We start from the raw sequence: 56,911 nt of genomic DNA, 5'->3' as shown, positions 1-56,911 counted from the left end.
GTCAGGACGCACACGGGGGCGGCGTCGTGCGGGCCGGATACGGGGTGGGCGGGGGCCGCAGGGACGTAGGCCGCGCCGGTCTTGAGCACGGCCAGCAAGGCGACGACCAGGTCCGTGGAGGGCGGCAGGGCCACGGCCGCCCGGGTGCCGGGGCGCAGGCCCAGGCCGGTCAGGTGGCGGGCCAGGCGGTTGGCCCGCGCGTTGAGCCCGCCGTACGTCAGTTGCCGTCCGTCGGCGGTGATCAGGGCGGTGGCGTGCGGGGTCCGGGCGGCCCGGGCTTCGACGGGGCCCACGAGGGTGGTCGGGGGCAGGGCGACCGCAGTGTCGTTGAACTCCTCCAGCACCCGCTCGCGTTCCTCGTCCGTGGCGAGGGGGAGCTGCGACAGCGGGCGGTGGGGGTCGCCGTCGGCGAGGCGGGTGAGCAGGTGGAGGAAGCGCCGCTGATGGGCGGCGACCTCGGCGGCGTCGTACCGGGCGGGGTTGGCGTCGAAGTCGATGCGCAGGCCGGAGCCGTCGGCGCGGTCGTAGACGTTGACGCTGAGGTCGTCGACGGGGCCTGCGGCGAGGTTGTGCGCCTCGGAGGGGGCTCCGGCGAAGGTGAGCCCGTAGTCGAAGGGCATCACGTTGACGTGCGGGCCGACGGGCGGGCCGGCGGGGCCGTGGTCGCCGGCCCGGACGCCGAGGTCGCGGCGCAGGTCCGCGAAGGGGTAGCGCCGGTGGCGGCGGGCGGCGCGCACGCCGAGGTCGGCCTGGCGGGTGAGCTCGGCGAAGGTGGCGTCGGCGGGGACGGTGAAGCGCAGCGGCAGGACGTTCATGACCATGCCGGGGACCCGCAGGGCGACCGAGCCCATGCGGCCCATCATGGGCAGGCCGAGGACGACCTCCTCGCTGCGGGTGGCGCGGGCGAGGTAGAGGGCCTGCGCGGCGAGGAGGACGTCGGGCCAGGTGGCGCGGACGGAGGCGGCCAGCTCGCGCAGCCGGGCGCTCGCGGCGGGGTCGAGGTGTGCGGAGTGGCGCAGCGTCGTGGGCGAGGGCGGGGCGGTGCGTGCGGCGAGGGTGGGGGCGGCGGGGCGGCCGGCGAGGTGGCGGAGCCAGTGGTCGCGGTCGCGCTCGTAGGCGGTGGAGGCGCGGTAGGCGGTGTCCTCCTCGACGAGGGCGGCGAGCCGCCCGAAGGGGCTCGGGGCCGGCTCGCGTCCGGCGGCCAGCGCGGTGTGGACGTCGGCGACGCGCCGGGCGACGAGGGAGTGGCCGTAGCCGTCGAGGACGGCGTGGTGGACGCGGTGGTACCACAGCCACCGCCGGTCGCCGACGCGCAGGAGGCCGTGGGCGAACAGCGGCCCGGCGGCCGGGTCGAAGGGGACGTCCAGGTCCGCGCGCATCCACGCGAGGGCGGCGGCCTGCGGGTCGCGTTCGCCGCGCAGGTCGGCGGTGTGCAGGGGGAAGCCGTGGCCGGGTGCCCCGACGTCGACGGGCAGCTGCCGGGGGCCGGAGGGGGTGTCGACGAGGCGGACGCGCAGGGCGTCGGCCTCGGCGACGGTGCGGTGCAGGGCCTGGGCGAAGAGGTCCGGGTCCAGGTCGCCGCGGATGTCGAGGTATTCGGCGGTGGTGAGGGCGGGGCAGGCCGCGCCCCGGGCCTGGGCGTCCCACATGGCCGACTGAGCGGCCGTCAGCGGCAGCCCCGCCGGCACCGGGTGCCGGGAGGGGGCGTCGCCGACGGGCCGGTTCAGTGCCGTGAGGGTCATGCCCGGGCCCCCAGCAGGGGTGCCCACTGCTCGATGGCCGGCTTCTCGGCCAGGTCGACGAAGGTGACCTCGGTGCCGTGCTCGCGACGCCAGCGCTCGACGAGGGTCATGATGCGGACGGAGTCGAGGCCGTAGTCCACGAGGTTCTCGTCGCCGGGGATGTCGGCGGGGTCCTCGCCCAGCACGTCGGCGACGTCGGCGCGGATCTGTTCGAGCGTGAGGGCCATGGTGCTCACTTCCCTTCGAGGACGCGGTCGGTGGTGGTGACGACCGCGCACGTGGCGGCCGCCCAGCGCAGCGCCGTCGCGTGGTCCTCGGCACAGAAGTCGGCGACGGCGTCGGCGACCAGGAAGGGCTGGATGTCGCGCATCCAGGCGTCGCAGGCGCTCGTCATGACGCCGATGTGGGCGTACACACCGACGATGATCAGCTGGTCGCGGCCCTGTGCCGCCATGCGCTCGGCGAGGTCGGTGCGGACGAACGCGCTGTACTTCCACTTCGTGAGGACCCTGTCGTCCCCGCTCGGTGCGACCGCCTCGGCGATGGCCTCGGCGTGCGGGTCGGCGGGCAGGCCGGGGCCCCAGAAGTCCTGCTGGAGACCGCGCTCGGCGGCGCTCTGGCCGCCGGGCTGGGCGGAGTACAGGACGGGGATGCCGAGCCGGGCGCAGTCCTTCTTCAGCCGGCCGACGTTGGCCAGCAGCTCGGTGACGGGCGAGGCGTCCGGATCGAAGGCGCCGAGGAAGTAGTTCTGCAGGTCGTGGACGAGCAGGACCGCGCGGTCCGGGTCGACGGTCCAGTCCACCTTGTTGGCGGGCAGGCCGGCCTCGGTGGGCATGGGGTAGGGGGCGATGGCAGGGAGCGCCATGGTGGTGTGGGGCCTTTCTCAGTGCTGGGTGGCGGCGACGGCGGGTTCGCGGAGGCGGGCGGCGATGGCCGCGCGGAGGTCCTTCTTGGAGACCTTGCCGATGCCGGTCTGCGGGAACGCGTCGACGAACTCGACCCGGTCGGGCACCTTGAAGGCGGCCAGGCCGCGCTCGCGCACGAACTTCCTGATCGCAACGGACCTGACCGGCTCGGCTTCCTCGCGCAGCACGACGTAGGCGCAGGTGCGCTCGCCGAGGTAGTCGTCGGGCATGGAGACGACGGCGACGTCGTGGACGGAGGGGTGGGCGAGGATGTGGTTCTCGATCTCCTCGGCGGCGACCTTCTCGCCGCCGCGGTTGATCTGGTCCTTGGCGCGGCCCTCGACGACGATGTGGCCGGTGGCGGTGAGCCGTACGACGTCGCCGGTGCGGTAGAAGCCGTCGGCGGTGAAGGACGCGGCGTTGTGCTCGGGGGCCCGCCAGTAGCCGCGGATGGTGTACGGGCCGCGGGTGAGGAGGTGGCCGGTGGCCCCGGGCGGCAGGTCCTCGTCCGCGTCGTCGACGACGCGGATCTCGTCGTCGGGCGAGATCGGCCGGCCCTGGGTGGTGACGATGGTCTCCTCGGGGTCGTCGAGCCGGGTGTAGTTGACCAGGCCCTCCGCCATGCCGAAGACCTGCTGCAGGGTGCAGCCGAGCGCCGGACGCACCCGTCGGGCGGCCTCCTCGCTGAACTTCGCGCCGCCGACGAGGAGGACGTCGAGGCTGGACAGGTCGTGCTCGCCGGCCGCCGCGGCCTCGGTCCACACCAGGGCGAGCGGCGGTACGAGACCGGTGAGGGTGACGCCCTCGCGCTCGATGAGCGGGAAGGCGACGTCCGGGCTGGGGCGCGGGGCCAGGACGACGCGGGCGCCGGCGTAGAGGGCGCCGAGCGTGCCGGGCGAGCTGAGCGGGAAGTTGTGGGCGGCGGGCAGGGCGCAGAGGTAGACGCTGTGTTCGTCGACGCCGCAGATCTCGTTGGAGCCCCACAGCGAGTAGAGGTAGTCGTCGTGGGTGCGCGGAATGAGTTTGGGCACGCCGGTGGAGCCGCCGGAGAGCTGGAGGAAGGCCAGCTCGTGGGGGGCGGGCGCGTCCTCGATGACGACGGGGTCGGCGGGGACGTCGGCGAGGGCGGTGTGCTCGCCCGGCTCGCCGACGACGAAGACGTGCCGGAGGGTGGGCACGTCGGCTCGGATCCGGCCGGCCAGCACCCGGTAGTCGTAGCCCTCGGCGACGTCGGCGACGATGTAGGCGGCGGCCTCGGTGAAGGCGCAGAAGTGGCGGATCTCGGTGTCGCGGTGCGCGGGCAGCGCGAAGACGGGCAGGGCGCCGATGCGGAAGAGAGCGAAGATCACCTCGAAGAACTCGGCGACGTTCGGCAGCTGGACGACGACGCGGTCGCCCTTGCCGATGCCGTGCGCGAGGAAGCCGGCGGCCATCCGGTCGGCGCGCGCGTCGAGTTCGCCGTAGGTCCAGCGGCGGGCTTCCTCGCCGTGCGCCGTCCCGGTGGGGTCGACGACGGCCACCCGGTCGGGATGCCGGTCGGCCCGCTCGCGCAGCATCTGCCCGAACGTTTCGCCGCGCCAGTATCCGGCCGCCCGGTAGCGCTCGGCGAACTCGGCCGGGTAGCCCGGCGCGTCGATGGTCGGCTGTATCACTGGTCCACCCCTACTGCCTGCAGGAACGTCTGGAACTTGGCGGCCGTCTCGGCGGTCTCCGCCTCCGGCGAGGACTGCTCGACGACGCCCGCGCCGGCGAAGAGCCGCAGGGTGCGCCCCTCGGCCTCGGCGCAGCGGATGGTGACGACCCATTCGCCGTCGCCGCTCGCGTCGCTCCAGCCGACCATGCCGGTGTAGGCGCCCCGGTCGAAGGGTTCGAGCTCGCCGATGACGCTGCGGGCGGTGGCGGTGGGCGTGCCGCACACGGCCGGGGTGGGGTGCAGGGCGCAGGCCAGTTCGAGCGCGGAGACGGCAGGGTCGGCCGGGGCGCCGACCACGGTCGTGGACAGGTGCCACATGGTGGCGGTCCGGACGAGCGTGGGGCGCACGGGCACGTCGAGGGTGCGGCAGTAGGGGGCGAGGGCCTCGCGGACGGCGTCCACGACGACGGCGTGCTCGTGGAGGTCCTTCGCGGATTCCAGCAGTGCGGCGGCACGGCGCACGTCCTCGGCGAGGTCGGCGCTGCGGGGGGTGGAACCGGCGAGGGGGTTGGCGACGATCCTGCCGCCGCGCCGGGAGACGAGGAGCTCGGGGCTGGCGCCGAGCAGGGTGCGGCGGGGGCCGGAGGGCACGGCGAAGGTGTAGCCGGTGGGGTCGCGGCGGGCGAGGCGCTGCAGCAGCGTGGGCAGGTCGAGGTCGCGGGAGGAACGGAGTTCCAGGGTGCGGGCGAGGACGACCTTGCTGAACTCGCCGCGCCGCATGCGGCGTACGGCCTCGGCGACGGCTCTGCCGTAGCCGGCGGGCTCGGGCACGGGGCGGACGTCCCAGTCGGCGGCGGCGGGTGCGTCGGCGGGGAGCGCGACGAGCGGGTCCTGGGCGAGCGCCGGTGCCCAGCGGACGGCCTCGGGCACGGCGAGGGCGGCGGGGGCGGCGTGGTCGAAGGGCACGGCGCCGATGACGACCGGGGCGGGGTTGCCCGCGAGCAGTTCGGCGTCGAGGGTCCGGGTGACGCGCCAGTGCAGGGGCGCCTCGCCGTGCGGTACCTCGGCCCGGACGCCGTGGGCGAGGAGGGTGCGGGTGGGCGAGGAGAAGAAGCGGGCGCGGCCCGGTTCGTAGGCGTCCAGCAGCGAGGTGGCGGCGCCGACGGTGGCCGTCGGGTCCGCGGGTTGCACGCCCTGCGCTGCGGGCCGCCCGTCCGGGCGGACGCCGGACTCGCTCGGCCGGCCGGCGACGTGGTGAACCGTGGTCACCTGCTGCTCCGTTCCTCCGGTGGATCGCACCGGGTGGGTGGTGGGGGTTGACGACCGGGGACGGGGCCCGTCCCCGGTCCGGGGCGGACCCGTCCCGGCCTCGGGAGGGACGTGGTGGTGCGGGGCGGGCGGTTGTGGGTGCCGGTGCGCATGCGCTTGCGCCTGACGCCTCATCGGGTGAGGGGGCGCGCGGATCGAGCTTGTTGCGCGCTCGCCCGAGGGCGATCGGACGGCAGCCGGGCCGGGCGGTGCGGGCCGTGTTGGGGCCGGGCACGGGCGGGGCGGTCAATCGGTCGCGGTGGCGAGGATTCTGACGTGGCGTCAGGCGCGCAGCGTGGCACCGCCGTCGACGTAGAGGTCGTGCATCGTGATGTGCCGGGCACGGTCGGAGACCAGGAAGAGGACCGCGTCGGCGATGTCGGAGGCGTCGGCGATGCGGCCGAGGGGGATGCCGACGCGGTACGAGGCGGGGTCGCCGTCGATGACGCGGGCGGGTGCCTGCTCGTCGGACCACAGCGAGCGCTGCATCGCCGTGTCGGTCGAGCCCGGGGAGACGACGTTGCACCGGACGCCGCTGCGGGCGAGTTCGAGCCCGAGGCATTTGGTGAACATCGTCGCGGCGGCCTTGGAGGCGGCGTACGCGGCCATGCTCGTGCGCGGCACGCCCGCGGCGTTGGAGCCGACGGTGACGATGCATCCGCTGCGGCGCTCGCCCATGCGGCGGGCGGCGGCCCGGGAGGCGTTGAAGACGCCGGTGGAGTTGACGGCGAAGGTGCGCTCCCAGTCCTCGTCGGAGATGTCGACGACCGGTGAAGTGCGCAGCACTCCGGCGACGTTGACGAGGATGTCGAGCGGGCCGAAGGTGCGTTCCGCATCGTCGACGACGGCTTCGACGGCTTTGCCGTCGGAGACGTCGGCGGCGTAAGGGGCCACCACGTCGGCCCCGAATTCCGCGGCGAGCTTCTCGATGCCGTCCGGTGTCGCGTCGACGGCCGCGACGCGCGCCCCCCGTGCGACGAGGGCGCGGGTCACGGCCTCGCCTATGCCTTGTCCGGCGCCGGTGACCAACGCGATCCGGCCGGCGAGTTCGGACTGCTCCACGACGGTTTCCCCCATTCCGTTCGAATTAGGTAAGGCTTACCTTACATGACCGGCCCGGCCGAGGGAATTGACGTGCAAGCGAACATGTGGGTGGCGAGCGCGGCGGTTCGTCAAAATCCAGGAGGGCGAAGGGGAACGCCCGAGAAACCGAAGCCGATTGTTAGGTTAGGCTAACCTCATGCGCCTTGTCGTCGAACAGCTCACCGCCGGATATCCGGGCCGCCCGGTCGTGCACGGCGTGGACCTCACCGTCCCCGAGGGCCAGGTGGTAGCCGTCGTGGGCCCCAACGGCTGTGGAAAGTCCACCCTGTTGCGCGCGATCGCCCGGCTGCACCAGCCCGAGTCGGGCACGGTCCGGATCGGCGACGCCGACGTCTGGGCCCTCACCCCGCGCAGAGCGGCGCACCGCATCGCCCTCCTCCCCCAGTCCCCGCAGGCTCCCGAGGCGGTGACCGTCGCGGGGCTCGTCCGCTACGGACGCCACCCGCACCAGGGCCTCTTCCGGCAGTGGTCGCGCGAGGACGAGCAGGCCGTGGAGTCCGCGCTGCGGGCCACCGGCACCGCCGAGCTGGCCGGGCGCCGCCTCGACCAGCTCTCCGGCGGCCAGCGCCAACGCTGCTGGCTGGCCATGGTCCTGGCCCAGGAGACGCCCATCGTGCTGCTGGACGAGCCGACGAGCGCCCTCGACCTGGGGCACGCCGTGGATGTCCTGGAGCTGGTGCGGGAGGTGGCGGCGGCCGGCCGCACCGTGGTGATGGTGCTGCACGACCTGGCGAGCGCGGCCCGCTACGCCGACACCGTCGTCGCCCTGCGCGACGGCCGGATCGTCGCGCACGGCCCCTCCCGCGAGGTCGTCGACGCAGCCCTCGTGCGCGAGCTCTACGGCATCGAGGCCGACATCCTGTCCGCCCCCGGCGACGGCTCCCCCGTGGTCGTCCCCGCAGCCCGCGCAACAACCCCGACCGCCGCACCCGCCCCCGCGGCGTAGCCACCGGACAGGCCGGCACCCGCCCCCGAGCCGACAGCGCCGACCACCGGCCGATGCCCCGAACCGGTCCTTACGGGCCGTCACCGCCGGGGCGCCCGGCTGCCGTGCGGGCCGTCTTACGAGGGCCGACGTGCGGGCCTGTGGTGCGGGGCCCGTGGTACGGGGCTGTCAGCCGGACCATCCGGCTGCCGTAGGGGGCCGGCGTGCCAGGCCGTGATGCCGAGCCGGCGCGCCCGGCCCCGCACCCGCACCCGTCACGTGGCGAGAGCCAGGACCGGTATGCCCCGCACGTCGATGCCGAACGTCTGGGCGTAGAGGGAGAGCTCCGCCTCCAGGGCCCTGGCCACCGTCTCCGCGCGGCGGAAGCCGTGGCCCTCGCCCTCGAAGGTGAGATAGGCGTGCGGCACTCCCCGGCCGGCCATCGCCGCCACGAACCGTTCGCTCTGCTCGGCCGGGCAGATCGGGTCGTCCAGGCCCTGCAGGAGCACGAAGGCCGCCGATATCCGGTCCACCCGGCCCATCGGTGACCGTTCGCGGTAGCGGTCGGGGACCTCGATGAACGGGCCGACCAGCGTCTCCAGGTAGTGGGACTCGAAGTCGTGGGTGCCGCCGTCGGCCCAGGTCGCCAGGTCCAGCACGGGATAGCCGATGGCACCGCAGGCGTAGACGCCGGTGGAGGCGAGCGAGACCGCCGTGGTCCAGCCGCCCGCGCTGCCGCCCCGGATCGCCAGCCGGCCCCGGTCGGCGGTGCCCTCCCCGGCGAGCGCCTCGGCCACGACCGCGCAGTCCTCGACGTCCACGATCCCCCACCGCCCCCGCAGCCGCTCGCGGTACTCGCGCCCGTAGCCGGCGGAGCCACCGTAGTTGACCTGGGCCACGCCTATGCCCCGCGAGGTGAAGTAGGCGATCTCCAGGTCCAGCACCAGCGGCGAACGGCCGGTGGGACCGCCGTGCGCCCAGATGACGAAGGGCGGCAGCTCGTCGGCGGGCGCCGTGTGGTCGGGGCTGTGCGGCGGATAGACGTGGGCGTGGATGTCCCTGCCGTCCGGCCCGGTGAAGGTGCGGATGAGCGGCTCGGGGTAGTACGCCGGGTCCACCGTGTCCTTGTGCCGGGCGCCGACGGCACGGGCCCGGCCGGTACAGGTGTCGAGCTCGACCACCTCGTACGCGCTGCGCGGGCTCGCTGCGATCCCGAGGACCCGGGTGCCGCTCGCCGCCAGCGTCGGCGCCCACTCCGTCCACGGCCCGGCGGCGTCCACCAGCTCCCCGGTCTCGGGGTCGAGTATGCCCAGCGTCTGGGCGCCGCGGCCGTGCACGACGGCGACCGTGCCGGCGGCCAGCGGGACGAACCAGCGCTGCCCGACCCGCCACAGCGGGCCGCCGAACTCCTCCTCGCGACGACAGAGGTTGACGACCCGGCCGGTGTCCACGTCGAGGCGGTGCAGGTTCCACCAGCCGGTACGGTCGGTGACCACGAGCAGCCGGCCGTCCGGGGCCCACTCCACCTGGGCGACCGCCTCCTCGGCGCCGCCCATGACCGTCCGGGCGCCGGAGAGCCGGGCGCCCGCCCCGCCGGCCGTGACGTCGGCGACCTTCAGCTCCGATCCGTCCCAGGGCATGCGCGGATGGTCCCAGGCGATCCACGCGGCGCGCCGGCCGTCCGGGGAGAGCCGGGGCCCGGTGACGAAGCGGTGGTGGTCGTCGCTCAGCTCCCGCACCGCGGACCGGTCGTCGGCCGCCGAGCCGTCCAGCGGCACGGCCGCGATGACCCGGCGCACGTCCTGCGGACCCTCGCCCGTGAACTCCTCCAGCACGCACCACACTTCACCGCGCTCCGGCAGCAGCACCGGATCGGCCCAGCGCAGCCCGCCGCCCACCGCCGAGCACGGAGTCAGCGGCCGGGGCGCGGCGCCAGCCGCCCCGTCCGGCTCCCAGGCGTACAGCCGCTGATCGGCGAAGTGCACGAAGACCACCAGCGGCCCGCCGTCCGCCCGGGGCACGGCCGCCCACGGGCTGCCGCCGTACTCCAGCACCCGGCTGCGGACGTTCCACGGCGCGGGCAGGGCCACGGCCTCGGCTCCGTCGGGCCGCCGCCGGACCAGGGTCGTCCGGCCGTGCTCGGCGGGGCGCGGCGCGAGCCACCACACCTCGTCACCGACCGTGCCCACGAACTCGGGCCTGCCGTCGTGCACCGCGGCGAGGGCCGCGTCGATGGGGGACTGCCAGGCTCCGTAGGGCGCCGTGGACACCATGATTGCTACGCCTCCTCAAACCGGTCCATCAGGAAATGGTCGAGCACGCGGACACCGAAGTGCAGCGCCTCGACGGGCACCCGTTCGTCGACCCCGTGGAAGAGCGCCTGGTAGTCGAAGCCGGGGGGCAGCTTGAGCGGCGAGAAGCCGTAGCCGACGATGCCCAGACGGGAGAACTGCTTGGCGTCCGTGCCGCCGGACATGCAGAACGGCACCACCCGCCCCTCCGGGTCGAAGTGCTCCAGGGACGCGCGCATCCGCGCGAACACCGGGCCGTCGACCGGCGCCTGCAGCGCGACTTCCCCGTGGTACACCTCCCAGTCGACGTCGGGGCCGGTCAGCAGGTCCATGGTGGTGCGGAACTCCTCCTCGCCGCCCGGTACGGTCCGCCCGTCGACGAAGCCGACGGCGGTCCCCGGAATGACGTTGATCTTGTATCCGGCGTCCAGCATGGTGGGGTTGGCGCTGTTGCGGACCGTGGCGGCGGCCAGGGCGGCCGCCTTGCCCAGCTTGGCGAGCAGCTCGTCCACGTCGGTGCCGGGCGCCTGCGGGTCGGCGTCGATTCCCTGCGCGGCGGCGATGCCGCGCAGGGCGGCGCACACGGTCGGGGTGAGCCGCACCGGCCAGCGGTGCTCGCCGATCCTGGCGATCGCCGCCGCGAGATTGACCACGGCGTTGCGGGCGTTGACCTTGGATCCGTGCCCGGCGGTGCCGCGGGCGGTCAGCTTGAGCCAGGCCGAGCCGCGCTCCCCCGCCCCGACCGGGTAGAGACGAAGGCCCCCGTCGGCGTGGAAGGTGTAGGCGCCGGACTCGCTGATGCCCACCGTGCACCCCTCGAACAGCTCGGCGTGCTCGTCGGCGAGGAAGCCCGCGCCGGGGACGGCCTGGTCCTCCTCGTCGGCGGTGAAGGCCAGGACGACGTCGCGCGGCGGGCGCACCCCGGCCCGGGCCCAGGCCCGTACGGTCGCCAGGACCATCGCGTCCATGTTCTTCATGTCGATGGCGCCGCGGCCCCACACCACGCCGTCACGGACCTCGCCCGAGAAGGGGTGCACGGTCCAGTCGGCGGGCTCGGCCGGCACCACGTCGAGGTGGCCGTGGACCAGCAGGGCGGGCGCGCCCGGGTCCGTACCGGGGATGCGGGCGACGACGTTGGTGCGCCCCGGCTCCTTCTCCAGCAGGAGCGGCTCGACGCCGGCGTCGGCGAGCCGCTCGGCGACGTACTCCGCGGCGGGGCGCTCGCGGCAGTCGCCGGCACCACGGTTGGTGGTGTCGATGCGGATGAGGTCGGAGGTGAAGCGCACGACCTCCTCCAGCGCCCGTTCGTCGACTCTCCCGCTGCCGCCCCCGCTGCCCCAGCTGCCCCCGTTGATCGCATCAGCCATAGTGGTCCTCCACCGCCGCCGACACGACGGTCGTGACCGCCTTGAAGCAGCGGATTGCCTCGTACATGGTCGGCATGGTGTAGGCGACCAGGCGCTCGCCGCTCTGCTCCACGCCCGGCACGGCCGTGGCCGCCCCGGCGAGGTGCTCGGCGTCGAACTCCAGCTCCACGGTGAACGGTCCGCTCCGCGCGGGTGCGTGCCGCACCGCGAGCGGGGTGGCGTCCCTCGCCGCGGCCCGGATGTCCGCCGCCGTACGGGCCGGCGCACGGCACACCGCCGCATACCGCGACACATAGTCCTTGACCGCGACCGAACGGGCTTGCGGGGCATAGCCCTTGGCATCCTCGCACGTACGGTCGTCACCGGTCACCAGCACCACCGGAACACCGTATTCGGCGACGACCAGAGAGTTGAGCAATCCCTCGCTGGCGCGCCTGCCGCTCACCCGGACGCCGACGACGGAGTTGGCCAGATAGGTGTGCGCCAGCACCCCTTCGGCCCCGGCCGCGGCGTGATTGCCGAGGAAGGCCACCCCGTCCACATCGCCGTGCTGCACGCCCTCGACCATGCCGAGCGTCTTGTGCTTGCCGGTGAGCATCTCGGCCCGCTCGTCCAGCTTCTCCAGCAGCAGATTGCGCATGCTCCAGTGCGCTTCATTGACGAGAACGGCATCGGCGCCGCCGTCGAAGAACCCGGCGATCGCCGCGTTGACGTCCGAGGTGAACATCTGCCGGCACCGCTCCCACTGCGGCGTGCCGGGCAGCACGTCGGCGGGCCAGGTGACGCCGGTGGCCCCCTCCATGTCCGCGGAGATCAGGATCTTCATGCCCCGTCACGTTACGCGTCCGGACAGACGCGGACCAGGTCTGTGGATAACTGCGGAGAGCGGCGCGTTCGGCAGTTGGGCCGAGTGGGTCACGAGCAGTCTTCCGGTCCTCTCCCCGACGTGGGAGCACACTGTGGCGAAGGACGAGAACCTGCTCCTGGACGTCTTGACGCCCTGGCCGAGTAACAAGGAGACCACCGTGCGGCCCACCATCGTGCTCCTCAGCCCCCTGGACGGGCACCGGGAGCTCACGGCGCGGTTGCATCGCGCCGGACGCTCCACCGCGGGGCCCGTCCTCGACCGGCTGGAGCGCGGGGAGCACGTCTTCGGGGTGGACGTGTCCAACGACGTCCTCGATGAATTCGAGGCGGAGGAGATCACCGGCATCTCCGCGCGGCTGGGAGAATTCGGTGCGGTGCTCCTCGAATATCCGGACGTACCGAGCGTCCGCGACCTCCTGAGGGAAGTGATCCACGGGATGAGCGGGCTCCTGGACACCAATCACGGCCAGCTCCTGGAGTTCGCCGACGTCCTGGACCGCTTCCGGCGCGATCCCTTGTGGGACTGGCGGACCGCCACGAGGTAGCCGGCCCGCCCCCGCCGGCAGCCGGCCCGCCTCAGGCGCGGCCCGCCAGGAACCAGTGGCCCGGCAGGTCGATCCGCGTGCCGTCGGCGCGGTGTTCCGTCATGACGAGGGCTGTTTCGCCCTCCGCGAGGATCTGCAGTCCGGTCGCGCGCAGCAACCGGGCCGCTTCGCCGTCCGGTGCGTCGGCCGGCCGCAGGTCGTGTTCCAGGACACGCCGGAGCTTGGGCGGCGGGCCCGCGGGTGGCCGGGTCAGGTGGTGCAGGTACGCACCGGCCGCCCGCGTCAGTTCGACGACGAGAGCCCGTCCGCGGGCGCCGGCCGTCCGGGCGACGGCGGCGGCGACGAGGGCCCGGTCCTGTGGGTCGCACTGGTGGAGGACGCCCCGCATGTGGACGTTGCTGTCACCGCCCAGCCGTGCGCGCAGGCCGCTGACCGCGGCGGCGTCCACCACGTCGAGCTGCTCGTACACCGCCAGGCCCTTCGGGTCGGCGCGCCGGGCGAGGTCCACCGCGGCACGGGAGAGGTCCACACCGACCGCGCGCGGAAACCGGCCGGCGAGCCAGCGGGTCCTGGTGCCGTTGCCGCATCCGACGTCGACCACGGGCAGCGTGGCGTCGGCGTGCTGTGCCAGCAGCTCCAGGCACGGGTCGTCCGTCAGCACCGGGTCGGAGTCCCAGATCGCCTCGCCCGGTGCCGCGGAGGTGGCGCCCCAGAAGCCCTCCCATGCGTTCCGATAGCGCTCCGACACGCTCATGGGCGCACCAGCGTCTGTTCGCACCACACCGTCTTTCCCCCTCCCGTATGGCTGCAGCCCCACTCCCTGGCCAGAGCACCCACCACCCGCAGCCCGCGCCCGTACGCGTCGTCAGGGCCGGTGCCCATCAGGGACGGGAGGGTGTGGTCGTCGTCGCCGACCTCGCAGAGCAGGATGTCGGTCCGCACCAGGCGCAGGTCCACCCGGTCCGTGCGGGCGTGGCGCACGGCATTGCCCACGAGCTCGCCCACCAGCAGTTCCGCCGTCGGCGCGGCCTCCGCCAGGCCCCACGCGGCCAGCTGCTCACGGACCAGGCGGCGGGCGCGCGGCGCCTCGGCCGGCACCGGCCGCAGCCGCCACTGCGCCACGTGCCCGGGCGGGATGCCGTTGAGCCGGGCCATCAGCAGGGCCACGTCGTCCTTGCGGCCGTCGTCCGTGTTGAGGGCGCGGATGATGGTGTCGCACGCGTCGTCCATGGACGCGGCCGGGTGGGCCGCGGACTCGCAGAGGGCCGCCAGGCCCGTGCCGATGTCCTGGCCGCGCACCTCCACCAGCCCGTCGGTGCACAGCACCAGCCGGTCCCCGGGCGCCACGCGTACCGTCGCCGCCTCGAAGGGGACGCCCCCGACGCCTATGGGCGCCCCGGTGGGCAGGTCGAGCAGCCGGCTGCGGCCGTCCGCCGCCCGGACGAGCACCGGCGGGATGTGCCCGGCGTTGGCGATGCGCAGCTCGGAGCGGATGGGGTCGTACACCGCGTACAGGCAGGTGGCGAGGTAGTGCTCGCCCAGCCGCTGGGCGAGGCCGTCGAGGTTGCGCAGGAGCTGCTCCGGTGGCAGGTCCAGCGCCGCCATCGTCTGCACGGCGGTGCGCAGCTGTCCCATCATCGCGGCGGAGTTCAGCCCGTGGCCCATGACGTCGCCGACGACGAGCGCGGTGCGCGAGCCGGGCAGCTTGATGCTGTCGAACCAGTCGCCGCCGACCCTGCCGAGGCGGGTGCCGGGCAGGTAGCGGGTGGCGGTGTCGCAGCCCGCCATGCGCGGGGTGAGCTGCGGCAGCATGCTGTCCTGGAGGGTGTCGGCGACGTTCTCCTGGTGGGTGTACATGCGGGCGTTGTCGAGCACGAGGCCGGCGCGCGCGGCGAGTTCGGCGCCGGTGGTGCGGTCCATGTCGTCGAAGGGCTGCCGGCCGGGGCGGCGCATGAGGACCATGAAGCCGAGCACCACGTTGCGGGCCTTGAGGGGCACCACCAGCATGGAGCGGCCGCTGATGAGGGGCCGCAGGTCCCGCTTCTCGAACTCGCCCGAGATGCGGTTGGCCAGCTCCTCGCCGATGCGCGGGATCAGCACCGGCTCGCCGGTGACCATGCACTGGAAGAACGGGGTCCGTTCCGGGAAGGCGATGGCCTCGCCGACCGGCACCGTGTCGTCCCAGCGGCCGGGCTCGTCGTTGTGCTCGACCCAGACGCGGTGCCAGACGGTCGTGAGGTCGGGCGGGCCGTCGGGGAAGCCCTCGCCCGCCAGCACGGCGGCCCGCAGGTGGGTGCCGGCGAAGTCGGTGAAGCGGGGCACGGCCGCGCTGGTGACCTCACGGATGGTCCGCTCCAGGTCCAGGGAGGTGCCGATGCCTCCGCTGACCTCGTTGAGGAACTCCAGGCGCTCGCGCACGGCGGCGTGTTCCAGGTCGGTGTCCGTACCGGTGCCTCGGCCGGCTAAGCCGGGCTCGTCGGACCCCGGCTCGCCGCGCCCCCGGGCATCGGCCGCGGCACGCGGGCGCCCGGCCCGGCGCTCGGCATGCCTGGGCACGCCCCAGTCGGGGGTGACGGGGATGCGCTCGCTGTGGCTGATCTCCAGTACGGGGTAGCCCAGTTCGAGGACCTGCTCGACGATCCGGCCGCCGGCCACGGGCCCCATGGCGGGCAGGATGTCCGGCAGCCGCTCGGCGAGCGCACCGGCGCCGGGAAGGTCGGTGTGCGGGGCGAAGGCGGGGCGGACGCCCGGGGACCCGGCAAGCCGCCCGGCGTCGGCGGCGAGGACGAGCAGCCGCTCCGGACCGGGGCCGGCCAGCGGGTACGCCCACCACAGGACGTCGAGCGGACTGCCCGGACCGGCGGAGGCGCGGGCACGGCCGGACCGCGCGTAACCGGGCACGGGCGAAGCACCGCCGGGCCCCGACGTCCCGGGGCCGTCCGGTCCGCCGGGCCCGTCCGCCCCGTCCGCGGCCCACCCGTCCCCGTCGTCCCCGCCGTCCGCCCCGAATGCCCCCGCATCCGGTTCCTCCCCCGTCGCGGCCAGGGCGCCGTGCACCGGCATGAGGTCGGCGACGGGCCTGCCGAGCGCGTCCGTGCGGTCGACGCCGAAGAGCTTGCGGGCGCCGCTGCTCCAGTGGGTCACCAGTCCGGAGGAGCCCACCACGACCACCGCCAGGGGGACGCGCCCGGGGACGGCTTCCCGCTGTGCCGGGACGGGTTCGGACGTGCCACGGTCCATGGGCGGTTGCTCCTTCGCACGCGTACGCAAGATCTCCCCACCACTACCCAACGGTAGAGGCCGCCCGGGAGCGGCCGTGGGCCATTGGCGGAATCCGGGGTGCGCCGGGGCGCCGCGCCGGGCGCCGGGCGCGCGGCGCGGCCGGTTCAATGGTCCGCATGGCCCAACTGGAGGTCCCGTTCGGTCCTTCCGCCGCCCGCGATCTGCAGGACGGTGGCCACGGGCGGATAGCCGGCGGCCACGACGGTGTACTCGCCGGCCGAGAGGTCCACGAAGCGGAACGTGCCGTCGGCGCCCGTGATGGTGGAGTCCACGACGTTGCCGGCGGCGTCCAGCAGGCTGACGCGGGCGTCCTCGACGGGCCGGCCGCCGTTGGCCCGCACCGTGCCGCGCAGCACCGCGCCGCCGGCGAGTTCGACGTCCTGCCGGGTCTCGCGGGCGGACTGGACGGTGACCGGCAGCGCGGCGGGCCGGAAGGCGGGGGCGCTGGCGGCGAGGGTGTACTCGCCGGCGATCAGCTCGTCGATGACGTAGCCGCCCTCGGGGCCGGTGCGGGTGGAGGCGACGACCTCGCCGTGCACGTTGGTGAGGGTGACCAGGGCCTCGCGCACGGGCGTGCCGTCGGCGGTGCGGACGGTGCCGGCCAGCCGGCCGGCGCCGCCCAGGACGACGTCGAGCTCGACGGGCCGCTCGCCGACGGTGACGGTGACGGCCTGCGGCTGGTGCCCGCCGGCGGCGGCGATGAGGACGTACGAGCCGGTGCCGGGCGTGGACAGGGCGTACCGCCCGTCCTCGCCGCTCGCGCCGCGGCCGATCTGGCGGCCCTGGACGTCGATGAGGGTGAGGGCGGCGCGGGGGACGGTGGTGCCGTCGTGGTGCTGGACGGCGCCGGTCACGGGGATGCCCGCGACGAAGGGCGCCGCGTCGGCGGGCGGGGCGACGCGTGCGGACGGGATGGCGGCTTCGGGGGCGTGGTGGGACACCAGTGGTTTCTCTTTCAGCAGGAAGGCGAGCAAAAAGCCGACGATGAGCACCGGTACGAGGTAGAGGAAGATCCGTGGCATGGCCTCCGCGTAGGCCCGGACGTAGCCGTCGCGCAGGGGCGCGGGCAGGGCGTGCACCAGCTGCGGGGTGATGGAGTCGGGGGCCGGCAGGCCGGCGCGGGGCGGCAGTTCGACGGCCAGGGAGGCGGAGAGGCGGTGGGCGAAGAGCGTGCCGAAGACGGCCGCGCCGATCGAGCCGCCGATCTGCCGGAAGTAATTGTTGGCGCTGGTGGCGGTGCCGAGGTCGGCGGGGTGCACGGAGTTCTGCACGGCCAGCACGAGGACCGGCAGGGCGAGGCCGATGCCGACGCCGAGGATGGCCATCCAGAGGCTGTAGACGAGGCGGCCGGTCTGGGCGTCGAGGTGGGAGAGCAGGTACATGCCCTCGGCGGAGAGCGCTCCGCCGAGGATGGGCAGCAGTTTGTAATGGCCCGTTCGGCTGATGAGGTGGCCGGCGACGAGCGAGGCGACGACGATGCCGCCCATCATGGGCAGCATCAGCAGGCCGGACTCGGTGGCGTCGACGCCGTCGACCATCTGCAGGAAGGTGGGCAGATAGCTGGCGGCGCCGAAGAGGGCGACGCCGACGACGGCGCCGACGAGCGCGGTGACGGTGAAGACCGGGTCACGGAAGAGGTGCGGTGGGATGATCGGTTCTGCGGCGAAGTGCTCGACGACCGCGAAGAGCAGCGCGGTGCCGACGGCGCCCGCGCCCAGGCCGAGGATGGTGCGGGAGGTCCACTCGTACGTGGTCCCGCCCCAGGTGGTCAGCAGGATCACGCAGGTGGAGGCGGCGGTGAGCAGCAGGGCGCCCAGGACGTCGAAGCGGGCGCGGCGCGGCGGCCGGGGCAGCCTGAGCGCGGTGGTGACGACGGCGAGGGTGACGATGCCGAAGGGGACGTTGAGGTAGAAGCACCAGCGCCAGCCGGTGTGGTCGGTGCAGAAGCCGCCGAGCAGGGGGCCGGCGACCGAGGCGAGTCCGTAGGCGGCGCTGATGACGCCCATGTAGCGGCCGCGCTGTCGCGGCGGGACGATGTCGGCGATGATCGCCTGAACGCCGATCAGCAGGCCGCCGGCGCCGACGCCCTGGACGGCGCGGAAGGCGATGAGCTGGTCCATGGTGCGTGACCAGCCGGCCAGTCCGGAGCCGATGACGAAGACGACGATCGCCAGGACGAAGGCGGTCTTGCGGCCGGAGAGGTCGCCCAGCTTGCCGTAGAGCGGGAGGACGACGGTGGAGGTCAGCAGGTAGGCGGTGACCGCCCAGGACATCCGGTCGAGGCCGTGCAGTTCGCCGACGATCTTCGGCAGGGCGGTGGCGACGACGGTCTGGTCGAGCGCCGCGAGCAGCAGCGTGAGCATGAGCCCGGCGAAGACCAGCCGCACCCTGGCGGGGCCGGGCGGGGGTTGCGCGTCGCGGGGCGGGGGTGGGGACGGGGGCAGGTCGAGCGTCCTGTCGCTCTTCTCCAAGGTGGTCTCGAAGGTGGACCCTCCCACGTAACGCTCCCCTCGTCGCGCCTGCGCTGCCGCCCATTTCTCGCATTACGCGACAACGGCCAGCAAGCGCGACGATTTGCCTGGGAGCACCGAACGAGGGGCTTTCGGCCGGTCGGAGGCGGTTTCGGTGCACCTGTACGGCACAGTGAAAACCACTCGAACCGGTGAGCCCGGACCGGTACGGCCCGGGCGGCTCCCGGTGGCTCAGCCGGCGCTCGGCGCGCCCTCCACCTCGGCGGCGAGCCGGGTGAGCACGGCGTCGTAGATGCGGCCGAGTCCCTTGGGCGCGAAGGTCCGCTCGAAGAAGCCGCCGATGCCGGTGGCGCCCGTCCAGGTGCTGGTGACGACGACCTTGGAGCTGCCCTCGCCGGCCGGGGTGACGGTCCAGGTGGTGACCATGGAGGAGTTGCGGTCCTTCTCCACCAGCTGACCGGTGGACGGCTCGGACACCTCCAGCAGGCAGTCGCGGACGCGCTTGCTGGTGGCCTGCAGCTTCCAGTGCACCACGGTGCCCTCGCCGTCGCCGCCCTCGCGCACCTCGTACTCGCTGAAGTGCTCGGGCAGCAGCTTGGCGCGGGTGCCGCTGTAGTCCGCGAGGGCGTCGAAGACGTCCTCCGCGCCTGCCGCGACGATCCGCTCGGTGGTGGCCTCGACCTGGCCCATGGCAGTCCTCCGGGACGATCAAAAGTGCTGTGTTTGCCGTTGTGCGTGTGCGGGCAAAGCCAACCACCATCGTCACAACCGCCCAAATCCTGGGCACCGGGCGTTAGCCTCCGCGCATGGTGAACATACGGGAGATGACCGACGCCGACATCGAGACGGTGGCCGGGATCCGGGTGGCCGGCTGGCGCCACGCGTACGCGGGGCTGGTCCCGCAGCACCATCTGGACGCGATGGACGCGCAGGCGAACGCGGCCCACCACCGCGCACGTCTGGCGAGCGGCACGGACCGGGCGGTGAACGCGGTGGCCGAGGGGGCGGACGGCGTCGTGGGCTGGGTCTCCTACGGGCCGTGCCGCGACGCCGATCAGCCGCCCGCAACGGGCGAGTTGTACGCCGTCTACGTACGGCCGGAGCTGATCGGGACCGGTGTCGGACGCGCCCTGTGGGGGGCGGCGCTGGAGGGCGCGCGGGAGCGGGGCTGGGAGCGCATGGTGCTGTGGGTGCTGAAGGGCAATGCGCGCGCCCGCCTCTTCTACGAGCGCGCCGGGTGTGCTCCCGACGGCGCCGGGCGTCTGGACGACGTCGACGGCACCGCCGTACCGGAGGTGCGCTACGTGCTGGAGCCGGACCGCAGGCCGTGAGGGCCGCCGCCCCGGCCGGTCAGCCGGGCCAGGGCCGCGACGGCGGCCGGGCGCAGCCGTTCGTGCTCGCGGGCGGCGACCAGCGTGGCCTCGGCGCGCCGGTCGCCCAGGGCGCCCAGGCCCTCGACGCAGGCGCGGGCGACCGGCCAGCAGTGGTCGCGAGCGGCCAGCAGTCGCTCCAGGGTGGCCAGCAGGGCCGGAACGGACTCGGGGGCGCGCAGCTCGGTGAGGAGCCGGACGGGGTAGAGGGCGTAGGCGGTGCGCAGCGGGTTGGTGGCGAGGGCGGCCGCGGCGCGGGCGGTGCGGGGGTCGCGCAGCCGGGCGAGGACGTGGGCGGCGGTGGCGCAGCGCACGGGTTCGCGGTAGTTGAGCAGGAGGATCAGGGTCTCGAAGGCGCGGCGGTCACCCTTGGCGCCGAGGGCGAAGGCAGCGATCTCGCGGGCCCACAGGGGCTGTTCGGGGGCCACGAGGACCCCGGCGAGCCGGTCGCGGGCGGCGCGGCTGTCGGACCGGACGAGCGCGAGCAGCTTGTCGTGCGCCGCGAATTCGGCCGGGGAGACCAGTTCGGCCCGCACCCGCTTCAGCAGCGCGCGGAATTCCTCTTCCATGTTCCGCTCTCCTCCCCGAGTGGCCTGGGCCACATCGTAAGTCGCCCGTACACCCCCTGGCGCTCTTGGTTACCCGTGAGTTAATCTCCCGGCAAGAGCAGTACCCCGCTCTGGCGTTCTGGTGACGCAGATGCCACAGCGTTGACGTCGGTTCGGCATTGACGAGTACGGCACGGCCCCGGGACAGGGCCCGCCGGTCGCACAACTCCCTCTCCGCGGTCGCCCCTTACCCGTCCGCGGAATTCCTCAGTCGCCGCCCCTGCCCGGGGCCGCCGCCAACCGCCGTCTTCCCCTCGCGCATGGGGAACACCTTCTGGAGTCTCGCGATGGACCGTATGTCCACCCCTGAGCCGTCCCGCCCCTCCCCCTCCTCGTCGGCGCCCTCCCTGCGGACCGTGGCCGTGATCGGTCTCGGCACGATGGGCACCGGGCTCGCCGAAGTGCTCACCCTGGCCGGCCGTGACGTCGTCGGCATCGACATCAGCGACGCCGCCGCCCTGCGGGCCGGCGCCGCGCTGGAGGCCGCCACGGCCCGTGCGGTGGAGCGCGGGCGGATCACCGAGGCGGAGCGCCGGGCGGCGCTCGCCCGCTTCCGCACCTCGCGCGAGCTGAGCGCGGCCGCCGACGCCGATCTGGTGATCGAGGTCGTCCCCGAGGACTACGACCTCAAGCACGAGGTCTTCACCGCCCTCGACGCGGTCGTGCGCCCCACCGCCATCCTGGCGACGGGCACCAACGCGCTGTCGGTGACCCGGCTGGCCGCCGACTCGGCCCGCCCCGAGCGCGTCCTGGGCCTGCACTTCTTCAACCCCGCGCCGGCGATGCGGCTGGTGGAGGTCGTCTCCTCGGTGCTCACCGCACCGGACGCGGTCGCGGCGGTCACCGCTCTGGCCCGCGAGCTGGGCAAGGAGCCGGTGGCGGTGGGCGACCGTCCGGGCTTCGTGGCCGACGGGCTGCTGTTCGGCTACCTCAACCAGGCCGCCGCGATGTACGAGGCCCGCTACGCCACCCGCGAGGACATCGACGCGGCGATGCGCCTGGGCTGCGGGCTGCCGATGGGCCCGCTCGCCCTGCTGGACCTGATCGGCATCGACACCGCCCGTACGGTCCTGGAGGCGATGTACGCCGCCTCGCACGACCGGCTGCACGCGCCCGCGCCCGTCCTCGGTCAGCTCGCGGCGGCCGGGCTGACCGGCCGCAAGGCCGGCCGCGGCTTCTACGCGTACGAGGCACCGGGCTCGTCCGTCGTCGTGCCGGACGCCGACACCCCGGGCGCGACGGACGGCTCCCCGACGGGGGCGGCCGGGCGCGAGGTGCGGGCCGTCGGGGTGGCGGGCTCGGGCACGATGGCGAGCGGGATCGCCGAGGTCTTCGCGAAGGCCGGCTACCGGGTGGTGCTCGCGGCGCGCTCGCAGGAGAAGGCCGACGCGGCGACGGCTCGGATCGCGAAGTCCCTCGCGCGCGCGGTGGCCAAGGGCAGGCTGACAAACGCGCAGGCGGACGCGGCCCTGGCCGCGGTGACCCCGGCCGGCTCCCTCGACGCGTTCGCGGACGTGGACCTGGCGATCGAGGCGGTGGCGGAGGACCTGGAGGTCAAGCAGCAGCTGTTCGCCGCGCTCGACAAGGTCTGCCGGCCCGGCGCGGTGCTGGCGACGACCACCTCCTCGCTGCCCGTGGTGGCCTGCGCCCGCGCCACGTCGCGGCCGCAGGACGTGGTGGGCATGCACTTCTTCAACCCGGCGCCGGCGATGAAGCTCGTCGAGGTGGTCCGTACGGTGCTGACCGCCGACGACGTGCACGCCACCGTCCGCGCGGTGTGCGCCCGGGTGGGCAAGCACCCGGTGGACTGCGGGGACCGCGCCGGCTTCATCGTCAACGCGCTGCTGTTCCCCTACCTCAACAACGCGATCAAGATGGTCCAGGAGCACTACGCCTCCCTGGACGAGATCGACGCGGCGATGAAGCTGGGCGGCGGCTACCCGATGGGGCCGTTCGAACTCCTCGACGTCGTCGGCCTCGACGTCTCCCTGGCCATCGAGAAGGTGCTGCACCGCGAGTTCCGTGACCCGGGCCTGGCCCCGGCGCCGCTGCTGGAGCACCTGGTGGCGGCCGGCTGCCTCGGACGCAAGACGGGGCGCGGCTTCCGCGAGTATGCGAAGGTCTGACCGGACCGGGCCCGATGCGGGCATGGGCTGGGGCGGACTGCTCGGACCCGCGGGAGGTCCGCCCCGGCACACCCATACGGACGCATGTTACGTTCCCCACATGTCCCAGCCCGCCAAGTCCGCCCGCGCACCGCGCGGGGCCGCCACCGAGTCCAGGGGAGTCAAGGGGCCGACCTCAGCCAAGGGTCCGCAGGAGCGCGCCGCCGAGACCTCCGGCGCCCGTCGCGCCGCCGCCCAGCGGCTCACCATGCGCCGCAAACTCGCCGCTGCGGCAATGGAGTTGTTCGCGACGAAGGGCTACGAGGCGACGACCGTCGACGAGATCGCGGCGACGGCCGGGGTCGCACGCCGGACGTTCTTCCGCCACTTCCGCTCCAAGGAAGAGGCGATCTTCCCCGATCACGACGACACGCTCGTCCGGGCGGCGGGCGTGCTGGACGCCGCGCCGCCGCACGAGAATCCGCTGGACACCGTCTGCCGGGGGATCAAGGAGGTCATGCGGATGTACGCGGCCTCCCCCGCCGTCTCCGTCGAGCGCTACCGGCTGACCCGGGAAGTGCCCGCCCTGCGCGAGCGCGAGATCGCCTCGGTGGCCCGCTACGAGCGGCTGTTCACCCGTTACCTGCTGGGTCACTTCGACGAGACCGCCCATCACGTGGGCGACGACGACCCGCTGCTCGCCGAGGTCGCCGCGTCGGCGGTCGTCACGGCCCACAACCACGTCCTGCGCCGCTGGCTGCGCAGCGGCGCCCAGGGTGATCTGGAGCAGCAGCTCGATCACGCCTTCGCCATCGTGCGGGAGACGTTCGGCGCGGGCATCGGGGCGGGCCGCGAGCGGCCGGAGGGATCCCCCGCGACGGCGGCGCGGGCGGAGGGCGAGGTGCTGGTGACGGTGGCCCGCACGGACGCGCCGCTGGACGAGGTGATGCGGGTGATCGAGAAGGCGCTCAAGGCGAAGTCCTCTTAGGCCCCGCATTCCTGGTTCCCGGCTTTCCGGCCATATCGCCATATTGAGCAACGGCGGCCACCCCTCGGGGTGGCCGCCGTTGCTCACATGTGCCCTGCGGATGACATCTGAGAGAAATTGTTGGCACGCAGTGTCTTGTCGCATGGCACGCGGTGCCACTACCTTGTGGGTGTCCGGGCGGCCGGCACGCAGACACAACCGTCGTGTGCCGGCTGTCCCCACAAGCACGTTGTGCGCCCGGACACGCCTGCGTCACCAGGCCCCCGCGCTCACCAGCGCAGCCGAGCACCACCGCCGGACCGACGGCACCGCGTCCGCACCACCCCCGACGTTCCCTCAAGCCGTTCCCTGACGTGCTTCGCCGGAGGCAATCCGTGAACCAGATCCTGGACGCGATACTCGCGCCCGACAGCAGCGCCGAGGACTTCGCCGCGCTCCCCCTGCCCGAGTCCTACCGCGCGGTGACCGTGCACAAGGACGAGGCGGACATGTTCGCCGGGCTCCCCAGCCGGGAGAAGGACCCGCGCAAGTCGCTGCACGTGGAGGAGGTGCCGGTGCCCGAACTCGGGCCCGGCGAGGCCCTGGTGGCCGTGATGGCCAGCTCCGTGAACTACAACTCGGTCTGGACCTCGATCTTCGAACCCGTCTCGACCTTCGCCTTCCTGGAGCGCTACGGCAAGCTCTCCCCGCTCGGCAAGCGGCACGACCTGCCGTACCACGTCATCGGCTCCGACCTCGCGGGCGTCGTGCTGCGCACCGGCCCCGGGGTCAACGCCTGGCGGCCCGGCGACGAGGTCGTGGCGCACTGCCTGTCCGTGGAGCTGGAGTCCGCCGACGGTCACAACGACACGATGCTCGACCCGGAACAGCGCATCTGGGGCTTCGAGACCAACTTCGGCGGCCTGGCGGAGATCGCGCTGGTCAAGTCCAACCAGCTGATGCCCAAGCCGGCCCACCTCAGCTGGGAGGAGGCGGCGGCCCCGGGCCTGGTCAACTCCACCGCGTACCGCCAGCTGGTCTCCCGCAACGGCGCCGGGATGAAGCAGGGCGACAACGTGCTGATCTGGGGCGCCAGCGGCGGACTCGGTTCGTACGCCACGCAGTTCGCACTGGCCGGCGGGGCCAACCCGATCTGTGTGGTCTCCAGCGAGCAGAAGGCGGAGATCTGCCGCCGGATGGGCGCCGAGGCGATCATCGACCGCAGCGCCGAGGGCTACCGCTTCTGGAAGGACGAGCACGAGCAGGACCCGCGCGAGTGGAAGCGCTTCGGCAAGCGCATCCGCGAGCTGACCGACGGCGAGGACGTGGACATCGTCTTCGAGCACCCGGGCCGCGAGACCTTCGGCGCGTCGGTGTACGTCACCCGCAAGGGCGGCACGATCGTCACCTGCGCCTCGACCTCGGGCTACAACCACCAGTACGACAACCGCTACTTGTGGATGTCGTTGAAGCGGATCGTCGGCTCACACTTCGCCAACTACCGCGAGGCGTGGGAGGCCAACCGCCTCATCGCCAAGGGCAAGATCCACCCCACCCTCTCGAAGACCTACACCCTCGCCGACACCGGCCAGGCGGCGTACGACGTGCACCGCAACCTCCACCAGGGCAAGGTCGGCGTGCTCTGCCTGGCGCCCGAGGAGAACATGGGCGTGCGCGACGAGGAGATGCGGGCCCAGCACATCGACGCCATCAACCGCTTCAGGAACGTGTGAGTACACCCAAATGACTGAGCGTCAGAAGGATCGTCCGTGGCTGATGCGGACCTACGCCGGGCACTCCACGGCCGAGGCGTCCAACGAGCTCTACCGGCGCAACCTCGCCAAGGGCCAGACCGGCCTGTCGGTCGCGTTCGACCTCCCGACGCAGACCGGATACGACCCCGACCACATCCTCGCCCGCGGCGAGGTCGGGCGGGTCGGGGTCCCGGTCGCCCATCTCGGTGACATGCGGCGGCTGTTCCAGGACATCCCGCTGGAGCAGATGAACACCTCCATGACCATCAACGCCACCGCCATGTGGCTGCTGGCCATGTACCAGGTGGTCGCGGAGGAGCAGGGCGCCGACGTCACCAGGCTGCAGGGGACGACGCAGAACGACATCGTCAAGGAGTACCTCTCGCGCGGGACGCACGTCTTCCCGCCGGGCCCCAGCCTGCGGCTGACCACCGACATGATCACCTACACGGTCAACCACATCCCCAAGTGGAACCCCATCAACATCTGCAGCTACCACCTGCAGGAGGCCGGTGCCACGCCGGTCCAGGAGATCTCGTACGCGATGTCCACGGCCATCGCCGTGCTCGACGCGGTGCGGGACTCCGGCCAGGTGCCCGACGAGCGCTTCGGCGACGTCGTCGCCCGCATCTCCTTCTTCGTCAACGCGGGCGTCCGCTTCATCGAGGAGATGTGCAAGATGCGCGCCTTCGGCCGCATCTGGGACCAGGTCACCCGCGAGCGCTACGGCATCGAGAACCCCAAGCAACGCCGCTTCCGCTACGGCGTCCAGGTCAACTCCCTCGGCCTGACCGAGGCGCAGCCGGAGAACAACGTCCAGCGCATCGTGCTGGAGATGCTGGCCGTCACCCTCTCCAAGGACGCCCGCGCCCGCGCCGTGCAGCTGCCCGCCTGGAACGAGGCGCTGGGCCTGCCCCGTCCCTGGGACCAGCAGTGGTCGCTGCGCATCCAGCAGGTCCTCGCCCACGAGAGCGACCTGCTGGAGTACGAGGACATCTTCGCCGGGTCGCACGTCGTCGAGGCCAAGGTGGACGCCCTGGTCGCCGACTGCCTCGCCGAGATCGGGCGCATCCAGGAGATGGGCGGTGCCATGGCCGCCGTCGAGTCCGGCTACCTCAAGTCGCAGCTGGTCTCCTCGCACGCCGAGCGCCGGGCCCGGATCGAGGGCGGCGAGGAGAAGATCGTCGGCGTCAACTGCTACGAGTCCACCGAGCCCAACCCGCTCACCGCCGACCTCGACACCGCCATCATGACCGTCGACCCGGCGAACGAGGCGCGCGTCGTCGCCGCCCTGCACCGCTGGCGCGACGACCGCGACGAGGGCCGCGCCCAGGAGGCGCTGTCCGTCCTGAAGAAGACGGCGGCCGGCGCGGAGAACCTGATGGCCGCCACCCTGGAGTGCGTGCGCGCCGGCGTCACGACCGGCGAGTGGTCCTGGGCGCTGCGCGACGTGTTCGGCGAGTTCCGCGCCCCGACGGGCGTCAGCAGCGCCCCGCTGGCCGTGGCCGCCGAGCCGGGCACGCCGCTCGCGGCCGTCCGCGCGAAGGTGACCCGCACGGCCGAGGAGCTCGGCAGCGGCAAGCTGCGGCTGCTCGTCGGCAAACCCGGCCTCGACGGCCACTCCAACGGCGCCGAACAGATCGCCGTACGGGCCCGCGACGCCGGCTTCGAAGTGGTCTACCAGGGCATCCGGCTCACCCCCGAGCAGATCGTCTCCGCCGCCGTCGCCGAGGACGTCCACTGCGTGGGCCTGTCGATCCTCTCCGGCTCGCACGCCGAGCTCGTCCCCGACGTCCTGGCCAGGCTGCGCCACACGGGGGCGGAGGACGTGCCCGTCATCGTCGGTGGCATCATCCCGTCGGCCGACGCGACCGCCCTGCGGGCGGCCGGAGTCGCCGCCGTTTTCACCCCTAAGGACTTCGGTATCACGGAGATCATCGGCCGTATCGTCGACGAGATCCGCAAAGCGAACCAGCTCGACCCCCTGGAGGTCTCCGCATGACCGGCTCCCCCGCCGTCAACCGGCTGCGCCCGCGCCGCTCCTGCCTCGCCGTCCCCGGCAGCAACCCCCGCTTCCTGGAGAAGGCCCAGGGCCTCCCCGCCGACCAGGTCTTCCTCGACCTGGAGGACGCCTGCGCCCCGCTGGCCAAGGAAGGCGCCCGGCACACGATCGTCGACGCGCTCAACAACGGCGACTGGACGGGCAAGACCCGCGTGGTCCGCGTGAACGACTGGACGACGCACTGGACGTACCGCGACGTCGTCACGGTCGTCGAGGGAGCGGGCCCCAACCTCGACTGCATCATGCTGCCGAAGGTCCAGGACGCCCAGCAGGTCGTCGCCCTGGACCTGCTGCTGACGCAGATCGAGAAGACGATGGGCTTCGAGGTCGGCCGCATCGGCATCGAGGCGCAGATCGAGAACGCCAAGGGCCTGGTGAACGTCGACGAGATCGCCGCCGCCTCGCCGCGCCTGGAGACGATCATCTTCGGGCCGGCCGACTTCATGGCGTCGATCAACATGAAGTCCCTGGTGGTCGGCGAGCAGCCGCCCGGTTACCCGGCGGACGCCTACCACTACATCCTCATGCGCATCCTGATGGCGGCCCGCGCCCACGACCTGCAGGCCATCGACGGCCCGTACCTGCAGATCAGGAACGTGGACGGCTACAAGGAGGTCGCCGGGCGCGCGGCGGCGCTGGGCTTCGACGGCAAGTGGGTGCTGCACCCGGGCCAGGTGGACGCCGCCAACGAGGTCTTCTCGCCCTCGCAGGACGACTACGACCACGCCGAGCTGATCCTGGACGCGTACGACTGGTGCACCTCCGAGGCGGGCGGCAAGAAGGGCTCGGCGATGCTCGGCGACGAGATGATCGACGAGGCCAGCCGGAAGATGGCGCTGGTGATCGCGGGCAAGGGCCGCGCGGCCGGGATGACCCGTACGTCCAAGTTCGAGATCCCGGAGGCGTGAGCACCATGCAGTTCGGCCGCACCTTCGAAGAGTTCACCGTCGGTGACGTCTACAAGCACTGGCCCGGAAAGACGGTCACGGAATACGACGACCACCTCTTCTGCCTGCTCACCATGAATCACCACCCTCTGCACATGGACGCCCATTACGCCGGGGAGACCACGGACTTCGGCAAGAACGTGGTGGTGGGCAACTACATCTACTCGCTGCTGCTGGGCATGTCCGTCCCGGACGTCTCGGGCAAGGCCATCGCCAACCTCGAAGTCGAGTCGCTGAAGCACATCGCCCCGACCTTCCACGGCGACACGCTCTACGGCGAGACGAGGGTGCTCGACAAGACGCCGTCGAAGTCGAAGAACGACCGCGGGATCGTGTACGTCGAGACCATCGGCTACAAGCAGGACGGCACGGTGGTCTGTACCTTCCGCCGCAAGGTCATGGTGCCCACCGCCACGTACATCAAGGAGCGCGGCGGGGAGCAGCCCGGCCGCCCCGAGCCGATCATCCGGGAGAAGTGAGATGGGCCGCCTGGCGCAGACCGACGGGCTGACGGACGTCCAGCAGGAGATCCTCGCGACGGTCCGTGACTTCGTCGACAAGGAAATCATCCCGGTGGCCACCGAGCTGGAGCACCGTGACGAGTACCCCACCCGGATAGTGGAGGGGCTCAAGGAGCTCGGCGTCTTCGGGCTGATGATCCCCGAGGAGTACGGCGGGCTGGGTGAGTCCCTTCTCACATACGCGCTCTGCGTCGAGGAGATCGCCCGGGGCTGGATGAGTGTGTCCGGAATCATCAATACGCACTTCATCGTCGCCTACATGCTCAAGCAGCACGGCACCCGGGAGCAGCGCGAGTACTTCCTGCCGCGGATGGCGACGGGCGAGGTGCGGGGCGCGTTCTCGATGTCGGAGCCGGGCCTGGGCTCTGACGTGTCGGCCATCACGTCCAAGGGCGTGCGCGAGGGCGACGAGTACGTGCTCAACGGCCAGAAGATGTGGCTGACCAACGGCGGCTCGTCGACGCTGGTGGCGGTGCTCTGCCGGACGGACGAGGGCCACCCCGAGGGGACGGCCCCGCACAAGTCGATGACCACCTTCCTGATCGAGAAGGAGCCGGGGTTCGGCCAGGTCAAGCCAGGTCTGACCATCCCCGGCAAGATCGACAAGATGGGCTACAAGGGCGTCGACACGACCGAGCTGATCATGGACGGGCTGCGCGTCCCGGCGGACCGGGTGCTGGGCGGGGTCACCGGTCGCGGCTTCTACCAGATGATGGACGGCGTCGAGGTCGGGCGCGTCAACGTCGCAGCGCGTGGTTGCGGCGTCGCTCAGCGCGCGTTCGAGCTGGGTGTGGCCTATGCGCAGCAGCGCCACACCTTCGGAAAACCCATTGCCCAGCACCAGGCGATTCAGTTCAAGCTGGCCGAAATGGGCACAAAGGTCGAAGCGGCTCATGCAATGATGGTCAATGCCGCCCGGAAGAAGGACTCGGGCCGGCGCAACGATCTCGAAGCAGGGATGGCGAAGTACCTGGCCTCCGAATACTGCAAGGAGGTCGTGGAGGACGCCTTCCGCATCCACGGCGGTTACGGCTTCTCCAAGGAGTACGAGATCGAGCGGCTCTACCGCGAGGCCCCGATGCTCCTGATCGGTGAAGGTACGGCCGAGATCCAGAAAATGATCATCGGGCGGCGGCTACTGGAGGAGTACCGAATCCAGGGTTAAATGCCCGGTTCGGAGCCTTTCGGGGGTGTTTCGACAGAGAAGAAGATCACACCCTGTCATCGGCGTTCGGCCACTGACTGGCCCCGGCGCTTAGCCAGTTGCCGCCCCCAACCGATAGCATCCCCGGAAAGCCGCCGTCCCCCCAATCGTTACGCGGCACCCTCCGCTACGAAGGTCACCCATGCCCCACAGCTCTTCCTCTGCACCACGCGTCAGCCTCCGCGGCGTACGCCTCGCGCGCGGAGCATCGCCGTGGCTCCTCCCGACCGTCGCCACCGCCGCGGTCAGCCTCACCCAGGCCCGCCGCTCCGGGCGATGGGCGGCGCTGGCCGTGCCCGCCACCGCGCTCGCGGCCGGCATGCTGTGGTTCTTCCGCGATCCCGATCGTGAGATCGCCCAGGGCCGGGTCATTTCCCCGGCCGACGGCGTGGTGCAGAGCATCATGCCCTGGAAGGACGGACGAACCCGCGTCGCGATCTTCATGAGCCCGCTCAACGTCCACGTCAACCGCGCCCCGATGGCCGGCACGGTGACCTCGGTCGAGCACGTCCCCGGCGGCTTCGTTCCGGCTTTCAACAAGGAGAGCGAGAACAACGAGCGCGTCGTCTGGCACTTCGACACCGAGCTCGGTGACATCGAGATGGTCCAGATCGCCGGCGCCGTCGCCCGCCGCATCGTTCCCTACATCGGTGCGGACACCAAGGTGGAGCAGGGCGACCGCATCGGCCTGATCCGCTTCGGCTCGCGCGTCGACATCTACCTCCCCGAGGGTGTCGAGATCGCGGTCGAGGTCGGTCAGGCCACCACGGCAGGGGTGACGCGCCTTGACCGTGGTTGAGCCGGACACACAGGCTGCCTGGGTCCCCGAGGCCGACGCCGACGACACGGACGACATGCCGCTGTCCACGCGCCTGTCAATAGCGGACACCCTCACTCTGGGCAACGCGATCTGCGGCTTCATGGCGGTGTACTTCACCACCACCGGCGTCCTCATCCCCCACCTGACGGGGAACGAGGACGGCGGCATGGCCCGCCACAGCGCGGCCACGGCCGTGATACTGATGCTGCTCGCGTCGGTCTTCGACCTCTTCGACGGGCTCGTGGCGCGCAAGCTGCGCAGCTCGGCGATGGGTGCGGAGCTGGACAACCTGTCCGACCTGATCAGCTTCGGGCTGGCGCCCGCGTACTTCGTGGTCGTCTGGGGCATGGTCGCCGACGACGCCCACCAGCGCGTCTCCGCGGTCGCCGCGATCGTGGTGCTGCTGGCCGTGGTGCTGCGGCTCGCCCGCTTCTCGTGCGTGCAGCTGCGCGACGGGATCTTCCAGGGCATGCCGAGCCCCTTCGGGGCGCTGACGGTGGTCTCGATCGTGCTGCTGGAGCTGCCGTTCGTGCCGACGCTCCTGGCGATCATGGGTGTGGCGTGGCTGATGGTGAGCCGCGTGGAGTACCCCAAGCCGCGGGGTCCGCTGGCGGTGGCCATGCTCAGCTGGATCGTGCTCAGCATGGGCCTGCTGGCCGCGTGGGCGTTCGACGCGCCGGGCGGCGAGCTGCTGCTCCAGACGGGCTGCGCACTGCAGGTCGTCCTGGGCGCGGTGATCCCGCTCTTCGCGACGGCCCGCCGCGTGAACACCTTCCGCGACAACCGCCGCGAGGCGCGGGCGGCCCAGCTGCCGTAGCGCTGGCCGCGCGGGACGGGAACCAAGGCCGGTGGGGGCCCGGGCATCAGCCCGGGCCCCCACCGGCCTTTCCGGCACCCGACGCCCCGCTGCCGGGCCTTCCACCGACGGCCGTCCCGTTGCCGCGCCTTCCCCGGCGCCTGGCTTTCCGGTGCCCGCCTTCCGGTACAGACCGTCCGGTGCCTGGTCTTCCGCCGGCCAGCCGGCTCGGTTGCCGCACCTTCCCCGATACCCGGCCGTCCCGGTGCCCGCCTTCCGGTACCAGGCTGTCCGGTGCCTGGCCTCCCGCCGACGGCCGACCCAGTTGACGCGCCTTCCCCGGTGCCTGCCGTTGCGGTGCCCTGGCTGGCCGTGCGGCCCGGTGCCGCACGCTCTGCCTGGGCGCCCGGGCGGGCGGACGGACGAGCCGGGGGGCTCGTGGGGTGCGGGTGCCGCAATCCGGCACGGCCGTTTCCGGCCGGCCGGGCGTGGCGGGAAACGGCCGGCCGTGCACGAGCCGGGACGCCCGGGCCCCGCGGGGGCGTCGACCGCGGTCCTCCCGCCACCGCGGGGCCCGGGCGTCCGGCCGCGGGGCCCGGGCGTCCGGCGGCTGCGGGCGTCCCGCCTTCCCCGGCCCGTTCCTTCGCGTCGCGCCTGAGCCGCAGGCTCGGTTCGGCCCCGCCCGCGCACAAGCCGAGATGCCCCACAGGCGAAGGCCGCGGCGGCCGGCACGCGCCGGGCCACGACCGGCCCGCCGCCCGGGCTGGTTCGCCCCGCCACCCCGAAACCGCAGACCCACACCCCGCTCACGCGCCAGCCAGCGCCGCGGGCGGCCGGCCCGCCACCCCGGGGCGCCCGCCCGCGCACACAGCGGGGCGGTCCGCCGTGGGGGCCAGGCACCGGACGGCCTGTACCGGAAGGCGGGCTCCGGCCGCCGGGGTGGTCAGGTGAGGTAGTCCTGCGCGATGCGTTCGGCCGTCTGTTGCAGGAGGGGGCCGGCGTTCTGCAGGCAGCGGGACGGGGTGGGTTCCAGGTCCGTCAAGGGGTAGGCGCGGTCGATGCCCGCCTCCGCCAGGGCCTCCTCGGAGAGGGTCAGGCGGCCGCAGACGGCCACCACGGGTCTGCCGTGCGCCGCCCGGGCCACGCCCACCGGGGCCTTGCCGTGCAGGGTCTGCTCGTCCAGCGAGCCCTCGCCCGTGATGACCAGGCCGGCGTCCTCGACGGCCGCCTCGAAGCCCAGGACGTCGAGCATCACCTCAATGCCGGGCCGGAACGTGGCGCCCAGCGCGGCGAGCGCGCCGTAGCCCGTGCCGCCGGCCGCACCGGCGCCCGGTGCGGCCGCCAGGCGCCCGCCGTCCAGCACGCGCGCGTAGTGGGCCAGGGCGGCGTCCAGCACGGCGACGTCGGCCGGGCCGGCGCCCTTCTGGGGGCCGTAGACCGCCGCCGCGCCGCGCGGGCCGGTCAGCGGATTGTCGACGTCGCTCGCCAGCACGATCCGGGTCCGCGCGAGCCGGGGGTCCAGACCGGACAGATCGGCGACGGCGAGTGCCGCCAGGGCCCCGCCGCCGGGGCCGACGGGCCGGCCGTCGCGGTCCAGCAGGCGCGCCCCGAGCGCCGTCAGCAGACCCGCCCCGCCGTCGGTCGTGGCACTGCCGCCCACGCCCAGCACGATCGTGCGGGCCCCCGCGTCGAGCGCGGCCCGCAGCAGCTCGCCGGTGCCCCGGGTGGTGGCGGAGAGCGGGGCCCCGCCTCCGGGCGGAAGCCGTCGCAGCCCCGACGCCTCGGCCAGCTCCACCACCGCCGTCCGGTCCGCCGACCGCAGCGCGTACGCGGCCACGACCGGCTCCCCCACCGGCCCCGTCACCCTCGCCTCGCGCCGCTCGAAACCGGAGGCCAGCGCCGCGGCCACCGTGCCGTCGCCACCGTCGGCGACCGGCAGCGCGCTCACCCGCACACCGGGGGCGACCCGGCGCAGTCCGGCCGTCACGTGCTCGGCGACCTCGGCGGCCGTCAGTGATCCCTTGAACTTGTCCGCGGCGATCAGTACGCGTGTCTCTCCCGCCACCGTGCATCCCCTCGCTTCCGGGTCGCGCCGCGGCGACCCTACCCGGGGGACCGTCGCGCCGCCCATGCCGCGACGGCGGCGCGCCAGCCCGACCGATCGGGCGTTTCCCGGCCATAGTGGGGCGTCATGAGCACCGAGAGCACCGAGCTGCGCTCACCGCAGGACGAACCCCCGGACATCCCCCTCGTCGTCATCGGCGGCGCCGCGGTGCTGGCGGTGGTGGCGTGGGCGGCCCTGGGCAAGCACTCCTTCGACCGGGTGTCGACGACGGCCCTGGGCTGGGTGCTGTCCAACTTCGCCTGGCTGTTCGTGGTCGCGGCCGACGTGTTCCTCGTGCTGTGCGTGGTGATCGCCGTGAGCCGGTACGGCCGCATCCGGCTGGGTGCGGACGGCTCGCAGCCGGAGTTCGGCAACCTCGCCTGGATCGCGATGATGTTCAGCGCCGGCATGGGCATCGGCCTGATGTTCTACGGAGTCGGCGAGCCGCTGCAGCACTTCGTCGTCCCGCCCCCGGGCACCGGGGTCGTCGCGAACTCCCCCGCGGCCGCCCGCACCGCCCTGGAGTACTCCTTCTTCCACTGGACCCTGCACCCCTGGGCCATCTACGGCATGGCCGGTCTCGCCCTGGCGTACGCCGGCTTCCGCAAGGGCCGCGGCAACCGGCTCAGCTCGGTGTTCGTCCCCCTGCTGGGCGCACGGCGGGCGAACGGCTGGCCGGGCCGGGCCATCGACCTCCTCGCCGTCTTCGCGACGGTCTTCGGCACGGCGACCAGCCTGGGCCTGGGCGCCCTGCAGGTCTCCAAGGGCCTCAACATCACCACGGGCGTCAAGGACTCCACGACCCTCGAACTCGTCATCATCGCGTCGCTGTCCGCCGCGTTCGTGCTCTCCGCCTTCTCGGGGCTGCACAAGGGCGTGAAGTGGCTGAGCACCCTCAACATCGCGCTCGCGGCGTGCCTGATGCTGTTCGTCTTCCTCCTCGGCCCGACCGTCTTCGTGCTCAACGCCGTCCCCTCGGCCACCGGCGGCTACCTCCACGACCTGCTGACGCTCGCCACCCGCACGGGCGCGTTCACCGACTCGAAGTGGCTCGGCGCCTGGACGATCTTCTACTGGGCGTGGTGGCTCTCCTGGGCACCGTTCGTCGGCACGTTCATCGCCCGCATCTCGCACGGCCGCACGATCCGCGAGTTCCTCATCGGGGTGCTCCTGGTGCCCAGCGGGGCGACGGTGGTGTGGTTCTGCGTGATGGGCGGCAGCGCGCTGCGCCTGGACATGACCGGTGCCGCCGACATGGCGGGCACGGTGCGGGAGGGCGCGGAGGCGTCGCTGTTCGCCCTGCTGGACACCCTGCCGCTGGCCACGCTGACCTCGTGGATCGCGATGGCGCTGGTGATGACGTACTTCATCACCAGCGCGGACTCCGCGTCGCTGGTGATGGGCTCCCTCTCCAGCCGCGGCGCACTCCACCCGCGGACCTGGCTGGTGGTCGTCTGGGGCGTCCTCATGGCCGCCGTCGCGGCCGTGCTGCTGGTGGCCGGGGGCCTGACGTCCCTGCAGTCGGCGACGATCCTGGTCGCGCTGCCGTTCGTGGTGGTGATGCTCGCGCTGTGCTGGTCCCTGCTGCGTGAGCTGCGCACCGACCCGGGTGCCGGCCCGGCCCGGCACCACGCGATCCACGGCCTGGGCGACGCGCTGCGCACGATGGTCGGCGAGGCCGTCTCGGAGCACGGCCCGGTACGGCATCCACGGCTGCGGCGGGTGGCGGAGAGCGCCCGCGACCGCGGGAACGACGACGCTTCCTGACGTTCCGGCCGGCCCCGGCTAGAACAGCCGCTGGTCGTCGCCGCGCTCGAAGGCCAGCAGCCGCCGCTTGCGGTCCAGGCCGCCGCCGTAGCCGGTGAGGCTGCCGGTGGAACCGATGACGCGGTGGCAGGGGACGATGATGCCGACCGGGTTCTTGCCGTTGGCGAGGCCGACGGCCCGCGAGGCGCCGGGGGAACCGATGCGGGCGGCGAGCTCGCCGTAGGAGAGGGTCTGCCCGTAGGGGATCTGCCGCAGGGCCTCCCAGACGCGCCGCTGGAAGGGCGTGCCGTCCAGGCGCAGCGGCAGGTCGAAGCGGGTCGACCCGCCCTCGAAGTAGGCGGCCAGCTGGCGGGCGGCCTCGGGGAACGGACCCTCGTCGTCGCGCTCGCCGAAGCTCTCCTCCGGCGGCCGGTGGCGCTGACCGGTCATGTAGAGGCCGCACAGGACGCCGTCGGCGGCGACGAGGGTCAGCTCCCCGTAGGGGCTGTCGATGACGGTGTGGACGCGGGACATGGTGTCGTTCCGTTCAGACGCTGGCGGGCATGCGGGCGGCGGCGTGGTCGTCGGCCGCCCACAGGTACTGGACGGCGTAGGCGCGCCAGGGCCGCCAGGCGGCGGCGTGCCGGGACAGGGCGGCGGGCGTGGCGGGCAGCCCGGTGCGGGCGGCCGCCCGCCGCACGCCGAGGTCGGTGGGGAGGAAGGCGTCGGGATCGCCGAGGCCGCGCATGGCGATGAGCTCCGCCGTCCACGGCCCGATGCCCGGGAGCGCGGCGAGCCGGTCGCGGGCCCCGGCCCAGTCGCTGCCGACGCCGAGGGCGAGCTCGCCGCTCGCCAGCGCCTCCACGGTGCGAACGAGGGTGGCCCGGCGCCCGGCGGGCATGGCCAGGTCCGCGGGGTCCAGGGCGGCGAGGGCCTGCGCGGAGGGGAAGAGGTGGGTGAGGCCGCCGTCCGGGACGGCGACGGGCTCGCCGTGCGCCACGACCAGGCGGGCGGCGAGCGTGCGGGCCGCGGCGGTCGACACCTGCTGGCCGAGGACGGCGCGTACGGCGAGCTCCTCGGCGTCCACCGTGCGCGGAACGCGCCGGCCGGGGTTCTTGCCGACGAGCGGCGCGAGGTGGGGGTCGGTGCGCAGGAGCGCGTCGACGGCCTCGGGGTCGGCGTCCAGGTCGAGGAGCCGGCGGCAGCGGCTGATGGCGCCGGCCAGGTCGCGCTGGTCGGTGAGGGCGAGCCGGCAGGCGATGTGGTCGGGGCGCGGGCTCAGGGCGACCGTCCCGTGGCCGTAGGGCAGGCGCAGGGTGCGGTGGTACGCGCCGTCGCGCCACTCCTCCACGCCGGGCACGGCGGTGGCGGCGAGCAGGCCGAAGAGGTTGTCGGGGCACAGGGGTGCGCGGAAGGGCAGGCGCAGCGTCAGGGTGCCGGGGGCGGCCGGGGCGCCCGTGCCCGAGGCGCGGGTGCGCAGCTCGGTGGGGGTGAGCGCGAAGACCTCGCGCACGGTCTCGTTGAACGTGCGGATCGAGGCGAAGCCGGCGGCGAACGCCACGTCGGCCATGGGCAGCGCGCTGGTCTCGATGAGGATGCGGGCGGTCTGGGCGCGCTGGGCGCGGGCCAGGGCGAGGGGGCCGGCGCCGAGTTCGGCGAGGAGCTGGCGCTCGACCTGCCGGGCGCTGTAGCCGAGGCGGTCGGCGAGGCCCTGGACGCCCTCGCGGTCGACGGTGCCGTCGCCGATGAGGCGCATGGCGCGGGCGACGAGGTCGGCGCGCTCGTTCCAGCGGGGCGAGCCGGGGACGGCGTCGGGTCTGCAGCGTTTGCAGGCCCGGAATCCGGCCTGCTGGGCGGCGGCCGCACTGGGGTAGAAGGTCATGTTCCGGTCCTTCGGCGGCGCGGCCGGACAGCTGGGGCGGCAGTAGGTGCGCGTGGTGAGGACGGCGGTGAAGAACCACCCGTCGAAGCGCGCGTCCCGGGAGCGGACGGCCCGTACGCAGCGGTCGAAGTCGGTGTGCATGGTTCAAGGATCGGGGGCGGAGGGGCGCCGGGGCTCGCGGAAATCCGACATCGCGATGACGGTGTCAATGATGGTTGACAGCCCGGAGATGTCATCCTAGGTTGACAGCATGGCCGGAACGGATGCGAAGGAAGCGGTCGGCACCACCGAGGCCGCCATGAACCCGGATCCCCACGTGGGATTGCGGGCGGTCGCCGCTCTGCGGCGCCTGGTCGAGCGTCTGGAGGAACTCCAGGTCGCCGGAGCACGACGGCAGGGCTGGTCCTGGGAGGAGATCGGGGCCGCGCTGGGAGTCAGCAGGCAGGCCGTCCACAAGAAGCACGCGCGGAGGTAGGCATGTTCCACCGGTTCACCAAGGAAGCGCGCGACGTGGTGGTCGACGCGCAGGAGCAGGCGCGCTCGCTCCGGCACCCGCAGATCGGCCCGGAGCACCTCCTGCTGGCAGTGGTCCACCGGGACCGGGCGCCCGGGGCCGCCACACTGGCGCGGCTGGGGATCACCCCGCAGGCGTGCCGGGCGGCGCTCACGGCACCGGCCGCCGCCTTCGACGAGGGCGACGCGGAGGCGCTGCGGGCCTTCGGCATCGACCTCGACGCGGTGCGGGGGCGGGCGGAGGACGTCTTCGGGAGGGGGGCGCTGGACGCCGTGCCGCCGCCCGCTCAGGAAACGCGACGGCTGTTCGGCCGCGACCGGGAGCGCAAGCGGCACCTTCCCTTCACACGGCGGGCCCGGAAGGCGCTGGAGCGGTCGCTGCGCGAGGCGCTGGAGCGCCGGGACGACCGGATCGGGGTCGAGCACGTGCTGCTCGGCGTGCTGGACACGGAGGACCGGGCGACGGCCGGCCTCTTCCGCCGGCTCGGCACGGACACGGCGGCGGTACGGGCGGACGTCGTCGCGGACCTGGGCCGGGCGGCGGCGTAGGCCGTGTCGGCAGCGTGGCGTCGCCGCACGACCGACGGGCGCGGCCCGCGGCGTCCGGGGACGCCACCAGCGCTGGCCGGGGAGCGTCGCGGGCCGGACGGGACCTTGCGGACCGGCCCGGGACGCCGGGCGAGGCGTTCACCCAAGCCGGCGGACGCGGCCGGGGCGGCCCTGCCCCGCATCCCCGAAGGCGCCTGAGCCCGTACGAGACCGGCGGCCGGGGCGCCCGGCGCCCCGACGCGGCCGGCCGCCCGTCGGCTACGCGGCGCCCTGGCGCAGGTGGCGCCAGGCGGCCTTCGCCGCGTGGTGGCCGGACATTCCGTGCACCCCCGGGCCCGGCGGGGTCGCGGACGAGCAGAGGAAGACCGCCGGGTGGGACGTGGCGTACGGGACGCGGGCCAGGCGGGGGCGGATCAGCAGGCGCAGTCCCGCCACCGAGCCCGTCGCGATGTCCCCGCCCACGTAGTTGGCGTTGCGGGCGGCCAGCTCCGGCGGCCCCGCCGTGGCCCGGGCGAGGACCAGGTCGCCGAAGCCCGGGGCGAAGCGCTCGATCTGGCGCTCGATCACCTCGGTGGCGTCGCCCTCCCAGCCGCTGGGCACGTGCCCGTACACCCAGAAGGTGTGCTTGCCCTCGGGCGCGCGGGTGGGGTCGACGATGCTGGGCTGGGCGGTGATGAGGAACGGGACGGCGGGGTCGTCGCCGTGGGCGGCGGCCCGCAGGGCCTCGCCGATCTCGCCGATGGTGGGGCCGACGTGGACCGTGCCGGCCCGCCGGGCGGCTTCGGCGGTCCAGGGCACCGGGCCGTCCAGCGCATAGTCGATCTTGAAGACGCTGGGGCCGTAGCGGAAGCGCGGGAAGGCGTTGCCCAGGCCGGCGATGCGGGCCAGGGCGGTGGGCGAGGTGTCGAAGAGGAAGGTGCGGGCGGGCGGCAGGTCGTCGAGGTGCTTGACCTCGAAACCGGTGTGCACGGTGCCGCCCAGCTCCCGCAGGTACGAGGCGAGCGCGTCGGCGATCGCCTGCGAGCCGCCGCGGGGCACGGGCCAGCCGCACTCGTGGGCGGCGAGGGCGAACATCAGGGCCATGCCCCCGGTGCCCAGGGAGCCCAGCGGCGCGATGCCGTGGGCGGCGAGCCCGGCGAACAGGCCCCGGGCCTTCTCGTCCCGGAAGCGGGTCCGGGTCAGGAGCGTGGCGGACTGGCCCGCGGCCATCCCGAAGCGGGCGTACGTGAGCGGGTCGCGCGGCAGCCCGTCCCACTGCGTGCGCAGGAAGTCGGCGGCGAGGGTGTCCCACCGGCCGTGGAAGGGCGCCATGAGCCGCCGGTAGGCGCCGGCGTCGCGCGGGCCCAGCGAGCAGGCCGTCTCGCCGATCAGCCGGGAGAGGACCGCCGCCGTGCCGTCCGGGAAGGGGTGTGCCATCGGCAGGTCGGGGTGGATCCACTCCAGGCCGTGCCGGCCGAGCGGCATCGCGCTGAAGGCGGGCGAACGCACGGCGAGGGGGTGCACGGCGGAGCACGGGTCGTGGCGGAAGCCCGGGAGGGTCAGCTCCTCGGTGCGGGCGCCGCCACCGACGGCGTCCGCGGCCTCGAACACCTCCACGGACAGGCCCCTGCGGGCCAGTTCGACCGCGGCGGTCAGCCCATTGGGCCCCGCTCCCACGACGACCGCGTCGAGCATAGTGGCCACCGGACGGGCTCCCCTCGTGTCCCTGTGTGTCAGCCGGCGGACGCCAGCAGGTCCAGGATATGCCGCAGCGTCAGCTCGTCCCGCGCAGCACTGAACGGCAGCGCGTTGCCGCCCGCGATGCGGAACGGTTCCTTCGCGACGGTGCCGCTGGCCCCGCCCGCCTCGGCGACCAGCAGCAGGCCGGCAGCGTGGTCCCAGGCGTTCTCCCAGGAGAAGGCCACGGCGTCGAGGACGCCCTGGGCGACGTGGAGGTATTCGAGCCCCGCCGAGCCGCAGGGGCGCGGCGCCACCCCGTCCGTCCGTAGCGCCTCCAGCACCCGCTTCTGCTCGTCGGTGGTGAAGTCGTAGTGCGACGTCGCCACTTCCAGTGTCTTGCCCGGCTCCGGCGAACCCGCGCGCAGCGGCACTCCGTTGAGCTGCGCTCCCCCGCCCCGGCGGGCCGTCGCCATCTGGTCGAGCGCCGGCGCGTACGTCCAGGAGGCCAGCAGCTCGCCGCGGTGCGCGAGGCAGACGAGGGTGGCGAAGCCGGGGTCGCCGTACACGAACTGCCGGGTGCCGTCGACCGGGTCGACGATCCAGACGGGCGCCTCGCCGCACAGCGAGGCGAGGATGCGCGGATCCGCGTGCACCGCCTCCTCGCCGACCACGACCGAGCCGGGCAGCAGGGCGGTCAGCGCATGGGTGAGGTGCTCCTCCGCGAGCCGGTCGGCGACGGTCACGAGGTCGTGCGGGCCGTTCTTCTCGATGATCTCGTCCGTGGCGAGCTGCCGGAAGCGCGGCAGGATCTCGGCCGCGGCCGCTTTGCGGACCGCTTCCTCCACGTCCGTGAGATCGCCTGCGAGGAACCTGTCGACCATGTGAACCATAAGGACATCGAACCACGTCGCACCGACATTCGATGCAGCTCCGGTGGCCGCCCGGCGACGCCCCGGTGAACGCCTGCTCCCACCGGCCGCCCACCGGGGCGGGCCGGGACGGAGTTACGGTTGTTTCTGCCGTCGGCCGGGTGGCCGGCCGGGGAAAGCATGATGGAGGGTGCGCCGTGCACGGTGAATACAAGGTGCCGGGCGGCAAGCTCGTCGTCGTCGACGTGGCGGTCACGGACGGGCTGCTGCGCGACGTGCGGGTGGCGGGGGACTTCTTCCTCGAACCCGACGAGGCGCTCCTCGACATCAACCGCGCCCTGGAGGGCGCCCCCGCCGACACCCCGGCCCCGCAGCTCGCGGCCCGCATCGACGCGGCGCTGCCCGAGGGCACGGTGATGTTCGGCTTCACGTCCGAGGCCGTGGGCATCGCGGTCCGCCGGGCCGTGGCCCGGGCCACCGACTGGACCGACTACGCGTGGCAGCTGATCCACGACGGCCCCCAGTCCCCCGCCCTGCACATGGCCCTCGACGAGGTGCTGACCGCGGAGGTCGCCGCCGGGCGGCGGCCGCCGACGCTGCGCGTGTGGGAGTGGGGCTCCCCCGCCGTGGTCATCGGCAGCTTCCAGTCGCTGCGCAACGAGGTCGACCCGGAGGGGGCGGCCCGGCACGGCATGACGGTCGTGCGGCGCATCTCCGGCGGCGGGGCCATGTTCATCGAGCCCGGCAACACCATCACCTACTCGCTGTGCGTGCCCGACGCCCTGGTGCAGGGGCTGTCCTTCGCCGACAGCTACGCCTACCTCGACGACTGGGTGCTGGGCGCGCTGGAGGGCATGGGCGTGCGGGCCTGGTACCAGCCGCTGAACGACATCGCCACCGACGCCGGCAAGATCGCGGGCGCGGCGCAGAAGCGCATGGTCACCGGTGACGGGGCCGTGCTGCACCACGTGACCATGGCCTACGACATCGACGCCGAGAAGATGCTCGACGTGCTGCGCATCGGCAAGGAGAAGCTCTCCGACAAGGGCACCAAGAGCGCGAAGAAGCGCGTCGACCCGCTGCGCCGCCAGACCGGGCTGCCGCGCTCCGCGGTCATCGAGAAGATGATCGAGACCTTCCGCGGCCGGTACGGCCTGGCGGAAGGCTCGGTCACCCCCGCGGAGCTGGCGCGGGCGGAGGAGCTGGCGGCGACGAAGTTCGCCTCCGCGGAGTGGACGGCACGGGTGCCGTAGCCGCCCGGGCGGCGTGCGTCAGAGCAGCTTCCGCAGGTCGATCGCGTCGCTGAACGCCTTCATCCCCGCGTCGTTGGGGTGCAGGTGGTCGCCGCCGTCGAAGCGCGGCAGCATGCGGTCCGGGTGCCGGGGGTCGCGGATGGCGGCGTCGAAGTCGAACACGGCGTCGTAGACGGGGCTGTTGCGCAGGTGCCGGTTGATGGCGACGCGCTCGGCCTCGGCCTCGGCCGTGCAGTCGAAGAAACCGCCGCACGGCGCGATGGTGGCGGCGACGACGCGCATGCCGCGCCGGTGGGCGACGTCCGCCATCCTCGTGAGGGCGCCGATGACCTCGTCGGCCTTCGTGCCGGCGCGGATGTCGTTGACGCCCTCGAAGACGACGACGGTCCGGGCGGAGGTCTGGGCCAGGACGTCGCGCTCCAGACGGTGTTCCGCGCTGACCCCGCTCCTGACCGTGCTGGTGCCCTCGCCCGCGTAGCGGTCGCTCGCGACGCGGTTGCCGGAGATGCCGTGGTTGAGCACTCCGAGCCGTGGCACCGCGTGCTGCCCGAGCAGGCGTCGCGACAGCAGGTCGGGCCAGCGGCCGTTGGCCCCGGGCGTGGCGCGTTCGCCGTCGGTGATGGAGTCGCCGAGGGCCACCACGGAACCGGGTCCGCCGCCGACGTCCACGCCGGTCAGCAGCGGCCAGCCGTCCAGCTGCTGCCCGTAGGCGTCGCCGCCCCGGTCGCCGGTGCGGTCGCCGGCGCCGTCGGCGCTGAGGTAGGAGACCTGGTTGCTGTAGCTGTGCACGGGCAGCGCCCGTACCGTGCCCGGCAGGTGGATGCTGACCAGCAGATTGGTGTCCGGTGGTACGCGGAAGCCGACGGGGTCGCTGAACTGCTGGGCGCCGGCGGGGATTTCGGCCGCGCGACGGCCGGCGAAGGCCAGTGGTACGGGGCGGCCGTCCGCGGCCGCTCCGCGGCCCTGCAGCGCGACGGTGGCGCGGCCGATGCGGACGGGCTGCTGGGAGAAGGTGTTCTCCAGCCGGATGCGGGTGCGCGGGCCGCCCGCGCTGCTGTGCACGATCAGCCGCAGCGTCCGGTCGGTCCACGGGCCCACCGTCGCGTACCCGGACGTGGACGCCGCCCAGCTGCCGGTCCACCCGTTCGAGGGAGCGCGCAGGGCGAGGGAGAAGACGTGGAGGTCGCTCGTGGGCCCGTCGGCGGGCAGCACCACGGCGTCGATCTCCCGGGAGCGCTCGACGGGCACGGTCACCACGTAGAGGCGGGTCGTCTCGGTCCGCCGGCCGCTGCTGGTGTTGCGGTGCGGCAGCCCCACGACCTTGGTGGTGAGCGGCCCGTGGCGCCAGTCGGGAGCCTGCAGGCGGTAGGGGCTCCGCGAGCCGTCGCGGTAGCGGATCGTGCCCGTGCCGTCGGAGCCGCTCCTGTCCCCCGCCGGGGAGCTGCTCGCCACCAGGAAGGAGAGGGCGTCCCCGCGGCCGGTGAGCCGCACCGCCTGCCCGTCGGCGACCACGTTGTCGGGCGTGCCGGGCCGCGTCCGGGGCCAGCCGAGGGCGGCGCCGTCGACGGCGATCGTGCGGCCGGGGGTCCAGCCCGCGGCCCTGAGGTCCTGGGCCGAGTAGGAGCTGCCCTTGCCGTCGAAGTCGGCGTCCTGGGGGTGGGCGTCGTCGCTGACCGCCCTGTTGTCGAAGAGCCGCTCCAGGGGGAGCGCTTCCCGCTGCGGGGCGCCCGCGGCGTGCGCCGGGGCGCCGGTCAGGGCGAGGGCGCACACCGCCCCGGCCGCGAGCACCGCCGCCGCGAACGCGCGGGCGGCGGGCGGTCTGTGACGTGCCGTGTCCACCGTGGGCTGCGTTGTCCGGAGCATGTGCGTCATGCCTCCCAGCGTTCCCCGCTCTGCACGTGGCGGGATGAAGCTAGGGAGGCGCCAGGGGGACGTCAAGGAGGCCAACCGGCCACGTCGGGCGCAGCGCGCCTGTGGTGGGGCCATCCGTGGGAGTGAGATCCTGGCCAGTATGAACATTCCCTTCTTGGACAGCTGGCGCAAGCGGCACGGCCCGGCGCACGGGGTGGCGCTGCCCGAGACGGCCGACCGGGGGCCGGAGGGCCTGGCCGAGCTGCTGTCGGAGTGCGAACTGCTCCGTGCGCACGCGCAGTCGGCAGGAGTCGCACTCGACGACTCGCCGTCGTCCCTGGAGGCGCTGGACCAGCTGCAGCCGCGCTGGCGTGAGGACCCGGAACTGGTGCCCTGGCTCGGTAACGACGCGGGCCTGTACCTGGGCACGGTCATCGTCCGGACGGTCACGGGCGCGGGCTGGTGGATCTGGCCGGACGGGCAGCCGGTGGTCCGGCTGGCCAGCGGCCGGGAGATCGACGTGGTGGAGGCGGGCCAGTCGTGGGCGGCGGACGGCGCCCCGGAGCTGTCGCAGCTCTACGCGGAGGTCGCGGAGAACTGACCCGGCGCCGGGCGGTGTCAGCTGGTGAAGGCGATGGTGTACTCCAGGCGCCAGCGGTCGGCCCGGACCACGATGTCGGAGGTCTCCACGGCGCGGTCCTCGCCGTCGAAGTGGGTGCGCTCGACGACGGTGACGCACTGGCCGGCCGCGCAGCCGAGCGCCTCGGCCTCGGGGGTGGTGGCGGGGCGGGAGCCGACGAGCTCGCGGGCCCGGACGACGCGGATGCCGATGGCGGCGAGCCGGCCGCGCACCCCGCGCCGGGCGTAGGGGCCGCGCTCGGGGAGGGCGACGTCGGTGCCCTCGGTGATGGTCAGGGGCTCCCAGCTGGTGGCGAGCTGCACAGGGTGGCGGTTGGCCAGGTACTCGTACTGGGTGCACAGCACCGGCTCGCCCGTGCCGATGCCCAGGCGTTCGGCGATGCCGGCGGGGGCGGGGGTCTCGCTGGAGGACGCCTCCCACGTCAGCGCCGTCCCGCGGTCGCCGGCGCCGGCCGGGGACGCGTCGTCGCCCGCGGCGTAGCCGCGGATCTTGGCGGCGAAGGGCGAGTCGACGGCGCCGGTGGAGCGCAGCAGGGTGCCGAGCGGGGCGCGGTCGGCGACGAAGACGCCGCGGCCGAACTGTCCTTCGGCGTAGCCGGCGGCCTTCAGGACGCGGACCGCGCGGTCGACGGTCTGGTCGCTGGCCTCGTAGGCCCGTTTGAGCTCGGAGCGGGAGGGGATGCGGTCCCCGACCACCAGGGCGCCCTCGTCGATCCGTTGCCGCAGGTCGTCCGCGATGCGCAGGTATACGGGCCTGCTGTCACCCACACCGGGCTCCCTTCCCCCTCTGCTTCCCCCGTCCGGCCCCCCACAGGCTAGGTACCCAGGCTCGGTCTGTGTACCTAGGGCAAATGGCGGCCTCTGCGGCTCCGATCCGGCCCATTCCCGACAGGTGTGCGTGTCAGCACGGAAGTCCCGTTTTCGATGCGGATAGTTTGCGGCGACTGCGAGACAGCTGAGAGTGGATAGGGCTGGGTATGGCCGTCGATCCGTTGATCGAACTGCGGGACGTCAACAAGCACTACGGCACGCTGCACGTGCTGCGGGACATCAACCTCACCGTCGGCCGCGGGGAGGTGGTGGTGGTCATCGGTCCCTCCGGCTCCGGCAAGTCCACGCTGTGCCGCACCATCAACCGTCTCGAACCGGTGGAGTCCGGCACCGTCCTGCTCGACGGCCGGCCGCTGCCGGCGGAGGGGCGGGCGCTGGCCCGGCTGCGCGCCGAGGTCGGCATGGTCTTCCAGTCGTTCAACCTCTTCGCCCACAAGACGGTGCTCGCCAACGTCTCCCTGGCCCAGGTCAAGGTCCGCAAGCGCGGCAAGGAGGAGGCGGACCGGCGCTCGCGGGAACTGCTGGAGCGGGTGGGGCTGCTCGCCCACGCCGAGAAGTACCCCGCACAGCTCTCCGGCGGCCAGCAGCAGCGCGTGGCCATCGCCCGCGCGCTGGCCATGGACCCCAAGGCGCTCCTCTTCGACGAACCGACCTCGGCCCTGGACCCCGAGATGATCAACGAGGTGCTGGAGGTCATGCAGCAGCTCGCCCGGGACGGGATGACGATGGTCGTCGTCACCCACGAGATGGGCTTCGCCCGCTCCGCCGCCAACCGCGTCGTCTTCATGGCGGACGGCCGGATCGTCGAGGACCGCACGCCCGAGGAGTTCTTCACCGCGCCCGAGAGCGAGCGCGCCAAGGACTTCCTCTCCAAGATCCTCAAGCACTGAGCGGGTGACGGCACACATGAGACGCCTCGTCGCCGCGCTCGCCCTGGCCGCCCTGCTGACCGCCGGATGCGGCAAGGAGGGCAGCCCGCCCGTCAAGGGCCCCCAGCCCGACCAGCTGCCGGTCTACCCCGTCGCCACCGGGTTCCAGCTGCCGGACTCCCCGACCTGGACGGCCGCCAAGCGCCGCGGCCACCTCGTGGTCGGCGCCAAGGAGGACCAGCCCTACCTGGGCCAGAAGGACCCCGCCACCGGCACCTACTCCGGCTTCGACATCGAGATCGCCAAGATGATGTCCGCCTCGCTCGGCTTCGACCCCAAGACCATCTCCTTCCGCACCATCGCCTCCGCCAACCGCGAGACCGCCCTGCAGAACGGCCAGATCGACTACTACGTCGGCACCTACACCATCAATGACCTGCGCAAGAAGCAGGTCGGCTTCGCCGGGCCGTACTACATCGCCGGGCAGTCGCTGCTGGTCCGCAAGGACGAGGACGACATCAACGGCCCCCAGGACCTGGCGGGCAAGCGGGTCTGCTCGGCGGCCGGCTCCACCCCGCTGCAGCGCATCCAGCGCGACTACCCCAAGGCCGTCGCCGTCGCCTACGACACCTACTCGATCTGCGTGGACAACCTCCTCAGCCTCCAGGTGGACGCCGTCACCACCGACGACACCATCCTCATGGGCTTCGCGGCCAAGGCCCCCGACGCGCTGAAGGTGGTGGGAGCGCCCTTCTCCAAGGAGCCCTACGGCATCGGGGTGTCCCGCGGCGACACCGCACTGCGCTTCGCCCTCGACGACGCCCTCGCGGCGCACGAGAAGAACGGCGACTGGAAGAGGGCCTACGACGCGACCCTGGGCCTCTCCGGTGTGCCCGCCCCGCAGCCGCCACCCGTCGACCGCTACCCGGCGGGCTGAGGAGGACCTCCGTGGACGTACTCATCGACAACCTCTCCCTCTACGGCGAGGGCCTGCTCGGCACCATCGAGCTCACCGTCTACGCCTCGCTGCTCGCGCTCGTCCTCGGCTTCGTCATGGCCTCGTTCCGGGTGGCGCCCGTCGGCTCGCTGCGCGTCTTCGGCACGGTGTGGGTGACCGTGCTGCGCAACACCCCGCTCACCCTGCTGTTCTTCGCGGTGATGCTGGGGCTGCCGCGCTTCGGGATCGTCCTGCCCTTCCAGCTCTTCGCGGTCCTCGCCCTGGGCTGCTACACCTCCGCCTTCATCTGCGAGGTGCTGCGCTCGGGCATCAACACCGTGCCCACCGGCCAGGGCGAGGCCGCCCGCAGCCTGGGCATGACCTTCGCCCAGACCCTCGGCGACGTCGTCCTCCCCCAGGCGTTCCGGTCCGTCATCCCGCCCGTCGGCTCGACGCTGATCGCGCTCGCCAAGAACTCGGCGATCGCCGGGTCGTTCAGCGTCACCGAGCTCCTGGGCACCTACAAGCCGCTCAACGAGATGGGCTACAGCATCATCTGGTCCTTCGTCTGGATCGCCGTCGGCTACCTGCTCGTGACCCTGTCCATCAGCGCGGTCTTCAACGTGCTGGAGAAGCGCTGGGGGATCGCCCGATGACCACCGCCCTCTACGACATCCCGGGCCCCCAGGCCCGCCGCCGCCACCTCCTCTACGGCCTGCTGGCCACCGTGGTGATCCTCGGGATCGTCGCCTGGGCGCTCTACCTCCTCTTCGACACCGGGCAGTTCACGGCGGCCAAGTGGGACCCCTTCGCGTACGAGGGCATCCAGGAGCTGCTCCTGCACGGCCTCGGCAACACCCTCAAGGCGTTCGCCTACGCCGCCGTGCTCTCCCTCCTCCTCGGCGGGGTCCTCGCCTGCGGCCGGCTCTCCGAGCACGCCGCGCTGCGCTGGGCGGCCACGGTCGTGGTGGAGTTCTTCCGGGCGATGCCCGTGCTGGTCATGATCTTCTTCGTCTTCGTCGCCCTCAAGGTCCAGCCGCTGCCGGCCCTGGTCACGGGGCTGACCCTGTACAACGGCTCGGTGCTGGCCGAGGTCTTCCGCACGGGCGTGAACGCCGTCGACCGCGGCCAGCGCGAGGCGGCCTACTCCCTGGGCATGGGCAAGACCCAGGTGATGACCCACGTGCTGGTCCCCCAGGCCGTGCGCGCGATGCTGCCGGCCATCATCAGCCAGCTGGTCGTCGCCCTGAAGGACACCTCGCTCGGCTTCCTCATCACCTACGAGGAGTTCCTCCACGCGGGCAAGCTGATCGCCAGCAACCTCGACTACGACCTCCCCTTCATCCCCGTCGTCATGGTCATCTCACCGGTCTACATCGGCATGTGCATGCTGCTGTCCTGGTTCGCCACCTGGGTGGCGAAGCGGCAGCGGCACAGCCTGAAGACCCGGAAGGTGGAGGTCGCCGCGGCGGAGCCGGGCCCGCTGCTGCCGGGCGCCGGGCAGCAGCTTCAGGAGCCGCCCAGCCACAGGTCGGGGCCGAAGACCTCGTAGTGGATGTCCGCGGCCGCCACGCCCGCGGCCAGGAGCTGGGTACGGGCGGCGCGCAGGAAGGGCAGGGGGCCGCAGAGGTAGGCGGTGGTACCGGCGGGAACGTCGAGGCGGGAGAGGTCGGCGAAGCCGGTGCGGTCGGCGGGCCAGTCGCCCTCCGGCTGCTCGTACCAGACGTGCGCGACCGCGCCGGGGAGCTTGCCGACGAGCTGGCCGAGCTCCGCGCGGAAGGCGTGGGTGGCCTCGCTGCGGTCGGCGTGCGCGACGACGACGCGACGGGACGAGCCGGTGGCGGCCAGGTGGGCGAGCATGCCGGTCATGGGGGTGCAGCCGATGCCGGCCGAGGCGAGCAGCAGCGGGCCGTCGCCGTCGTCCAGGACGACGTCGCCGAAGGGGTGGCTGACGAGCAGGGGGTCGCCGACGTCCACGTGGTCGTGGAGGTGGCCCGAGACCTCGCCCGCCGGGTCGCCGGTGACGCGCTTGACGGAGAACTGCAGGGCGTCCTCCGGCAGTCCGGACAGGCTGTACTGGCGGATCTGCCGGGCGCCGTCGGCCAGCGGGACCTGCACGGAGACGTACTGGCCGGGCCGGGCGGCGGGCAGCGGGCGGCCGTCGGCCGGGCGGACGACGAAGGTGGCGACGTCCGCGGTCTCCCGGTGGCGGGCGACGACGCGGTAGGTCCGCCAGGTGGCGCCGTGCAGGGCGCCCGCCTCGGCGTACAGCCGGGCCTCGACGGCGATGAGGGCGTTGGCCATCAGCCAGTACACCTCGTCCCAGGCGGCGGCCACCTCGGGCGTGACCGCGCCGCCCAGCACCTCGGCGATGGCGGCGAACAGGTGCTCGTGCACGATCGGGTACTGCTCGCGGCTGATGCCGAGCGAGGCGTGCTTGTGGGCGATGCGCGAGAGCATCGCGTCGGGGCGGACGTCGGGGTGCTCGACGAGCGCGGTGGCGAAGGCGGCGACGGCGCCGGCGAGGGCCTGCTGCTGGCTGCCCTCGGCCTGGTTGCCGCGGTTGAACAGGTCGCGCAGCAGCTGCGGACGGGCGGCGAACAGCTTGTCGTAGAAGAGCGGCGTGATCTCACCGATCGCGCCGCCGACGGCGGGCAGGGTGGCGCGGACGATCTCGGTCGACTTCGGGGACAGCATCGGCGCTCCTCAAATTGGTATCTGAGATTCGCATTTTTGGGGGTGCGAACGGACCGGGTGGCCGGATCGGTCAGCTTCCCGGGCGTGTCCCCAGGCTCAGCAGGACCGGGCCCGTCGGAGGGCCCGTCAGGTCCTCGACGGTGAGCGGGTCGAGCGCGGCGAAGAACGCCTCCTGGGCGTCGCGCAGCGCCCCGCGCAGCCGGCACGCACCGCGCAGCGGGCAGGGCGGCTCGTCCTCGCAGCCGACGACGTCGCCGGCGCCTTCGAGGTCGCGCACCAGGCGGCCGACCGATCCCCGGCGTCCGGCCGGGGTGAGGGCGAGCCCGCCGCCGCGGCCCCGGCGGGCCTCGACGACCCCCAGGTGCTGCAGCCGGCTGACCACCTTGGCCGCGTGGGTGTAGGGCACGCCGACGGCGTCGGCCACCTCGCGGGTGGTCGGCGCCGCGGCGGTGGGATCCTCCACGGCCAGGCGCATGGCGATGCGCAGCGCGATGTCGGTGCTCTTGGTGAGTCGCACGGCGCCACCGTAACTAATTGGATTCCTGGAATCCAATTATCCGGGTGCGGTGGGCGCGCAGCCCGGCGTCGTAGCGGCGCAGCAGCAGTGCGGCCGTGCTCGCCAGGCCGGTCAGGAGGCCGAGCCAGATGCCGAGGGTGTGCAGGCCGGCCGCGTAGCCGAACAGCAGGACCGCGGGCAGCCCGACGAGCCAGTAGCCGACGAGGGTGAGGCGGAAGCCGCCCTTGGTGTCCTCCAGGCCCCGCAGCAGGCCGACGCCGATGTTCTGGGCGCAGTCGAAGAACTGCAGGACGGCGACGACGGCCAGCAGCCGGGTGGCCACCGACAGGGCCGCGTCGTCGCCGGCGCCGAGGAACGGGCGCAGGAACAGGGCGGGGAAGGCGAGATAGCCGGCGCCGACGACGGTCATCGCGGTGGCGGCGCAGGCCAGGGCGGTGTTCCGCAGGCGCCGGGCGGCCGGGACGTCGCCCAGGGCCAGCTCCCGGCTGACGTTGACGGAGGCGGCGTGGGAGAGGCCCACGGCCACCTGGAAGACGATGTAGACGAGCTGGTTGACGGCGGTGTGGGCGGCGAGCGCCGCGCTGCCGAAGGAGCCGGCCATCAGGGCGGTGAGGGAGAAGAAGCCGGCCTCCGAGCCGTAGGTGGCGGCGATCGGGGTGCCCAGGGCGAGCAGCCGGCGCACCTCGGCACGGCCGGCCCGCAGGGGGTTGGCACTCAGCAGGGGGGCGAGCTCGGCGTCCCGCCGGGCCGAGGCGTACAGCGCGGCGAAGGACAGCAGGTGCACCACGGACGTGGCGACGCCGATGCCGGTGAGGCCGAGCCGGGGCAGGCCCCCGGCGCCGTGGATGAACGCCCAGTTCAGGGCCGCGTTGACGGCCACGGAGGCGAGGGTGATGCGCAGCAGCGCCCGGGGGCGGCGCATGCCGACGGTGAACTGGCGCACCGCCTGGAACCACAGGCAGGGCAGCAGGCCGGGCGCGAGGGCCAGGAGCACGGCCCGGGCCCGGTGGGCGACGTCCGCGTCCTGGCCGAGCAGGGGCAGGCACTGGCCGACGGCGGCCAGGAGAACGGCCCCGGCGATGCCCGCCAGGGTGGCCACGGCCGTGCCGGCCCGCACGATGGCCCGGATGTCCCCGGCGCCGTCCCGGGACGCCGCCTCGGCGCGGGCGGCGGCCGCGGCCGTGTGGTTGCCGACGGCCGTCACCAGGCCCACGCCCATGGTGCGCACCTGGTTGAAGAGGACGAGGGCGAGACCGCCGGCGGCCAGTTCCCCGGTGCCGAGCAGGCCCATCATCACGGTGTCGGTCGTGGTGAGCGCGACCTGGGCGAGCTGGGTGAGGACGAGCGGGACGGCGAGGGAGGCCAGGGCGCGGCAGTCGCGCAGGAGAACGTGCACGCCCACGACGGCATCACCTCCCACGGAGTTCGGCGAGGACCTCGTCGACCGCCCGCTCCGTGGCGGGGGCGAGGAGGCCGCGGGCGGCCATCCAGTCGTCGTCGAAGACGGTGTCCAGGTACTTCTCGCCGCCGTCGTTGACGAGGGCGACGACGACGGATCCCGGGGGCAGCGCCGGCAGCCGGCGCAGGGCCTCGTGGACGACGCCGCCGGCGGAACCGCCGAGGAGCAGGCCGGTGCGGGCCACCGCGCGGCAGGTGGCGAAGGCCGCGACGTCGCCGACCTTGACGCCCTCGTCGATGAGGCCGAAGTCCACCAGCGCCCCGAGCGGGGCGCCGGCGGGCGTACCGGTGCCCGACTGGTAGTAGTCATGGGCCGGCGGGCCGAAGGCGGTGGACCCCTCGGGCTCCACGCCGACGGTCCGCACGCCGGGCAGGAGCCGGCGCAGTTCACGGGCGGTGCCGCACAGCGAGCCGCCGGTGCCGACGGCGGCGACGAGGACGTCCAGGCGGCCGTCGAGGGCCTCGTGCAGCTCGTGGGCGACCGACGCGTAACCGGTGCCGTTGCTGGGGTTGTTGTGCTGCTCGGTGAAGACCGTGTCGTCCCGGCCGTGGGCCAGGCGCTCGGCCAGTTCCTCGCGGGCGGCGGTGGCCAGGTCGTCCGTGCCGCCGTCGGTGACGTACACCAGCTCGGCGCCCAGGGCCCGCATGGCGCGCAGCTTGTCGGCGCAGGCGTGGTGGTCGACGACGGCGGTGAAGGCGTAGCCGCGCTCGGCGGCGACCACGGCCAGGCCGAGCCCGGTGTTCCCGGAGGTCGACTCGACGATGCGGCCGCCCGGGGGGAGTTCGCCCCGCCGTTCGGCGTCCAGCACCATCTGCCGGGCCATGCGGATCTTCGCACTGCCGGTGGGGTTGAACATCTCCAGCTTCAGCAGCAGCCGGCTGCCGGTGGCGGTGCGGCACAGCTCCAGCAGGGGGGTGCGGCCGATGAGTTCGGAGAGGCGGGTGACCACGGCGGGCCGGGCGAGTGCCTCGTTCATGGGTTCTGGGCTCCTGTGGGTCAGTGGGCCGGGGCGTGCCGGTCCAGGCGCCAGCGCGGGCGGTCCGCCGGGCCGTCGACGACGACCTTGGGCGGCAGCGGCAGTTCGTGGAAGGGGGATTCGTTGGAGTCCATCTGGTAGCCGGCGGTGTTGGGGTAGACGAGCAGGTCGCCGACGGCGGGGCGGGCGGGGAAGGGCACCTTGCGCCAGCTGACCATGTCGTCCTCCAGGCAGGTCGCCCCGCCCACGCAGGCCGCGTGCGCGGGCGGGCCGGTGGCGGGCCCGGCCGGGGTGAGGAGCACGGGATCGGGCAGGTACTCGCTGTTGAACCACTGCTCGGACAGGCTCAGGCTGCTGCCGTCGACGGTCAGCACGGCGTAGCCGTCGCGGTCCTTGACGCCCTGCACCCGGAAGACGGTCGCACCCGCCCGGTCCAGCAGGGCGCGGCCCGGCTCCAGCATCACGGTGATGCCGGCGTCCCGGAGCAGCCTCCCCAGGGGGCGGCCGTGCCCCGCCGGGGTGGTGGCGAGGACGGCACGCAGGGCGTCGGCGCCGGCCACCGGCGAGTGGTAGGGGTAGAAGCCGGCCGCCGGGAAGACCTTGCCCGCGTGGTAGTGCCCGGGCCGCTGCCGCGCCAGGAAGGCGCGCCAGTCGGCGGCGGCCGCGTAGTCGACGGGGAAGCCGCCGCCGATGCTGATCCGGTCGGCCGGCAGGCCCGCCTCCCGGGCCTGCCGGCACAGGGTGACGAGCTGTCCGGCGAGGTCGGCGCGGGGGCGCAGGGCGTAGCCGGACAGGTGGAAGGCGAATCCCTCCATCCGGACGGCCTCCCCGGCCCGGGCGCAGCGTCGCAGGGCGGCGGCCGTCTCGGTGTCGTCGAACCCGAAGCGGCTGTGCCGGCCCGGGGGCAGGCGGCGCAGCAGCACCCGGGCCGGCCGGTGCGGTGCCGTCTGCGCGGCCAGGGCCAGGAGGAGGTCCAGTTCCCCCGGTGAGTCGACGGCGATCAGGCAGCCCTGCAGCAGGGCCACGCGCAGCAGCTGCGCGTGCTTGGCGGGGCCGGTGACGGTGATGTCCGCGCCCCGCACCCCGTGGGCGAGGGTCTCGCGCAGCTCCCCGGCGGAGGAGACGTCGACGCCCGCGCCCGCCGCGGCGCAGCGCTCGACCCACACGGCCGCCTTGTTGGCCTTCTTCGCGTAGGACACCTCCCCCGCCACCCCCGCCTCGGCGAGGGCGGCGCGGAAGGCGGCGAGGTTGGCGTCGAAGTGCTCGGGGAGCAGGAAGTGGAACGGGCCGCCGAAGGCGTGGGAGAGCTCCTGCAGCAGCCCGCTGGCGAGCACCTGCGCCGTCCGCCGGTCGGGGCGGGCGGGCAGCGCAGGTGCACTCGTGCCGGTCACCGCCACAGCGGCACCCTGGTCCCCAGGCCCTGGGCGAGGGCGAGTTGGGCGAGGCGGTGGCCCAGCGCGATGTCGGTGACGACGAGCCCACTGTTGTAGGCGAAGATCCGCTCCCCGGGGTCGGTGCGCCCGGCGGCGGTGCCGGCGATCACGGCGGGGAACTCGGCGTCGACGGCGGGCAGGGCACCGCTCGCGTCGGCCATGTCGGTGCCGGTGACGCGCATCTGGGCCTCGCTGGTGGCCACGACCCGGTCGGCGGCGTGCAGCGTGGAGGGGGCCAGCCCGTGGCCGACGAGGACGGCGAGGGAGCCGGGCCGCAGCGAGGGGGCCGCCACGGCGGCGGGGGTGCTCGGGCCGGCGGTGGCGAGCACGACGTCGGCGGCCGCGGCGGCCTTGTCGGCGTCGGTGACGACCTCCACGGACCGGTCGGGGAAGTCCGTGCGCAGCTGCGCACGGACGGCCGCGATGCCCTCGGGGTGGGTGCCGTAGAGCATCAGGTGCTGCAGGCCGGGCAGCGTGGTCAGCAGGAACGGCAGCGCCAGGCGGCCCTGGGTGCCGGTGCCGATCACCAGGGCGCTGCGGGCGCCGGGGGCCGCGCAGGTGCGGGCGAGGAGCGCGGAGACGGCCGGGGTGCGCAGGGCGCCGATGCGTCCGCAGTCCATCATCGCCACCGGCAGTCCGCTGCGGTCGTCGTAGAGCGTGAGCGTGGTGTAGTAGTGCTGTTCGCCGCGGGGCCGGTGCAGGCCGTGCTTGTAGGAGGTCTTGACGGCGACGACGTCGCGGGTGCCGTCGCGGCCGAGCATCGCGTACGCCACCGAGTGGCCGTCCGCCGGCTTCACGGTGAGCTTGCGGGGGTTGTCGGACCGTCCCGCGGCGAGCGTGCGGTAGGCCCGCTCCACGGTCTCGACGACGTCGGCCGGGGTGATGGCGATGCCGGCCACGTCGGCGGTGGACAGAAGGGTCAGGGTCCGGTCGTCGGATATGTGTCCGGCCGGGCCGGTGTCCGTCATGGCTGCTCCCTGTGCGGTGGGGGCCGGTTCAGAGGATGGCGTGGGCCAGTGCGGCCTTCTGTCCGTAGCCGTGCTCGGCCTCCTCGGCCGGCGGGCGGGTGCGGCGGCCGGGCACGTGGACCAAGGCGCGCTTGAGCCAGCGGTCGGTGCCGTCGTAACGGGGGGTGAAGGGCACCCGGCCGTGGACGACGAGGTCGTTGTCGACGACGAGGACCTCGCCGGGGGCGAGGCGCACGGCGACGGAGACGCGCGCGAGTTCGGCGGCCAGGCGCCCGTAGGCCGCGGCGTAGGCGGGGGTGGCCTCGTCGAGGGGGGTGTAGGCGGGGTCGAAGCGCAGGGCGAGGCCGTCCCCGGTCCGCCACAGGGCGGGGACGCGGGGTGCGGGGCCGGTGTGCTCGCGGGCCCCGAAGTAGGCGTCGTCCGGCAGGATCGGCAGGACGGGCCGGGTCAGCTCGTCGACGGCGGCCTCGTCGAGGCGGACGCGGCGGATGCTGGCCGCGGTGGTGGCGATGCGGTCGTGGTTGCGCATGCAGGCGAGCATCAGCAGGTGGGCGCGGGCGGGGTGGAAGGCGTCCTCGGTGTGCGGGCTGAGCAGCACGGTGCTGCCGGCGCCGGTCTGGGCCTGCTCGTGTCCGGCCGAGGGCACGATGGTGTGCACGAAGCGCCCGTTCTGCTGCCCCTCCCAGGCGAGGGGGTTGCCCATCACGGTGGCCAGCAGGAGGAGGGCGATGTCGTGGCGCGCGCCGGCGTCGCCGGCGGTCGCCCAGCTCGCGGGGGTGGGGCCGAGTCCGGCGTCGTCGACGGGCAGGCCGCGCAGGACGAAGAGGCCGGCGTCGGTGTCCACGGGCCGGCACTGGTGGCGCAGGGGTTCGCCGAGGCGGGCGGCGCGTTCGCGGACCCTCCACAGGAGTCCGGGCGAGGTGGTGTCGGTGCCGCATTCGGTGAGGATCTCCTCGGCGGCCCGGTACAGCTCACCGGCCGAGGCGTCGTCGAGCAGGCGGAGGGGGGCGGATCCCGTACTCATGGCGCGATCTCCCGTTTCCGTAGCGGTCGTTCCGGGGCGGTCGTTCCGGGGCGGCGTTCCGGGGCGGTGCGCGCGATTCCGGGCAGGGCGCGGCAGCGGCGGGTGAAGGGCGGGAACGCCGGGTGGGCACCACGCGGCCGGCGCAGGGGCGTTGGCGGCCCGGCCGTCCGCGGCTCTGGAAGGCTGGCTCGAACCTACCGCTCGAAGTTAGGTTAGGCAAACCTAACTGACGGGTTATCCGATAGATCGCCTTTGCGGGAGCGACCCCTGAATTGCGGCGACTTGAGGGGGTGGCTGAATTCATGTCGTACACACGAAAGCTTGCCGGGGTGAAGAAATTTAGGATAGGCAAACCTAAGTAGACCTGAACCTGCTGCGGATCGGGGACGACGTGGACTTCACCAGGCGACAGGTGCTGTCGACCGGAGCGGGCATCGGGGCGGCCACGCTGCTCTCCGCCTGCGACAGCGGCGGTACGGCCTCCTCGGGCACCGAGAACAAGCCGCGGCGCGGAGGCACCCTGCGCGTCGGCGCGCTGGGC

At 73.5% G+C, this 56,911-nt stretch carries 50 protein-coding genes (2 of these 50 only partly in view); 22 read left to right on the top strand and 28 right to left on the bottom strand.

The genetic code is table 11. From position 1 onward, the window contains the following. The 6 genes from IE182_RS16930 to IE182_RS16905 form a co-directional block, all read right to left on the bottom strand. Positions 1–1,742 carry the 5' portion of a condensation domain-containing protein gene (locus IE182_RS16930; protein WP_190110656.1) on the bottom strand. The gene continues 871 nt to the left of window position 1, outside the view, so the window shows 1,742 of its 2,613 coding nt (coding positions 1–1,742); its start codon is at positions 1,740–1,742; its stop codon lies off the left edge, out of view. Then, entirely contained in the window at positions 1,739–1,969 is a 231-nt protein-coding gene (locus IE182_RS16925; RefSeq protein ID WP_190110655.1) for a phosphopantetheine-binding protein, read from the bottom strand. The genes IE182_RS16930 and IE182_RS16925 overlap by 4 nt, the downstream gene beginning before the upstream one ends. 5 nt (positions 1,970–1,974) lie before the next feature. Continuing rightward, positions 1,975–2,607, bottom strand: a complete 633-nt coding sequence (locus IE182_RS16920; RefSeq protein ID WP_190110654.1) for an isochorismatase family protein — start codon at positions 2,605–2,607, stop codon at positions 1,975–1,977. A gap of 18 nt (positions 2,608–2,625) precedes the next feature. Next, positions 2,626–4,299, bottom strand: coding sequence for a (2,3-dihydroxybenzoyl)adenylate synthase (locus IE182_RS16915; protein ID WP_190110653.1), 1,674 nt, complete (start codon positions 4,297–4,299; stop codon positions 2,626–2,628). Continuing rightward, positions 4,296–5,471, bottom strand: coding sequence for an isochorismate synthase DhbC (gene dhbC / locus IE182_RS16910; RefSeq protein ID WP_190110768.1), 1,176 nt, complete (start codon positions 5,469–5,471; stop codon positions 4,296–4,298). The genes IE182_RS16915 and dhbC overlap by 4 nt, the downstream gene beginning before the upstream one ends. 399 nt (positions 5,472–5,870) lie before the next feature. Beyond that, positions 5,871–6,665, bottom strand: coding sequence for a 2,3-dihydro-2,3-dihydroxybenzoate dehydrogenase (locus tag IE182_RS16905; RefSeq protein WP_190110652.1), 795 nt, complete (start codon positions 6,663–6,665; stop codon positions 5,871–5,873). A gap of 163 nt (positions 6,666–6,828) precedes the next feature. On the opposite strand from IE182_RS16905, the gene IE182_RS16900 reads away from it, so the two are divergent. Then, positions 6,829–7,638 carry an ABC transporter ATP-binding protein gene (locus tag IE182_RS16900; protein ID WP_190110651.1) on the top strand — a complete coding sequence of 270 codons (810 nt, stop codon included), beginning with the start codon at positions 6,829–6,831 and terminating at the stop codon, positions 7,636–7,638. 254 nt (positions 7,639–7,892) lie between these two features. Here IE182_RS16900 and IE182_RS16895 read toward each other — a convergent pair whose 3' ends face one another. The 3 genes from IE182_RS16895 to IE182_RS16885 are packed head-to-tail and all read right to left on the bottom strand — an operon-like array spanning position 7,893 to position 12,101. Further along, positions 7,893–9,890 (bottom strand): S9 family peptidase, encoded by a 1,998-nt coding sequence (locus IE182_RS16895; protein ID WP_190110650.1) that lies wholly within the window; start codon positions 9,888–9,890, stop codon positions 7,893–7,895. A 5-nt stretch (positions 9,891–9,895) separates the two neighbouring features. Continuing rightward, entirely contained in the window at positions 9,896–11,275 is a 1,380-nt protein-coding gene (locus IE182_RS16890; protein WP_190110649.1) for a M20/M25/M40 family metallo-hydrolase, read from the bottom strand. Next, positions 11,268–12,101 (bottom strand): M55 family metallopeptidase, encoded by an 834-nt coding sequence (locus tag IE182_RS16885; RefSeq protein WP_190110648.1) that lies wholly within the window; start codon positions 12,099–12,101, stop codon positions 11,268–11,270. The genes IE182_RS16890 and IE182_RS16885 overlap by 8 nt, the downstream gene beginning before the upstream one ends. Positions 12,102–12,234: 133 nt before the next feature. Here IE182_RS16885 and IE182_RS16880 point away from each other — a divergent pair, with 133 nt between their 5' ends. Next, positions 12,235–12,687, top strand: coding sequence for a hypothetical protein (locus IE182_RS16880; protein WP_190110647.1), 453 nt, complete (start codon positions 12,235–12,237; stop codon positions 12,685–12,687). 31 nt (positions 12,688–12,718) lie between these two features. On the opposite strand, the gene IE182_RS16875 is transcribed toward IE182_RS16880, so the two are convergent. From IE182_RS16875 to IE182_RS16860, 4 genes are all read right to left on the bottom strand, one after another. Next, a complete protein-coding gene (locus IE182_RS16875; RefSeq protein ID WP_190110646.1) occupies positions 12,719–13,441 on the bottom strand; it encodes a class I SAM-dependent methyltransferase in 723 nt (240 codons plus the stop codon). After that, positions 13,438–15,927 (bottom strand): ATP-binding SpoIIE family protein phosphatase, encoded by a 2,490-nt coding sequence (locus tag IE182_RS16870; RefSeq protein ID WP_190110645.1) that lies wholly within the window; start codon positions 15,925–15,927, stop codon positions 13,438–13,440. The genes IE182_RS16875 and IE182_RS16870 overlap by 4 nt, the downstream gene beginning before the upstream one ends. Before the next feature lie 146 nt (positions 15,928–16,073). Continuing rightward, positions 16,074–18,413 (bottom strand): MFS transporter, encoded by a 2,340-nt coding sequence (locus IE182_RS16865; protein ID WP_229844889.1) that lies wholly within the window; start codon positions 18,411–18,413, stop codon positions 16,074–16,076. Between the two features lie 258 nt (positions 18,414–18,671). Next, positions 18,672–19,130, bottom strand: coding sequence for an SRPBCC family protein (locus tag IE182_RS16860; RefSeq protein WP_190110643.1), 459 nt, complete (start codon positions 19,128–19,130; stop codon positions 18,672–18,674). A 116-nt stretch (positions 19,131–19,246) separates the two neighbouring features. Between IE182_RS16860 and IE182_RS16855 the strand changes: the two genes are divergently transcribed. Then, a complete protein-coding gene (locus tag IE182_RS16855; protein WP_190110642.1) occupies positions 19,247–19,771 on the top strand; it encodes a GNAT family N-acetyltransferase in 525 nt (174 codons plus the stop codon). On the opposite strand, the gene IE182_RS16850 is transcribed toward IE182_RS16855, so the two are convergent. After that, complete coding sequence (locus tag IE182_RS16850) at positions 19,741–20,379, bottom strand: HEAT repeat domain-containing protein (protein ID WP_190110641.1); 639 nt, start codon at positions 20,377–20,379, stop codon at positions 19,741–19,743. The two genes, IE182_RS16855 and IE182_RS16850, sit on opposite strands and share 31 nt — an antisense overlap. A gap of 326 nt (positions 20,380–20,705) precedes the next feature. On the opposite strand from IE182_RS16850, the gene IE182_RS16845 reads away from it, so the two are divergent. From IE182_RS16845 to pssA, 9 genes are all read left to right on the top strand, one after another. Continuing rightward, a complete protein-coding gene (locus tag IE182_RS16845) occupies positions 20,706–22,544 on the top strand; it encodes a 3-hydroxyacyl-CoA dehydrogenase family protein (protein ID WP_190110640.1) in 1,839 nt (612 codons plus the stop codon). 100 nt (positions 22,545–22,644) lie between these two features. Continuing rightward, positions 22,645–23,511: a TetR family transcriptional regulator gene (locus IE182_RS16840; RefSeq protein WP_190110639.1), complete on the top strand. Its 867-nt coding sequence runs from the start codon at positions 22,645–22,647 to the stop codon at positions 23,509–23,511. Between the two features lie 374 nt (positions 23,512–23,885). After that, positions 23,886–25,223 (top strand): crotonyl-CoA carboxylase/reductase, encoded by a 1,338-nt coding sequence (ccrA, locus tag IE182_RS16835; protein ID WP_190110638.1) that lies wholly within the window; start codon positions 23,886–23,888, stop codon positions 25,221–25,223. 10 nt (positions 25,224–25,233) lie between these two features. Beyond that, positions 25,234–27,246 (top strand): ethylmalonyl-CoA mutase, encoded by a 2,013-nt coding sequence (locus IE182_RS16830; protein WP_190110637.1) that lies wholly within the window; start codon positions 25,234–25,236, stop codon positions 27,244–27,246. Next, on the top strand, positions 27,243–28,214 hold the full coding sequence (locus tag IE182_RS16825; protein ID WP_190110636.1) for an HpcH/HpaI aldolase/citrate lyase family protein: 972 nt from the start codon (positions 27,243–27,245) through the stop codon (positions 28,212–28,214). The genes IE182_RS16830 and IE182_RS16825 overlap by 4 nt, the downstream gene beginning before the upstream one ends. 5 nt (positions 28,215–28,219) lie before the next feature. Continuing rightward, entirely contained in the window at positions 28,220–28,732 is a 513-nt protein-coding gene (locus IE182_RS16820) for a MaoC family dehydratase (RefSeq protein ID WP_190110767.1), read from the top strand. A 1-nt stretch (position 28,733) separates the two neighbouring features. Continuing rightward, positions 28,734–29,939: an acyl-CoA dehydrogenase family protein gene (locus IE182_RS16815; RefSeq protein WP_190110635.1), complete on the top strand. Its 1,206-nt coding sequence runs from the start codon at positions 28,734–28,736 to the stop codon at positions 29,937–29,939. Between the two features lie 181 nt (positions 29,940–30,120). Continuing rightward, complete coding sequence (locus tag IE182_RS16810; RefSeq protein WP_190110634.1) at positions 30,121–30,777, top strand: phosphatidylserine decarboxylase; 657 nt, start codon at positions 30,121–30,123, stop codon at positions 30,775–30,777. Next, the gene (gene pssA / locus IE182_RS16805) at positions 30,764–31,615 is read left to right on the top strand and encodes a CDP-diacylglycerol--serine O-phosphatidyltransferase (RefSeq protein WP_190110633.1); all 852 of its coding nucleotides are present in this window, start codon (positions 30,764–30,766) and stop codon (positions 31,613–31,615) included. Before IE182_RS16810 ends, pssA begins: the two co-directional genes overlap by 14 nt. A gap of 922 nt (positions 31,616–32,537) precedes the next feature. On the opposite strand, the gene IE182_RS16800 is transcribed toward pssA, so the two are convergent. Next, positions 32,538–33,659 (bottom strand): glycerate kinase, encoded by a 1,122-nt coding sequence (locus IE182_RS16800; RefSeq protein ID WP_373303571.1) that lies wholly within the window; start codon positions 33,657–33,659, stop codon positions 32,538–32,540. Between the two features lie 126 nt (positions 33,660–33,785). Between IE182_RS16800 and IE182_RS16795 the strand changes: the two genes are divergently transcribed. Then, positions 33,786–35,465, top strand: coding sequence for a BCCT family transporter (locus IE182_RS16795; protein WP_190110631.1), 1,680 nt, complete (start codon positions 33,786–33,788; stop codon positions 35,463–35,465). Positions 35,466–35,483: 18 nt separating this feature from the next. Here IE182_RS16795 and IE182_RS16790 read toward each other — a convergent pair whose 3' ends face one another. Both IE182_RS16790 and IE182_RS16785 read right to left on the bottom strand, forming a co-directional pair. Further along, the gene (locus IE182_RS16790) at positions 35,484–35,978 is read right to left on the bottom strand and encodes a methylated-DNA--[protein]-cysteine S-methyltransferase (RefSeq protein ID WP_190110630.1); all 495 of its coding nucleotides are present in this window, start codon (positions 35,976–35,978) and stop codon (positions 35,484–35,486) included. 13 nt (positions 35,979–35,991) lie between these two features. Continuing rightward, complete coding sequence (locus IE182_RS16785) at positions 35,992–37,467, bottom strand: AlkA N-terminal domain-containing protein (RefSeq protein WP_190110629.1); 1,476 nt, start codon at positions 37,465–37,467, stop codon at positions 35,992–35,994. A gap of 109 nt (positions 37,468–37,576) precedes the next feature. On the opposite strand from IE182_RS16785, the gene IE182_RS16780 reads away from it, so the two are divergent. Next, complete coding sequence (locus IE182_RS16780; RefSeq protein WP_190110628.1) at positions 37,577–37,801, top strand: helix-turn-helix domain-containing protein; 225 nt, start codon at positions 37,577–37,579, stop codon at positions 37,799–37,801. A gap of 2 nt (positions 37,802–37,803) precedes the next feature. Next, on the top strand, positions 37,804–38,388 hold the full coding sequence (locus IE182_RS32790; protein ID WP_190110627.1) for a Clp protease N-terminal domain-containing protein: 585 nt from the start codon (positions 37,804–37,806) through the stop codon (positions 38,386–38,388). 258 nt (positions 38,389–38,646) lie between these two features. On the opposite strand, the gene IE182_RS16770 is transcribed toward IE182_RS32790, so the two are convergent. Next, the gene (locus IE182_RS16770; RefSeq protein WP_190110766.1) at positions 38,647–40,062 is read right to left on the bottom strand and encodes a phytoene desaturase family protein; all 1,416 of its coding nucleotides are present in this window, start codon (positions 40,060–40,062) and stop codon (positions 38,647–38,649) included. A 38-nt stretch (positions 40,063–40,100) separates the two neighbouring features. Next, complete coding sequence (locus tag IE182_RS16765) at positions 40,101–40,928, bottom strand: inositol monophosphatase family protein (RefSeq protein ID WP_190110626.1); 828 nt, start codon at positions 40,926–40,928, stop codon at positions 40,101–40,103. Between the two features lie 185 nt (positions 40,929–41,113). Between IE182_RS16765 and lplAB the strand changes: the two genes are divergently transcribed. Beyond that, entirely contained in the window at positions 41,114–42,169 is a 1,056-nt protein-coding gene (gene lplAB, locus IE182_RS16760) for a lipoate-protein ligase LplAB (RefSeq protein ID WP_190110625.1), read from the top strand. Positions 42,170–42,187: 18 nt separating this feature from the next. Here lplAB and IE182_RS16755 read toward each other — a convergent pair whose 3' ends face one another. After that, positions 42,188–44,032 (bottom strand): SGNH/GDSL hydrolase family protein, encoded by a 1,845-nt coding sequence (locus tag IE182_RS16755; protein ID WP_190110765.1) that lies wholly within the window; start codon positions 44,030–44,032, stop codon positions 42,188–42,190. 148 nt (positions 44,033–44,180) lie between these two features. On the opposite strand from IE182_RS16755, the gene IE182_RS16750 reads away from it, so the two are divergent. Beyond that, positions 44,181–44,621 (top strand): DUF6278 family protein, encoded by a 441-nt coding sequence (locus tag IE182_RS16750; RefSeq protein ID WP_190110624.1) that lies wholly within the window; start codon positions 44,181–44,183, stop codon positions 44,619–44,621. Between the two features lie 17 nt (positions 44,622–44,638). On the opposite strand, the gene IE182_RS16745 is transcribed toward IE182_RS16750, so the two are convergent. Then, positions 44,639–45,427: a GntR family transcriptional regulator gene (locus IE182_RS16745; RefSeq protein ID WP_190110623.1), complete on the bottom strand. Its 789-nt coding sequence runs from the start codon at positions 45,425–45,427 to the stop codon at positions 44,639–44,641. A 209-nt stretch (positions 45,428–45,636) separates the two neighbouring features. Between IE182_RS16745 and IE182_RS16740 the strand changes: the two genes are divergently transcribed. From IE182_RS16740 to IE182_RS16725, 4 genes are read left to right on the top strand one after another with little or no spacing between them, the layout of a single operon-like run. Further along, positions 45,637–46,380 carry an amino acid ABC transporter ATP-binding protein gene (locus IE182_RS16740; RefSeq protein WP_190110622.1) on the top strand — a complete coding sequence of 248 codons (744 nt, stop codon included), beginning with the start codon at positions 45,637–45,639 and terminating at the stop codon, positions 46,378–46,380. A gap of 16 nt (positions 46,381–46,396) precedes the next feature. Beyond that, on the top strand, positions 46,397–47,296 hold the full coding sequence (locus IE182_RS16735; protein ID WP_190110621.1) for a glutamate ABC transporter substrate-binding protein: 900 nt from the start codon (positions 46,397–46,399) through the stop codon (positions 47,294–47,296). Positions 47,297–47,307: 11 nt separating this feature from the next. Beyond that, positions 47,308–47,952, top strand: a complete 645-nt coding sequence (locus IE182_RS16730) for an amino acid ABC transporter permease (protein ID WP_190110620.1) — start codon at positions 47,308–47,310, stop codon at positions 47,950–47,952. Further along, complete coding sequence (locus IE182_RS16725) at positions 47,949–48,848, top strand: amino acid ABC transporter permease (protein WP_190110619.1); 900 nt, start codon at positions 47,949–47,951, stop codon at positions 48,846–48,848. Before IE182_RS16730 ends, IE182_RS16725 begins: the two co-directional genes overlap by 4 nt. On the opposite strand, the gene IE182_RS16720 is transcribed toward IE182_RS16725, so the two are convergent. The 7 genes from IE182_RS16720 to IE182_RS16690 form a co-directional block, all read right to left on the bottom strand. After that, entirely contained in the window at positions 48,806–49,993 is a 1,188-nt protein-coding gene (locus IE182_RS16720) for a globin domain-containing protein (RefSeq protein ID WP_190110618.1), read from the bottom strand. The two genes, IE182_RS16725 and IE182_RS16720, sit on opposite strands and share 43 nt — an antisense overlap. A gap of 70 nt (positions 49,994–50,063) precedes the next feature. Further along, on the bottom strand, positions 50,064–50,510 hold the full coding sequence (locus IE182_RS16715) for an RrF2 family transcriptional regulator (protein ID WP_190110617.1): 447 nt from the start codon (positions 50,508–50,510) through the stop codon (positions 50,064–50,066). A gap of 13 nt (positions 50,511–50,523) precedes the next feature. Beyond that, complete coding sequence (locus IE182_RS16710) at positions 50,524–51,912, bottom strand: MATE family efflux transporter (RefSeq protein ID WP_229844871.1); 1,389 nt, start codon at positions 51,910–51,912, stop codon at positions 50,524–50,526. A gap of 7 nt (positions 51,913–51,919) precedes the next feature. Continuing rightward, positions 51,920–52,945: a cysteine synthase family protein gene (locus IE182_RS16705; protein ID WP_190110616.1), complete on the bottom strand. Its 1,026-nt coding sequence runs from the start codon at positions 52,943–52,945 to the stop codon at positions 51,920–51,922. A 20-nt stretch (positions 52,946–52,965) separates the two neighbouring features. Continuing rightward, on the bottom strand, positions 52,966–54,342 hold the full coding sequence (locus tag IE182_RS16700) for a type III PLP-dependent enzyme domain-containing protein (protein ID WP_190110615.1): 1,377 nt from the start codon (positions 54,340–54,342) through the stop codon (positions 52,966–52,968). Next, complete coding sequence (locus IE182_RS16695) at positions 54,333–55,346, bottom strand: ornithine cyclodeaminase family protein (RefSeq protein WP_190110614.1); 1,014 nt, start codon at positions 55,344–55,346, stop codon at positions 54,333–54,335. Before IE182_RS16695 ends, IE182_RS16700 begins: the two co-directional genes overlap by 10 nt. Before the next feature lie 28 nt (positions 55,347–55,374). After that, on the bottom strand, positions 55,375–56,370 hold the full coding sequence (locus IE182_RS16690) for a TauD/TfdA family dioxygenase (RefSeq protein WP_190110613.1): 996 nt from the start codon (positions 56,368–56,370) through the stop codon (positions 55,375–55,377). Positions 56,371–56,761: 391 nt separating this feature from the next. Here IE182_RS16690 and IE182_RS16685 point away from each other — a divergent pair, with 391 nt between their 5' ends. After that, positions 56,762–56,911 carry the 5' end (the start) of an ABC transporter substrate-binding protein gene (locus IE182_RS16685; protein ID WP_190110612.1) on the top strand. It continues 1,395 nt past the right edge of the window, so 150 of the gene's 1,545 nt are visible here — the first part of the coding sequence; its start codon is at positions 56,762–56,764; the stop codon falls past the right edge of the window.

The organism is Streptomyces cinnamoneus (assembly GCF_014650495.1).
GTDB lineage: Bacteria > Actinomycetota > Actinomycetes > Streptomycetales > Streptomycetaceae > Streptomyces > Streptomyces cinnamoneus.
This window is presented reverse-complemented; position numbering and strand designations above follow the sequence as displayed.

Bases quoted from the DNA above. Each gene is read 5' to 3' on its own strand.
- IE182_RS16825 (WP_190110636.1), top strand. From the start codon at position 27,243: ATGACCGGCTCCCCCGCCGTCAACCGGCTGCGCCCGCGCCGCTCCTGC.
- IE182_RS16870 (WP_190110645.1), bottom strand. From the start codon at position 15,927: ATGGACCGTGGCACGTCCGAACCCGTCCCGGCACAGCGGGAAGCCGTC.
- IE182_RS16850 (WP_190110641.1), bottom strand. From the start codon at position 20,379: ATGGAAGAGGAATTCCGCGCGCTGCTGAAGCGGGTGCGGGCCGAACTG.
- IE182_RS16750 (WP_190110624.1), top strand. From the start codon at position 44,181: ATGAACATTCCCTTCTTGGACAGCTGGCGCAAGCGGCACGGCCCGGCG.
- IE182_RS16740 (WP_190110622.1), top strand. From the start codon at position 45,637: ATGGCCGTCGATCCGTTGATCGAACTGCGGGACGTCAACAAGCACTAC.
- IE182_RS16875 (WP_190110646.1), bottom strand. From the start codon at position 13,441: ATGAGCGTGTCGGAGCGCTATCGGAACGCATGGGAGGGCTTCTGGGGC.
- IE182_RS16770 (WP_190110766.1), bottom strand. From the start codon at position 40,062: ATGCTCGACGCGGTCGTCGTGGGAGCGGGGCCCAATGGGCTGACCGCC.
- IE182_RS16795 (WP_190110631.1), top strand. From the start codon at position 33,786: ATGAGCACCGAGAGCACCGAGCTGCGCTCACCGCAGGACGAACCCCCG.
- IE182_RS16765 (WP_190110626.1), bottom strand. From the start codon at position 40,928: ATGGTCGACAGGTTCCTCGCAGGCGATCTCACGGACGTGGAGGAAGCG.
- IE182_RS16840 (WP_190110639.1), top strand. From the start codon at position 22,645: ATGTCCCAGCCCGCCAAGTCCGCCCGCGCACCGCGCGGGGCCGCCACC.
- IE182_RS16845 (WP_190110640.1), top strand. From the start codon at position 20,706: ATGGACCGTATGTCCACCCCTGAGCCGTCCCGCCCCTCCCCCTCCTCG.
- IE182_RS16860 (WP_190110643.1), bottom strand. From the start codon at position 19,130: ATGGGCCAGGTCGAGGCCACCACCGAGCGGATCGTCGCGGCAGGCGCG.
- IE182_RS16890 (WP_190110649.1), bottom strand. From the start codon at position 11,275: ATGGCTGATGCGATCAACGGGGGCAGCTGGGGCAGCGGGGGCGGCAGC.
- IE182_RS16830 (WP_190110637.1), top strand. From the start codon at position 25,234: ATGACTGAGCGTCAGAAGGATCGTCCGTGGCTGATGCGGACCTACGCC.
- IE182_RS16900 (WP_190110651.1), top strand. From the start codon at position 6,829: ATGCGCCTTGTCGTCGAACAGCTCACCGCCGGATATCCGGGCCGCCCG.
- IE182_RS16735 (WP_190110621.1), top strand. From the start codon at position 46,397: ATGAGACGCCTCGTCGCCGCGCTCGCCCTGGCCGCCCTGCTGACCGCC.
- IE182_RS16695 (WP_190110614.1), bottom strand. From the start codon at position 55,346: ATGACGGACACCGGCCCGGCCGGACACATATCCGACGACCGGACCCTG.
- IE182_RS16920 (WP_190110654.1), bottom strand. From the start codon at position 2,607: ATGGCGCTCCCTGCCATCGCCCCCTACCCCATGCCCACCGAGGCCGGC.
- IE182_RS16885 (WP_190110648.1), bottom strand. From the start codon at position 12,101: ATGAAGATCCTGATCTCCGCGGACATGGAGGGGGCCACCGGCGTCACC.
- IE182_RS16690 (WP_190110613.1), bottom strand. From the start codon at position 56,370: ATGAGTACGGGATCCGCCCCCCTCCGCCTGCTCGACGACGCCTCGGCC.
- IE182_RS16905 (WP_190110652.1), bottom strand. From the start codon at position 6,665: ATGGGGGAAACCGTCGTGGAGCAGTCCGAACTCGCCGGCCGGATCGCG.
- IE182_RS16725 (WP_190110619.1), top strand. From the start codon at position 47,949: ATGACCACCGCCCTCTACGACATCCCGGGCCCCCAGGCCCGCCGCCGC.
- IE182_RS16705 (WP_190110616.1), bottom strand. From the start codon at position 52,945: ATGAACGAGGCACTCGCCCGGCCCGCCGTGGTCACCCGCCTCTCCGAA.
- IE182_RS16855 (WP_190110642.1), top strand. From the start codon at position 19,247: ATGGTGAACATACGGGAGATGACCGACGCCGACATCGAGACGGTGGCC.
- IE182_RS16810 (WP_190110634.1), top strand. From the start codon at position 30,121: ATGCCCCACAGCTCTTCCTCTGCACCACGCGTCAGCCTCCGCGGCGTA.
- IE182_RS16785 (WP_190110629.1), bottom strand. From the start codon at position 37,467: ATGCACACCGACTTCGACCGCTGCGTACGGGCCGTCCGCTCCCGGGAC.
- IE182_RS16720 (WP_190110618.1), bottom strand. From the start codon at position 49,993: ATGCTGTCCCCGAAGTCGACCGAGATCGTCCGCGCCACCCTGCCCGCC.
- IE182_RS16790 (WP_190110630.1), bottom strand. From the start codon at position 35,978: ATGTCCCGCGTCCACACCGTCATCGACAGCCCCTACGGGGAGCTGACC.
- IE182_RS16755 (WP_190110765.1), bottom strand. From the start codon at position 44,032: ATGCTCCGGACAACGCAGCCCACGGTGGACACGGCACGTCACAGACCG.
- IE182_RS16780 (WP_190110628.1), top strand. From the start codon at position 37,577: ATGGCCGGAACGGATGCGAAGGAAGCGGTCGGCACCACCGAGGCCGCC.
- IE182_RS16895 (WP_190110650.1), bottom strand. From the start codon at position 9,890: ATGGTGTCCACGGCGCCCTACGGAGCCTGGCAGTCCCCCATCGACGCG.
- IE182_RS16815 (WP_190110635.1), top strand. From the start codon at position 28,734: ATGGGCCGCCTGGCGCAGACCGACGGGCTGACGGACGTCCAGCAGGAG.
- IE182_RS32790 (WP_190110627.1), top strand. From the start codon at position 37,804: ATGTTCCACCGGTTCACCAAGGAAGCGCGCGACGTGGTGGTCGACGCG.
- IE182_RS16925 (WP_190110655.1), bottom strand. From the start codon at position 1,969: ATGGCCCTCACGCTCGAACAGATCCGCGCCGACGTCGCCGACGTGCTG.
- IE182_RS16820 (WP_190110767.1), top strand. From the start codon at position 28,220: ATGCAGTTCGGCCGCACCTTCGAAGAGTTCACCGTCGGTGACGTCTAC.